48 protein-coding genes, 3 tRNA genes and 2 rRNA genes (2 of these 53 running past the window's edge) are annotated in these 57671 nt (G+C 68.3%); 39 read left to right on the forward strand and 14 right to left on the reverse strand.

Translation table 11 applies throughout. The annotated features are described in order from the left end of the window. Positions 1–1761: ribosomal RNA gene (locus HD557_RS27330) — 23S ribosomal RNA — on the forward strand; it begins 1331 nt to the left of the window's first position. A gap of 118 nt (positions 1762–1879) precedes the next feature. Then, positions 1880–1996: ribosomal RNA gene (rrf, locus tag HD557_RS27335) — 5S ribosomal RNA — on the forward strand. Positions 1997–2316: 320 nt separating this feature from the next. Here rrf and HD557_RS27340 read toward each other — a convergent pair. Next, positions 2317–3609 carry an MFS transporter gene (locus HD557_RS27340; RefSeq protein WP_196876170.1) on the reverse strand — a complete coding sequence of 431 codons (1293 nt, stop codon included), beginning with the start codon at positions 3607–3609 and terminating at the stop codon, positions 2317–2319. 105 nt (positions 3610–3714) lie between these two features. Between HD557_RS27340 and HD557_RS27345 the strand changes: the two genes are divergently transcribed. Then, complete coding sequence (locus HD557_RS27345; RefSeq protein ID WP_196876171.1) at positions 3715–4515, forward strand: siderophore-interacting protein; 801 nt, start codon at positions 3715–3717, stop codon at positions 4513–4515. A gap of 22 nt (positions 4516–4537) precedes the next feature. Here the strand turns inward: HD557_RS27345 and HD557_RS27350 are convergent, their stop codons facing one another. The 3 genes from HD557_RS27350 to HD557_RS27360 are packed head-to-tail and all read right to left on the reverse strand — an operon-like array spanning position 4538 to position 7515. Then, entirely contained in the window at positions 4538–5803 is a 1266-nt protein-coding gene (locus HD557_RS27350) for an Nramp family divalent metal transporter (protein ID WP_008355292.1), read from the reverse strand. A 21-nt stretch (positions 5804–5824) separates the two neighbouring features. Next, positions 5825–7054: an RNA polymerase sigma factor gene (locus tag HD557_RS27355; protein ID WP_008355290.1), complete on the reverse strand. Its 1230-nt coding sequence runs from the start codon at positions 7052–7054 to the stop codon at positions 5825–5827. Between the two features lie 35 nt (positions 7055–7089). Beyond that, entirely contained in the window at positions 7090–7515 is a 426-nt protein-coding gene (locus HD557_RS27360) for a YciI family protein (RefSeq protein WP_008355288.1), read from the reverse strand. 132 nt (positions 7516–7647) lie between these two features. Here HD557_RS27360 and HD557_RS27365 point away from each other — a divergent pair, with 132 nt between their 5' ends. Next, positions 7648–8532 carry an LLM class flavin-dependent oxidoreductase gene (locus HD557_RS27365; RefSeq protein ID WP_008355286.1) on the forward strand — a complete coding sequence of 295 codons (885 nt, stop codon included), beginning with the start codon at positions 7648–7650 and terminating at the stop codon, positions 8530–8532. On the opposite strand, the gene HD557_RS27370 is transcribed toward HD557_RS27365, so the two are convergent. Further along, entirely contained in the window at positions 8501–9346 is an 846-nt protein-coding gene (locus tag HD557_RS27370) for a nicotianamine synthase family protein (protein ID WP_196876172.1), read from the reverse strand. The genes HD557_RS27365 and HD557_RS27370 overlap by 32 nt on opposite strands. Before the next feature lie 165 nt (positions 9347–9511). On the opposite strand from HD557_RS27370, the gene HD557_RS27375 reads away from it, so the two are divergent. Both HD557_RS27375 and HD557_RS27380 read left to right on the forward strand, forming a co-directional pair. Further along, on the forward strand, positions 9512–9889 hold the full coding sequence (locus tag HD557_RS27375; RefSeq protein ID WP_008355282.1) for a YciI family protein: 378 nt from the start codon (positions 9512–9514) through the stop codon (positions 9887–9889). Position 9890: 1 nt separating this feature from the next. Further along, a complete protein-coding gene (locus HD557_RS27380; protein WP_196876173.1) occupies positions 9891–11123 on the forward strand; it encodes an RNA polymerase sigma factor in 1233 nt (410 codons plus the stop codon). 30 nt (positions 11124–11153) lie between these two features. On the opposite strand, the gene HD557_RS27385 is transcribed toward HD557_RS27380, so the two are convergent. After that, complete coding sequence (locus tag HD557_RS27385) at positions 11154–11732, reverse strand: TMEM165/GDT1 family protein (RefSeq protein WP_196876174.1); 579 nt, start codon at positions 11730–11732, stop codon at positions 11154–11156. A gap of 294 nt (positions 11733–12026) precedes the next feature. Between HD557_RS27385 and HD557_RS27390 the strand changes: the two genes are divergently transcribed. From HD557_RS27390 to HD557_RS27440, 11 genes are all read left to right on the forward strand, one after another. Further along, a complete protein-coding gene (locus HD557_RS27390; RefSeq protein ID WP_008355277.1) occupies positions 12027–12362 on the forward strand; it encodes an ArsR/SmtB family transcription factor in 336 nt (111 codons plus the stop codon). Further along, complete coding sequence (locus tag HD557_RS27395) at positions 12362–13270, forward strand: cation diffusion facilitator family transporter (RefSeq protein ID WP_196876175.1); 909 nt, start codon at positions 12362–12364, stop codon at positions 13268–13270. The genes HD557_RS27390 and HD557_RS27395 overlap by 1 nt, the downstream gene beginning before the upstream one ends. Then, complete coding sequence (locus HD557_RS27400; RefSeq protein WP_307785724.1) at positions 13267–13965, forward strand: cation transporter; 699 nt, start codon at positions 13267–13269, stop codon at positions 13963–13965. The genes HD557_RS27395 and HD557_RS27400 overlap by 4 nt, the downstream gene beginning before the upstream one ends. A gap of 81 nt (positions 13966–14046) precedes the next feature. After that, positions 14047–14838 (forward strand): HAD family hydrolase, encoded by a 792-nt coding sequence (locus tag HD557_RS27405; protein WP_196876177.1) that lies wholly within the window; start codon positions 14047–14049, stop codon positions 14836–14838. A gap of 470 nt (positions 14839–15308) precedes the next feature. After that, positions 15309–16163 (forward strand): urea amidolyase associated protein UAAP1, encoded by an 855-nt coding sequence (locus tag HD557_RS27410; protein ID WP_196876178.1) that lies wholly within the window; start codon positions 15309–15311, stop codon positions 16161–16163. A 53-nt stretch (positions 16164–16216) separates the two neighbouring features. Further along, positions 16217–16951 carry an urea amidolyase associated protein UAAP2 gene (locus HD557_RS27415; RefSeq protein ID WP_040754621.1) on the forward strand — a complete coding sequence of 245 codons (735 nt, stop codon included), beginning with the start codon at positions 16217–16219 and terminating at the stop codon, positions 16949–16951. Then, positions 16948–20640 carry an urea carboxylase gene (uca, locus tag HD557_RS27420; RefSeq protein ID WP_196876179.1) on the forward strand — a complete coding sequence of 1231 codons (3693 nt, stop codon included), beginning with the start codon at positions 16948–16950 and terminating at the stop codon, positions 20638–20640. The genes HD557_RS27415 and uca overlap by 4 nt, the downstream gene beginning before the upstream one ends. Beyond that, entirely contained in the window at positions 20637–22334 is a 1698-nt protein-coding gene (locus HD557_RS27425; protein ID WP_196876180.1) for an allophanate hydrolase, read from the forward strand. Before uca ends, HD557_RS27425 begins: the two co-directional genes overlap by 4 nt. A gap of 272 nt (positions 22335–22606) precedes the next feature. Continuing rightward, a complete protein-coding gene (locus tag HD557_RS27430) occupies positions 22607–23332 on the forward strand; it encodes a TetR/AcrR family transcriptional regulator (RefSeq protein WP_307785725.1) in 726 nt (241 codons plus the stop codon). 153 nt (positions 23333–23485) lie between these two features. Beyond that, positions 23486–24748: a hypothetical protein gene (locus tag HD557_RS27435; RefSeq protein ID WP_196876182.1), complete on the forward strand. Its 1263-nt coding sequence runs from the start codon at positions 23486–23488 to the stop codon at positions 24746–24748. A gap of 117 nt (positions 24749–24865) precedes the next feature. Next, entirely contained in the window at positions 24866–26236 is a 1371-nt protein-coding gene (locus HD557_RS27440) for a cytochrome P450 (protein WP_196876183.1), read from the forward strand. A 23-nt stretch (positions 26237–26259) separates the two neighbouring features. Here HD557_RS27440 and HD557_RS27445 read toward each other — a convergent pair whose 3' ends face one another. Next, on the reverse strand, positions 26260–27213 hold the full coding sequence (locus HD557_RS27445; RefSeq protein ID WP_196876184.1) for a helix-turn-helix transcriptional regulator: 954 nt from the start codon (positions 27211–27213) through the stop codon (positions 26260–26262). Positions 27214–27340: 127 nt separating this feature from the next. Between HD557_RS27445 and HD557_RS27450 the strand changes: the two genes are divergently transcribed. The 3 genes from HD557_RS27450 to HD557_RS27460 are packed head-to-tail and all read left to right on the forward strand — an operon-like array spanning position 27341 to position 28885. Then, positions 27341–27976 (forward strand): histidine phosphatase family protein, encoded by a 636-nt coding sequence (locus HD557_RS27450; protein WP_196876185.1) that lies wholly within the window; start codon positions 27341–27343, stop codon positions 27974–27976. Continuing rightward, positions 27973–28302 carry a YnfA family protein gene (locus tag HD557_RS27455; protein WP_008355251.1) on the forward strand — a complete coding sequence of 110 codons (330 nt, stop codon included), beginning with the start codon at positions 27973–27975 and terminating at the stop codon, positions 28300–28302. Before HD557_RS27450 ends, HD557_RS27455 begins: the two co-directional genes overlap by 4 nt. Before the next feature lie 10 nt (positions 28303–28312). After that, positions 28313–28885 carry an NUDIX hydrolase gene (locus HD557_RS27460; RefSeq protein WP_196876187.1) on the forward strand — a complete coding sequence of 191 codons (573 nt, stop codon included), beginning with the start codon at positions 28313–28315 and terminating at the stop codon, positions 28883–28885. Between the two features lie 261 nt (positions 28886–29146). Here HD557_RS27460 and HD557_RS27465 read toward each other — a convergent pair whose 3' ends face one another. Continuing rightward, positions 29147–29362 carry a hypothetical protein gene (locus HD557_RS27465; RefSeq protein ID WP_008355248.1) on the reverse strand — a complete coding sequence of 72 codons (216 nt, stop codon included), beginning with the start codon at positions 29360–29362 and terminating at the stop codon, positions 29147–29149. 258 nt (positions 29363–29620) lie between these two features. Between HD557_RS27465 and HD557_RS27470 the strand changes: the two genes are divergently transcribed. The 3 genes from HD557_RS27470 to HD557_RS27480 all read left to right on the forward strand — a co-directional run bounded on the left by HD557_RS27470 (position 29621) and on the right by HD557_RS27480 (position 34566). After that, on the forward strand, positions 29621–30988 hold the full coding sequence (locus HD557_RS27470; RefSeq protein WP_196876188.1) for a dihydrolipoyl dehydrogenase family protein: 1368 nt from the start codon (positions 29621–29623) through the stop codon (positions 30986–30988). A 125-nt stretch (positions 30989–31113) separates the two neighbouring features. Next, positions 31114–31758: a VOC family protein gene (locus tag HD557_RS27475; protein ID WP_196876189.1), complete on the forward strand. Its 645-nt coding sequence runs from the start codon at positions 31114–31116 to the stop codon at positions 31756–31758. 72 nt (positions 31759–31830) lie between these two features. Then, positions 31831–34566, forward strand: coding sequence for a helix-turn-helix transcriptional regulator (locus tag HD557_RS27480; protein ID WP_196876190.1), 2736 nt, complete (start codon positions 31831–31833; stop codon positions 34564–34566). Positions 34567–34617: 51 nt separating this feature from the next. Here HD557_RS27480 and HD557_RS27485 read toward each other — a convergent pair whose 3' ends face one another. The 3 genes from HD557_RS27485 to mobA form a co-directional block, all read right to left on the reverse strand. Beyond that, entirely contained in the window at positions 34618–35208 is a 591-nt protein-coding gene (locus HD557_RS27485) for a bacterial proteasome activator family protein (RefSeq protein WP_008355241.1), read from the reverse strand. A gap of 14 nt (positions 35209–35222) precedes the next feature. Then, positions 35223–36197: an NAD(P)H-quinone oxidoreductase gene (locus tag HD557_RS27490; protein WP_196876191.1), complete on the reverse strand. Its 975-nt coding sequence runs from the start codon at positions 36195–36197 to the stop codon at positions 35223–35225. A gap of 83 nt (positions 36198–36280) precedes the next feature. Beyond that, the gene (gene mobA / locus HD557_RS27495) at positions 36281–36850 is read right to left on the reverse strand and encodes a molybdenum cofactor guanylyltransferase (protein ID WP_040754618.1); all 570 of its coding nucleotides are present in this window, start codon (positions 36848–36850) and stop codon (positions 36281–36283) included. Between the two features lie 23 nt (positions 36851–36873). On the opposite strand from mobA, the gene HD557_RS27500 reads away from it, so the two are divergent. From HD557_RS27500 to HD557_RS27515, 4 genes are all read left to right on the forward strand, one after another. Then, on the forward strand, positions 36874–37650 hold the full coding sequence (locus tag HD557_RS27500; RefSeq protein WP_196876192.1) for a carbon-nitrogen hydrolase family protein: 777 nt from the start codon (positions 36874–36876) through the stop codon (positions 37648–37650). A gap of 169 nt (positions 37651–37819) precedes the next feature. Beyond that, complete coding sequence (locus tag HD557_RS28505) at positions 37820–39544, forward strand: hypothetical protein (RefSeq protein WP_231380483.1); 1725 nt, start codon at positions 37820–37822, stop codon at positions 39542–39544. 49 nt (positions 39545–39593) lie between these two features. Next, positions 39594–39824, forward strand: a complete 231-nt coding sequence (locus HD557_RS27510) for a biotin/lipoyl-binding carrier protein (RefSeq protein WP_008355233.1) — start codon at positions 39594–39596, stop codon at positions 39822–39824. Between the two features lie 42 nt (positions 39825–39866). Continuing rightward, positions 39867–39954: transfer RNA gene (locus HD557_RS27515), tRNA-Ser, on the forward strand. A 3-nt stretch (positions 39955–39957) separates the two neighbouring features. Here HD557_RS27515 and HD557_RS27520 read toward each other — a convergent pair. Next, entirely contained in the window at positions 39958–40284 is a 327-nt protein-coding gene (locus HD557_RS27520; protein WP_008355231.1) for a hypothetical protein, read from the reverse strand. Between the two features lie 69 nt (positions 40285–40353). On the opposite strand from HD557_RS27520, the gene HD557_RS27525 reads away from it, so the two are divergent. The 3 genes from HD557_RS27525 (at position 40354) to HD557_RS27535 (ending at position 41375) form a co-directional block, all read left to right on the forward strand. Next, positions 40354–40848 (forward strand): hypothetical protein, encoded by a 495-nt coding sequence (locus HD557_RS27525; RefSeq protein WP_231380484.1) that lies wholly within the window; start codon positions 40354–40356, stop codon positions 40846–40848. A 43-nt stretch (positions 40849–40891) separates the two neighbouring features. Further along, positions 40892–40982 (forward strand) — tRNA-Ser (locus HD557_RS27530). Between the two features lie 183 nt (positions 40983–41165). Beyond that, on the forward strand, positions 41166–41375 hold the full coding sequence (locus tag HD557_RS27535; RefSeq protein WP_196876194.1) for a hypothetical protein: 210 nt from the start codon (positions 41166–41168) through the stop codon (positions 41373–41375). 15 nt (positions 41376–41390) lie between these two features. On the opposite strand, the gene HD557_RS27540 is transcribed toward HD557_RS27535, so the two are convergent. Beyond that, positions 41391–42395: a LuxR family transcriptional regulator gene (locus HD557_RS27540; protein ID WP_196876195.1), complete on the reverse strand. Its 1005-nt coding sequence runs from the start codon at positions 42393–42395 to the stop codon at positions 41391–41393. Positions 42396–42544: 149 nt separating this feature from the next. On the opposite strand from HD557_RS27540, the gene HD557_RS27545 reads away from it, so the two are divergent. The 9 genes from HD557_RS27545 (at position 42545) to HD557_RS27585 (ending at position 57524) form a co-directional block, all read left to right on the forward strand. Next, a tRNA-Arg gene (locus HD557_RS27545) sits at positions 42545–42617 on the forward strand. A gap of 733 nt (positions 42618–43350) precedes the next feature. Further along, positions 43351–46302 (forward strand): LamG-like jellyroll fold domain-containing protein, encoded by a 2952-nt coding sequence (locus HD557_RS27550; protein WP_196876196.1) that lies wholly within the window; start codon positions 43351–43353, stop codon positions 46300–46302. A 1241-nt stretch (positions 46303–47543) separates the two neighbouring features. Then, positions 47544–53705, forward strand: coding sequence for a polymorphic toxin-type HINT domain-containing protein (locus HD557_RS27555; protein ID WP_196876197.1), 6162 nt, complete (start codon positions 47544–47546; stop codon positions 53703–53705). 56 nt (positions 53706–53761) lie between these two features. After that, positions 53762–54142 (forward strand): hypothetical protein, encoded by a 381-nt coding sequence (locus HD557_RS27560; protein WP_196876198.1) that lies wholly within the window; start codon positions 53762–53764, stop codon positions 54140–54142. A gap of 511 nt (positions 54143–54653) precedes the next feature. After that, on the forward strand, positions 54654–55070 hold the full coding sequence (locus tag HD557_RS27565) for a hypothetical protein (RefSeq protein ID WP_196876199.1): 417 nt from the start codon (positions 54654–54656) through the stop codon (positions 55068–55070). A 58-nt stretch (positions 55071–55128) separates the two neighbouring features. Then, on the forward strand, positions 55129–55611 hold the full coding sequence (locus HD557_RS27570) for a hypothetical protein (protein ID WP_196876200.1): 483 nt from the start codon (positions 55129–55131) through the stop codon (positions 55609–55611). A 238-nt stretch (positions 55612–55849) separates the two neighbouring features. Next, the gene (locus tag HD557_RS27575) at positions 55850–56173 is read left to right on the forward strand and encodes a DUF7878 domain-containing protein (protein WP_196876201.1); all 324 of its coding nucleotides are present in this window, start codon (positions 55850–55852) and stop codon (positions 56171–56173) included. Between the two features lie 60 nt (positions 56174–56233). Next, entirely contained in the window at positions 56234–56632 is a 399-nt protein-coding gene (locus HD557_RS27580) for an ankyrin repeat domain-containing protein (protein ID WP_196876202.1), read from the forward strand. Positions 56633–57050: 418 nt separating this feature from the next. Beyond that, entirely contained in the window at positions 57051–57524 is a 474-nt protein-coding gene (locus HD557_RS27585; protein WP_008355225.1) for a MarR family winged helix-turn-helix transcriptional regulator, read from the forward strand. A gap of 19 nt (positions 57525–57543) precedes the next feature. Here HD557_RS27585 and HD557_RS27590 read toward each other — a convergent pair whose 3' ends face one another. Then, positions 57544–57671: the 3' portion of a CE1759 family FMN reductase gene (locus HD557_RS27590; RefSeq protein ID WP_231380485.1), read on the reverse strand. 559 nt of this gene lie beyond the right edge of the window; the window shows 128 of its 687 coding nt (coding positions 560–687); its start codon lies off the right edge, out of view; its stop codon occupies positions 57544–57546.

Consider the following 57671-nt stretch of genomic DNA (forward strand, 5'->3'; position numbering starts at 1 on the left):
GGTGGACGGTACGCGAGTGAGAATGCAGGCATGAGTAGCGAATGATGTGTGAGAAACACATCCGCCGATTGATCAAGGGTTCCAGGGTCAAGCTAATCTGCCCTGGGTAAGTCGGGACCTAAGGCGAGGCCGACAGGCGTAGTCGATGGACAACGGGTTGATATTCCCGTACCGGCGAAATGACGCCCATGATGAGGCGCATGATGCTAACCATCTGAAGCGCACGTGACCGATCCCTTCGGGGTGAGGCGTGTGTGTGGAACATGGGACCCGAGTGTGTAGTAGTCAAGTGATGGGGTGACGCAGGAAGGTAGTCGAACCGGCGCGATGGTTGTCGCCGGCCAAGCATGTAGGACTGAGTCTAGGCAAATCCGGGCTCTGTATGTCTGAGATGTGATGGGGAGCCGTTTGGTGAAGTCGATGATCCTATGCTGTCGAGAAAAACCTCTAGCGAGTCATGAGCCGCCCGTACCCCAAACCGACTCAGGTGATCAGGTAGAGAATACCGAGGCGATCGAGCGAACCATGGTTAAGGAACTCGGCAAAATGCCCCCGTAACTTCGGGAGAAGGGGGGCCCGGATCGTGAACCCACTAGCTGGGGGAAGCGTGAAGGGCCGCAGAGACCAGGCCCAAGCGACTGTTTACTAAAAACACAGGTCCGTGCGAAGTTGTAAGACGATGTATACGGACTGACTCCTGCCCGGTGCTGGAAGGTTAAGAGGACGGGTTAGCACTTGTGCGAAGCTCAGAATTTAAGCCCCAGTAAACGGCGGTGGTAACTATAACCATCCTAAGGTAGCGAAATTCCTTGTCGGGTAAGTTCCGACCTGCACGAATGGAGTAACGACTTGGGCGCTGTCTCAACCGTGGACTCGGCGAAATTGCACTACGAGTAAAGATGCTCGTTACGCGCGGCAGGACGGAAAGACCCCGGGACCTTTACTATAGTTTGGTATTGGTGTTTGGTTCGGCTTGTGTAGGATAGGTGGGAGACTGTGAAGCGCACACGCCAGTGTGTGTGGAGTCATCGTTGAAATACCACTCTGGTCGTACTAGATGTCTAACTTCGGACCATGATCTGGTTCAGGGACAGTGCCTGATGGGTAGTTTAACTGGGGCGGTTGCCTCCTAAAATGTAACGGAGGCGCTCAAAGGTTCCCTCAGCCTGGTTGGCAATCAGGTGGCGAGTGTAAGTGCACAAGGGAGCTTGACTGTGAGACAGACATGTCGAGCAGGGACGAAAGTCGGAACTAGTGATCTGGCCACGGCATGTGGAAGCGTGGTCACTCAACGGATAAAAGGTACCCCGGGGATAACAGGCTGATCTTCCCCAAGAGTCCATATCGACGGGATGGTTTGGCACCTCGATGTCGGCTCGTCGCATCCTGGGGCTGGAGTAGGTCCCAAGGGTTGGGCTGTTCGCCCATTAAAGCGGCACGCGAGCTGGGTTTAGAACGTCGTGAGACAGTTCGGTCCCTATCCGCCGCGCGCGTAGGAAACTTGAGAAAGGCTGTCCCTAGTACGAGAGGACCGGGATGGACGAACCTCTGGTGTGCCAGTTGTACCGCCAGGTGCATGGCTGGTTGGCTACGTTCGGAAGTGATAACCGCTGAACGCATCTAAGCGGGAAGCACGTTTCAAGATGAGGTTTCCCACCCTTTATGGGTTAAGGCCCCCTACAGACTATGGGGTTGATAGGCCGGAGGTGTACAGCAGTGATGCCCAGCCGACCGGTACTAATAGGCCGAGGGCTTATCTTTCATAAACCCTCAACAAAAACAACAAACGAAGACCGTCAAGTCTCGCGTCCACAACCAACTGTTGTAACACAGGTTTGGTCACCTCCCTTGAAGTATGGGGAGTAGTGATCTCAAGAGTTACGGCGGCCATAGCGAAGGGGAAATACCCGGTCCCATCCCGAACCCGGAAGTCAAGCCCTTCAGCGCCGATGGTACTGCAACCGAGAGGCTGTGGGAGAGTAGGACGCCGCCGGACATAACTTTGCGCAGGGCCACCTCTTCGGAGGTGGCCCTGCTGCCATTTGTGCCCTTTTCTGATGCCTGTATCGAGCTTGTCGAGATGCTGATGGTGGTCTCTTCGCGCCACGCCAGGTTGACGTGGCCTGCGTCACGGGGTCCAATGTCATAGTTGCAGTCCGTACGTTTCAACATCTCGAACTAGGAGTTCCCATGGTCAAGAAGCTGCTCATCGCTGCCGTTGTTGCCGCGGGTCTCGGTGTGGCCATCAAGCTGGTCACCAGCCGCTGACCCAGAGCTTCCGCAGTTGCCCGGTGCCCTCGAGGTGCCGGGCAACTGTCATTTGGTGCCCTGTGATGCGTCCTCGTCCGGCGTGCTCGGGGCAGAGGCGGCCGGCTCCTCCTTCGGGAGGTCGACCTCGGCGAGAGAACGGCGGGCACCGGGGATCGCGAGGATCCCGGCCACCACCAGGAAGAGGAGGAGACCGGCGAGCACGAGCAGGGACTCGACCGAGAACTGGTCCGCGAGCGGACCGAAGACGACCATGGACAGCGGCATGGCGACCGACATGACGATCCCGAGGATGCCGAAGACACGTCCCTGCATCTCGGGTGCCACGCGCTCCTGCAGGATGGTGATCGCTGGCGTGCTGAGCGCGGAGAAGAACACTCCGATGAGCAGCCCGAAGACGAAGAACACCCACATGTTGGTGGAGACGCCGAGTCCGACGACCAGCAGCCCGATGAGGACGACGGATCCAACCATCAGGCGCATGCGGTGGACGATCTTGGGTCCGAGGGCGGCCATCGCGGCGCCGCCGGCGAGCATGCCGAAACCCCAGAACAGCTCGTTGGTGGTGAGCTTCCAGACCTCGTCGCCGAAGGTACGGGTGACCATCAGCGGGGTGAGATAGGACGGTGCACCGACCATCAGCATGACCAGCGTGAAGAGGATGAGGATCCAACGTACGTGCGCGTGGGTGGAGACGTACTTCAGACCGGCGCGCAGGTCGCCGAAGTAGGAGACCTTGCCCTGGTCGGGGCGTACGAGACGGGCGACCGGGACAAGGGCGAGCAGCCCGACGCCGATCAGGGCCGTGATCGCGTCGATGAAGAAGACGGCGACGATGTCCATGTTGGCGTAGATGACCGCAGCGAGTGCCGGAGCCAGGAGCGTCATCGCGGACTGGATGGTCTGGAAGGCCCCGTTGATGCGGAGCAGCTGAGACTCCGGTGCGATCTGCGGGATCATCGCGGTGACCGCGGGCATCTGGATGCCGGCGAAGACCGAGCGGATGGCCAGGGCGAGATAGATGATCCAGAGGTCGTCGATCCCGCTCGCCATCAATCCGGCCAGGATCAGGGTCGCGACCGCGATCGTGGTGTCGGATCCCATGATGAGGAACTTGCGGTGATGTCGGTCGGCCCAGACGCCGCCGAAGATCGACATGAACGCCTGCGGGAGCATCCCGAACACAAGGCTGAGCATCAGCACGGACCCGGAGCGGGTCTCGATGGTGAGGTGCCACATCACCGCGTACATCACCAGCATCGACCCGAGCAGGGAGACCGTCTGGCCGGCGAGGAAGGTCGCTACGTTGCGCCTCCAGCCGGAAAGCTCGTCGGCGGGCATGCCGCCCAGCCTTTACCCGGACCCAGCAGGCGTCAACCGACTTTGGTCTCGCCGCCTTTGCGGTACTAGGTAAGGTAAGCCTAACTTCACGAAAGAGGAGTGGGCATGGGATTCGACGAAGGTCGGAAGCTGAAGGGTCTGTACGCCGCCGAGGTGCTGCACAACAAGCAGGTCACCCCGCACATGGTGCGGCTCACCCTGGTCGGCGACGACCTGCGGCGCTTCCCGCAGCGTGGCTTCGACCAGTGGTTCCGGCTGTTCCTGCCGCGGCCGGGTGGTGAGGCCACCAACTTCGACGTGGTGCCCGAGAAGCTCGGGACGATCGACTACCTCAAGTACATCAGGCATGGTGACCGGCCGCCGCTACGCAACTACACCGTGCGCGAGCACCGGCCCGAGCTCGGTGAGATGGACGTCGACTTCGTCGTCCACGGCGACATCGGGATCGCCGGCCCGTGGGCGCGTACGGCACAGCCCGGCGAGCAGGTCGTGCTCATGGACCAGGGCACCGGCTTCGACTTCGCCTCGGACGCCTCGTTCCACCTGCTCGTCGGCGACGAGTCGGCTCTCCCTGCGATCCTGGGGATCCTCCGGGACATGCCCCGCGACGCTCGAGGGCTGGCGGTCATCGAGATCCCGGACATGGCCGACGTCCAGGACGTCTCCGGGCCGGACGGGGTCGACGTGCGGTGGCTGCCGCGCGGCGATTCCGCCGATCGCCCCGGGACGCTGGCGATCGCCGAGGTGCAGGCGTTCATGCCCGAGGAGCCGGCCACGCTCTCCGCCTATCTCGTCGGCGAGCGGACGATCCCCGCCGAAGGACGCCGTCACCTGGTGTCCCTCGGCGTCCCGAAGTCGCGGATCACGTTCGTCGGCTACTGGCGGATCGGCAAGGCTCAAGCGTAACCGTCCAGGAGCCGACTCGGCATCAGCCGAGGAGGTCGGTGATGGAGGTGCGTACCTGGTCGAAGGCGAGCCAGGCGAAGAGGAGGGCGCAGATGATGAGGCCGATGTTGGAGACCCACTTGTTGCGCCACTCCGCCGGGGTATGGCCGGTGTTGAGCAGCCAGAGCAGAGTGATCGCCAGGAACGGCATGAAGAACGCGCCCAGGACTCCGTAGATGAGGATGAGCCAGGCGGGCTCGTCGGCCAGCAGGAGCCAGATCATCGGCGGGAAGGTGAGCCAGAGGATGTAGGCGCGGTACCAGAGGCCGCCGCTCTTGGCCTCGGCCTCGTCCGCCTTGCCGCGGATGGTGCCCATGAAGTCGGCGAACATCAGGCTGACGCCGTTCCAGACGCCGACGAGGGACGACATCGCCGCAGCCCAGAAGCCGATCAGGAAGAGCTTGCCGAACCAGGTGCCGTAGCGGTCGGCGAGGACCTTGGACAGGTCGAGCATGCCCTGGTCGCCGGTGCCGATCGCGATCTGGGCCGAGTAGAGCAGCTCGGCACCCACGATGAGGGTGGCGACCACGAAGATGCCGGTGACGACGTACGCGGTGGTGTTGTCGATCCGCATGACGCGCATGAACTTCGGGGTGTGCCAGCCCTTCTCGCGCAGCCAGTAGCCGTAGGCGGCGAGGGTGATCGTGCCGCCGACGCCGCCGGCGACCGAGAGGATGTTGACCAGGGAGCCCTCGGGGATGGTCGGGACGAGGCCGGTGAGGAGCTCGGGAAGGTTGGGCAGCGTGACGAGAGCGGCGCCGACCATGGTCACGAACATGATCCCCACCAGGCCGGCCAGAAACTTCTCGAAGAGGCCGTAGCGGCCGGTCCACACGATCGCGATGCCGATCAGGCCGGAGAGGATGCCCCAGAACTTCACCGAGGCGAACGAGAACAGCGCGGCCAGGGAGAGGCCGGTGCCGGCCATCGCGGCGGCGCCGTAGATGAAGCCCCAGATGACGATGTAGGGGCCGAAGTAGATCGTCGTCCAGATGCCCAGACGCCGCCAGCCCTGGAAGATCGTCTCGCCGGTGGCCAGGCTGTAGCGCCCCGCGCCCTCGACGAGCACGACCTTCAGCACGCAGCCGACGACGACCGCCCAGAGCAGGGCGTAGCCGTACTTGCTGCCGGCGATCAGGGTGGCGACCAGGTCAGCGGCGCCGACACCGGTCGCGGCCACGACGAGGCCAGGACCCAGGATCCGCCAGCGTGGGGTTTCAGACGTCTCTGTCCTCGCTGCTTGTGACATGAGCGACAGGTATACCCCGTTTTAGGGAAGATCAGCGACTTTTTGCCGGAGGACGGCACGCTCGCGCTCGTTGGTGCACATCGCTGCCGCCCGCTCCAGCTCCTCGCGGGCCTCGACGGTTCGGCCGAGCCGGCGCAGCAGCTCGCCGCGTACGGTCGGCAGGAGATGGGTGTGGTCGAGCCGCTTGTCCTCGGCGATCCGGTCGACGATCTGCAGCGCTCGCATCGGCCCGTGGGCCATCGCCACCGCCACGGCGCGGTTGAGGTCGACGATCGGGTTGGGCGCGATGCGGCCCAGCGCCTCGTAGAGGACGATGATCCGCTCCCAGTCGGTGGTCTCCACCGAGTCGGCGGCGGCGTGGGTGGCCGCGATCGCGGCCTGCAGGCCATAGGGGCCGAGGCCTCGTGGGGTCGCCTGCTCCAATGCCGCCCGGCCGCGGCGGATGGCGCCCTGGTCCCAGCGGGTGCGGTCCTGCTCCTCGAGAAGGACCGGGTGACCGGCGGCATCGGTGCGCGCCGGGAAGCGGGAGGCGGTCAGCTCCATGAGCGCGAGCAGCCCGTACGCCTCCGGCTCGTCGGGCAGCACGCCGATCAGCACGCGGGTCAGCCTGCGTGCCTCACGGGCGAGGTCGGTGCGGATCAGATCCTCGCCGGAGGTGGCGGTGGAGCCCTCGGTGAAGATCAGGTAGAGGACGTTGAGCACCCCGGCGAGCCGCTCCCGACGCTCGTCGGGCGACGGGACCTCGAAGGGCACCTTCGCGGCCGCGATCGTCTTCTTGGCGCGGGTGATCCGGGCCTGGATCGTCGGCACCGGCACCAGGAAGGCCCGGGCGATCTCCTCGCTGCTGAGACCGCCGACGACCCGGAGGGTGAGGGCCACCCGGGCCTCCTTGGACAGCACCGGGTGGCAGGAGACGAACATCAGCGCGAGGACGTCGTCGTCGATCCGCTCGACGTCCAGGTCGTCGGCGTACGCCTCGTCCTGGTCGTGGGCGATGGCCTCGTACTTCTCCCGCTGGACGCCGGCGCGGCGGATCGTGTCGATCGCCCGCCGCTTGGCGGTGGTCATCAGCCAGCCGACCGGGTTGGCGGGCTGGCCGTCGCGTGGCCAGGAGGCCAGCGCCTCGGCGAGCGCCTCCTGCGCCGCGTCCTCGGCGAGGGCGAAGTCGCCGGTGTAGCGCGCGAGCGCGCCGACGATGCGGGCGGACTCGATTCGCCAGATCGCCTCGACGGCGCGCGTCGCGTCACTCATCGGTGTCTCCTGCTTGCTCGTCGGTCCGCAGCCGATCAGAGCTGCCCGTTCTTGGTGCGCCATTCGAGCTCCTGCTGGATCCACGGGTTGTCCTGCGGAAACTCGTCGATCGTGGGCACCCGGCGGATCTCGACGGCCGAGCCGGGGAAGTAGCCGATGCGCTTGGCCCACTCGATGGCCTCCTCCTTCGAGGCGACAGAGATCAGGTAGAAGCCTCCGAAGAGCTCCTTGGTCTCGCCGTAGGGGCCGTCGGTGACCACCGGCTGGTCGGCGTCGGCGTAGGTGACGACGGTGTGCTCCTCGGGGTCCAGGCCCTCCATGGCGAGCAGCACGCCGGCCTTGATGAGCTCGTCGTTGATCCGGCCCATCTTCTCGAGCATCTCCTCGAAGGGGATCTCGGACATCGCGGCGTTCATCTTGTCCTCGTCGACGGTGCGCCAGATCAGCATGTACTTCGGCATCTCGGTATCTCCTGTGTCGGTCGGACCGTCTTGCCGGCCCGTTCACCCCTTGGTCGAACGAGGTCTACGCGGGATCGACAGCCTTGCCAAGAATATTTCTGAAGAGATTTCGGAGGCGGGTACGTTGGGGACGTGAAGATCTCGCTGTGGCCCAACCTCGTCTTCCCCACCGCTGACATCCTCGCCGAGGCGCAGGCGGCCGACCAGGCCGGTTGGTACGGCGTCTGGGTCGCCGACCACTACATGCCCAACACCGGCACCGAGGAGGTCGACGACGGGCCGATGCACGAGGTCTGGGGGATCCTGCCGGCGCTGGCCGCGACCACCCAGAACGTACGCATCGGGCCCCTCGTCTCGCCGACGACCATCCACCACCCGGCGCTGCTCGCGAACCGCTCCGCGACCATCGACCACATCGCCGGCGGCCGCTTCGTGCTCGGCATGGGGGCCGGGTGGCAGATCAACGAGCACAAGGCCTACGGCATCGACCTGCCGGGCGCGAAGGTGCTCGTCGACCGGTTCGAGGAGGCCATCGAGATCACCCGGTCGCTGCTCGACAAGCCGCGTACGACGTTCGAGGGGACCCACTTCCAGCTCACCGACGCGCCGTGCGAGCCGAAGCCGGTGGCCTCGCCGCTGCCGATCCTGGTCGGCGCCAAGGGCCCGCGGATGCTGCGGGTCGTCGCCCGTCACGCCGACGAGTGGAACACCTGGGGCACGCCCGAGAGCGCCGGTGCGGTCCGGGCCAAGCTCCTGGAAGCCTGCGAGCAGGTGGGGCGTGACCCGTCCACGATCAGGACGACCGCGAACCTCATGCTCGATCTCGACGGCGCGAACCCGGGCTTCGCCAGGACCCAGACCGGCTCGGCCGGTGAGCTGCAGGACTTCGTCGGGCAGTACGTCGAGGCCGGCTTCGACGAGTTCATCCTGCCGACGTGGAACCTCGGGAAGACCGGTGCCGAGCGGATCGAGCGCGCCGCCCAGCTCAAGGCCGAGGTGCTCGACCCGGCTCTCTAGGCCGGGCCAGGATGGCGCTGTTGATCACGTCGGTCCCGGGGGCGTCGACCTCGGGGTTGGCCTCGGCCACCACGGTCAGACCGGCCAGCGCCGCGGGGCCGACCCGCGGATAGAGCAGCGTACGCAGCCCCCGGGCGCTCCGCGCCAGGACGAGCCCGCCCGGGGCGAGGTGGGTGACCGCCTTGCCGAGCACGTCGGCCTTCGCGGCGTCGTCGGATCCGACCAGCCCGGCGAGGAGCACCACGTCGACGGGTCGCGGTGGGGTGGCGGCCGCGGCCTCGGCGTGCTCGAACGTCACCCCGGCGGCGCCCAGGCGCCCGAAGGCGGCGGAGGAGAGCCGGATGGCCTCCGGATCGTGGTCGACGCAGTGCACCGCGATGCCGTGCTCGGCCAGGCAGAGCGCGGTCAGGGGCAGTGGCCCCGAGCCGAGGAGCAGGACGTGCCGCGGGTCGGTGCCCTGGCGGCGTACGGCCTGCAGCTCCATCTCCACGAGGAGCCGGTAGTTCTCGCGGTAGGGAAAGCGGGAGAAGGTCTCCGCGGGGTCGGCCGCGCGCGAAATCCGGTCGGCCCAGACCCGCTCGAGCGCGTGCTCGCCGGCGGAGGCCACCGACCGGAAGGCCGCGGGAGAACGCGACGGCGGCAGCGCCGCCAGCACGGAGTCGGCGGCCGACTCGGGCACGCTCAGCACCGCGGTCACCAGCCGGTTGAAGAGGGCGTTGACGACGATGCCGGGCGCCAGCGACTGCTGGGCGAGCAGGTCGTCGAGGGTGGAGACCAGGCGTTCGTCGACTGCTTCGAACGCTCCCGGATTCACAAGCGGTCACCATTCCACATCCGCGACGGCCGCTGCACAGGGTTCCGCCGAGGAGACCCACTCCGCGGCACGGAAGTTTCTGGGACGATGTAGAACCACGCCGGCCGGCTACGACGTATCCCCCGTAAGCACGCCTTCGGAAGGCGCCTACGAAAGGGAAGAGCAATGAAGTACGTCATCCTCATCCACTCCAACCCGCAGCCCTGGGGCCACCCGACCGGGGATTTCATCCCCGAGCTCCAGTCCTTGCCGCAGGAGGCCAGGGAGAAGCTCAACGCGGCCTTCGAGGGGATCATGGAGGAGCTCGCGGCCAACGGGGAGCTCCTCGGCGGGCAGCCGCTCGCGGACCCGGCCTCGGCCAGGCTCTACCGCTGGGACGCCGGAGAGCCGGTCGTCACCGACGGCCCCTACTCCGAGGCCAAGGAGCATCTGGCCGGCTTCTTCCTGATCGACGTCGAGTCCCAGGAGAGAGCCGAAGAGGTCGTACGCAGCTTCAGTGGCCCCGGTGAGACGGTCGAGCTACGCCCGGTGGCAACCTACTGACATGACGGTGACGGGAGTCGAGGACGTGTGGCGGCAGGAGTCCGCCCATGTCCTCGGCGCCCTGCTGCGGGTCCATCCCGATCTGTCCGACTGCGAGGATGCCGCCCAGGAGGCGCTGATCGCGGCCAGCCAGCGATGGTCCTGCGACGGTCTGCCGGCCGATCCCCGGGCCTGGCTCATCCGGGTGGCTCACCGGCGGCTGATCGACCAGCTGCGAGCGGACTCGGCGCGCACCCGGCGCGAGCTCGCCGACGGGATGGCGCGGCGGCTCGACGACCCGGACCCGGTGGCTCCCGAGATCGGCTCGGCCTACGACGACTCGCTGCGGCTGATGATGATGTGCGCGCATCCCGCGCTGCGCCGCCCCTCCCAGGTCGCGATCACGCTGCGGTGCGTGGGCGGCCTGACGACGGCGGAGATCGCGGCTGCGTACCTGGTTCCGGAGGCGACCATGGGGCAGCGGCTCAGCCGGGCACGGGCGACGCTGAAGAACGAGGAGTTCTGCTCGCCGGCGCCCGACGAGCTGCCCGAGCGGATCGCGTGCGTGCTCGACGTCTGCCACCTGATCTTCAACGAGGGCCACACCCGCACCAGCGGCCCGGACCTGCAGGGCATCGAGCTCACCGAGGAGGCGATCCGGCTGACCCGGATGGTGCGCGGCATCCTGCCGGAGCACGACGAGGCCACCGGTCTGCTCGCCCTCATGCTGCTGACCCAGGCGCGCTCGTGCGGGCGCGTCGACCACCTCGGTGACCTGATCCCGCTCAAGGACCAGGACCGCTCGCAGTGGGACCGCGAGCTGATCCGCGAAGGCGTCGCGCTGCTGGAGGAGGTGCTCCCCGAGGGACCGGTGGGCCGCTACCAGCTGCAGGCGGCGATCGCCGCGGTCCACGCCGAGGCGGAGTCGTACGAGGCCACCGACTGGCTCCAGATCAACCTGCTCTACGGGATGCTGGCCCAGGTCGCACCCTCGCCGGCGGTCACGCTCAACCGGGCCGTCGCGGTGGCGATGAGCCTCGGCCCGGAGCACGGCATCGAGATCGTACGCGACCTGCTGGAGCACCCCGCGATGCAGCGGCACCACCGGGCCCATGCCGTGCTGGCGCACCTGCTCGAGCAGTCCGGCGACCTCGCGACCGCCCGCGAGCACTATGTGCTGGCGGCGCGCCTGACCCAGAGCGTGCCGGAGCAGCGCTACCTGAACCGCCGGGTCGAGGCGCTCGACCAGTCGTGACGTCCTGTCGCCAGGGATCAGAGCTGAGGATCAGAGCTGGACGATGCCGTCCAGGACGAGGATGATCCCGAAGATCGCGAAGAGTGCGGCGGCGCCGTACTTGATCACCTTCTCGGGAAGGTTGCGGCCCAGCAGTGCGCCGACGCCGATGGCGAGAGCGTCGGCCGCGACCATCCCGACGGTGGAGCCGATCCAGGTGCCGAGCCAGCCCTCCTGGGTCGCCAGGGTGATCGTCGCGAGCATCGTCTTGTCGCCGAGCTCGGCCAGGAAGAACGCGATGCCGACGGCGATGATCGCCATGCCCCGGCTGTTGCGGGCCTTCTTGGCCTCGTCCTCGGTGAGCTCGTCGCCGCGCAGGGTCCACGCCGCGAAGACCAGGAAGGCGAGGCCGGCCACGATGGTGATGTAGTGCTGGTGCTCGGCGAAGGCGTCCCCGATGAGCGCGCCGATCGCGACCGAGGCCAGGTGGACGATCGCGGTGGCGGCGGTGATCCCGAGGATCACGTCTCGAGCGCGGTAGCGGGTGGCGAACGTCATCGCCATGAGCTGGCTCTTGTCGCCGAGCTCGGCGACGAAGATGACCGCGGTCGACAGCAGGAAGGCGTACACAGGGGTTCCTCTCCGGCGCCGGCCGGAGGAATCCCATGAGGGTGCAGCGTCCTTCGACCAGCACCGTCGTGTTGATACGGGTGCTTGGTCGAAGGTCTCGTCCGCCACCTTCGTGGCCGATCGCGCCGGGCGCTGAGGCCAGTGTGTCGACGCGACTGTTGAGGACTACTCCCCTTCGTGGTCCCGAGTCTAGGCCACGGGCCGAGGGCGGTCCCAGTCGCGTGGGGCGTGGGCTGCGTCACCCTAGGTCAGTACATGATTGGCTGAATTCAGGAAACGATGTACGGTCAGCCCATGGTGATGACGACGACGGCCTCCCTGGACGCGCTCGCGCGCTTCGGCCACGCGCTCTCCGACGCCACCCGTGCCCGGATCCTGATGCGACTGCGCGAGGGACCTGCGTACCCGGCCGACCTGGCGGACTCGCTCGGCGCGACCCGGCAGGCCGTCTCGAACCACCTGGCCTGCCTGCGTGGCTGCGGTCTGGTGGTGGCCGTCCCCGAGGGGCGGCGTACGCGCTACGAGCTGGTCGACCAGCGCGTGGCCCACGCTCTGGCGGATCTCCACGGACTGGTCCTGGTCACCGACAAGGCCGCCTGTGCCGACGCCGATGAGCTGGGGTGCTGCTGATGGGGCACGGACACGGTCACGGCGCCGCCGGCCACGCCGGCGGAAGGTATCGGTCGCGGCTCGCAGTCACGTTCGCCCTCGTCGCGGGCTTCCTGGTCGTCGAGCTGGTCGCCGGCGCGTGGTCGGGCTCGCTCGCGCTGGTCTCCGACGCCGGCCACATGGGCGCCGACGCCGTCGCGCTCGGAGCGGCGCTGCTGGCGACCAGGATGGCGGCGCGGCCGGACACCACCGGCCGGCGCACCTACGGCTCCTATCGTGCCGAGGTCTTCGCCTCGGGGCTGACGGTGCTGATCATGCTCGGGGCCGCGGCGTACGTCGTCGTGGAGGCCGTCGGGCGGATCGGCGCCGAGACCGAGGTGCAGACCGGCGCGATGCTCGTGGTCGGTGCGCTCGGTCTGGTGGTCAACGTCGTCTCGATGCTGTTGCTGCGCGCCGGCGCCGCCGAGTCGCTCAACGTCAAGGGCGCCTACTTCGAGGTGGTCGCCGATGCCGCGGGCAGCGTCGGCGTGATCGTGGCCGGTGTGATCGTCGCGCTCACCGGCCAGGCGTGGTGGGACACCGGTGTCGCGGTGGCGATCGGGCTCTTCGTGGCGGTCCGGGCCGTCGTGCTGGGACGCGAGGTCCTGGCCGTGCTCGGGCAGGAGATCCCCGACGGTCTGGTGGTGGATGCCGTCGTCGCCGACCTGGAGGCGATCCCGGGGGTCGAGGACGCCCACGATCTGCACGTCTGGACCCTCACCTCGGGGATGAACGTCGCCACCGCGCACCTCACGCTCGCCGAGGATGCCGACTCGCAGGACGTCCTCGCCCGGGCCCAGCGGATGCTCGCGACCGAGCACCGGATCGAGCACGCGACGCTGCAGACCGAGACCGCTCCGACGCCGCAGTGCCTCGAGGTGACGTGGTGAGTGCGGCCCGCTCCGCGGAGGTGGTCCTCGCCCGACCGGCCGCCGAGCGGAGAAGGGCCGTGCTCGTACGCCGGGTGCGGCTGCTGGTGGCCTTCACCATCGCGTACAACGTGGTCGAGGCGATCGTCGCGCTCGTCGCCGGTGTGGGGGCGAGCTCGGCCGCGCTGGTCGGATTCGGTCTCGACTCGGTGATCGAGGTCACTTCCGCGGTCGCCGTCGCCTGGCAGTTCGGGGGCGGCAACCACGAGAGCCGCGAGCGGACCGCGTTGCGCGTGATCGCCTGCTCGTTCTTCGCGCTCGCCGCCTTCGTGAGCTTCGACGCCGTCACCGCGTTCGCCACCCGCCAGGCGGCGGAGCACTCGAGTGTCGGAATCGGCATGGCCGTGCTGAGCCTGCTGGTCATGCCGCTGGCCTCATGGGTGCAGCGGCGTACGGGCACCGAGCTCGGTTCACGCTCGGCCGTCGCCGACTCCAAGCAGACCCTTCTGTGCACCTACATGTCGGCCGCGCTCCTGCTCGGTCTGGTGCTGAACAGCCTCCTTGGCTGGTGGTGGGCCGACTCCCTCGCCGCGCTGACGATCGCCGCCGTCGCCGTCCGGGAGGGCGTGAACGCCTGGCGAGGCGAGGTCTGCTGTTCCCCGGTAGAGGCGTTCATCGACGACGGCCGGCCCGACGACGGTTGTGACTGCTGCTGACCGGAACCCGCTGATCGACGTAACCTTTACGGATTCGTCGAACTTCCTCAGCAAAGATTCGATCCTGGTTACGCTGAGGCCATGGATGAGGCCGAGGTGCGTGCGGTCCTCTTCGACCTGCAGGACACGCTCGTCCCGAGTGGTCATCCTGCCGAGCACGACGCGGTGTCCAGGGCGATGGGCGCGGACCTCGGCGTCGACCCCGTCGCGTTCGCGGCTGCGGTCACCGACACCTTCGACGAGCGCGTACGCGGCCTGATGGCCGACGTGCATCACACGGTGCGCTACCTGGCCAGACGGGTCGGCGGGTCGCCGACCGAGTCTCAGGTGGAGAGCGCGATCACGCGCCGGCTGAACTACGCGCTCTCGCTCCACGCCGCCACCTGGGCGCTGCCCGCACTGAAGTCGCTGCGCAAACGAGGGTTCAAGCTCGGTCTCGTCGCCGACTGCGGGGCGGAGACGGTCGCGATCTGGCCGCAGAGCCCGCTCGCCGACCACCTGGACGCGGTCTCGTTCTCCTGTCAGACGGGCGTACGCAAGCCCGACTCGGGCGCCTACCTCGTCGCCGCGGCGGCGCTGGAGGTGCGGACCAGCGAGTGCGTCTACGTCGGTGACGGTGCCGACCGCGAGCTGAGCGGCGCCGAGGCGGTCGGGATGCGGTCGGTGCGATTCCGGGCCAGGGGGCACGACGAGATCGAGGAGGAGGAGGGCGTCGCGTTCGACCTCGATCCCGAGTGGAGCGGGCCGACTATCAGCGACCTGTCCGAGCTCGTCGGAATGGTCGGGGTCCCGATGCCGCGCGACGGGTCCGAATCGCGGACGTTCGTCTCCGGAAATGTGGTGCCGTGGGGGTCGAAGCGATCATCCCGCTGATCTCCGGATGAAGGCCGGTCGGCGTCCGTCCGGCATCTCATGGTGCCCGTCCTGCGTGGGTCAGGGTCCCACTCCGACGGGTCGATGTCAGCCGAATCCGGGATCCTCCGACGTTTCGGTCCGTTCCTCGGCACGGTTCCGGATCGCCATCGGATCGGTGTCCGATATCACACCGGACATGTTACCTATCTTTTGACAGGTTCTGCGTGCGGTGGGCGAGCATCGGCCGCGGCGAGAACGCTCCATCAGGCGGCACCGCACGCGTGAATTCGGCAGGAAATGGTCCTTGCCCCCTAGCGAGTTCACGCCGAAAACGGTAAGAATCGATCGACCGACAGGGAAGAATTTCGCCGTCTCCGACCCCACATTTCGGACTCAGGTTTCCAACAGTCATGGTTTGCCCCCGACGCCCTTGACCTACATGCTTACCTGTCAGTCGACAGGTTCAACATGCTTCAAGGAGGACGCGGGTGGCGCTAGCTGCAGACCACAGCACGGACACGGTGCTGAACGCACGGGCAGATGCTCGCGCGCAAGGGGGGCAGGTCAGCGACTGGATGCCGTACCTACCGGCCTCGTCGAGCCCGTTCTGCCCGGACGACGTCGACCCGGAGAGCCTCACCTGGGCCGAGACGGTCGCGCCCGGCAGCTACACCCACAAGGTGCTCGCCCGAGGCACCCGGTTCCGGCTCGAGGACCCGACCGGCGAGGCCTGTGCCCACACGCTCGTCTACAACGCCCTCGAGCCGACCGAGCGACTCAACGTCGCCGACACCCAGAAGATCCCGTGGCAGGCCTACCTCGGTGCCGGCCACCCGCTGCTCTCCGGTGACGGCCGGGTGCTCGCCACGATCCTCACCGACACCTCGGGACGCCACGACGCGTTCTGCGGGACGAGCACCGCCGCCTGGAACGCGCTGCGCTACGGCACCGCGCTGCCCGAGGGGCCTGCTCCGGCGGGCCGTGACCTCTTCGTGAAGGCGGCTGCCAAGCACGGACTCGGGCCGGCCGACGTACCTCCCTCGGTCTCGTTCTTCCAGGGAGTGCGCGTCGCCTCGGACGGCGCCTTCGACTGGGTCGGCTCGTCAGGCGCCGGGACCTCGGTCGAGCTCGTGGCCGAGCTGCCCCTGATCGTGCTGATCGCCAACGTCCCGCATCCGCGGGACCCACGTCCGGAGTACATCGTCGGGCCGCTGCGCGTGCACGCCTGGCGTACGCCGGAGACCACCCCGACCACCCCGGCGGACGAGCGTTTCGACGCCTCTCCCGAGGTGCGGCGGGCGTACCTGAACACACTCGACTATGCGGAGGCTCGGGGCCTGTGACTACCACGATCGACAACCCGGTGATGAGGCCTGTGACGACTCTTCCTGTTCCTGTGGCCACCTACCTGACGCCCGACGGCCAGCTGGTCTCCAGCGTGCCGGTCGGTGCGTCGTACGCAGACGGCAGCCCACTGGAGTGGGGTGACCCGCTGGTGCCGGGTGCCGTCGTGCTGGACGAGCAGGTCGCTCCGCGGGCGTCGTGGTCGGGTGTCGTACGTGCCGGGCAGGTGCTGACGATCGTCGATGTCGGGGGCAACCAGTCGGGTGACTGCCTGCTCTACAACGCGCACGACACCGACGAGCGCTACAGCGCGCCGGACACGCTCGCCTGGCAGGACAACGCCTACATCCGCACCGGGACGGTGCTGCGCAGCAACCACGGTCGTGCCCTGATGACCGTCGTCGGCAACGAGATCGACCGACAGGACACCATCGGTGGCGCGTGCTCGCGGGAGTCCAACACGCTGCGCTACGGGCACCACGTGATGTATCACCACGGCTGCCGGGAGAACTTCCTGACCGAGGGGGCCAAGCACGGCCTCGGCATGCGCGACATCGTCTCCAACATCAACTGGTTCATGAACGTGCCCGTGGAGGAGGACGGCGCCCTCGGCATCGTCGACGGCATGTCGGCGCCCGGCAAGCGGGTCGCGCTGCGTGCCGAGATCGACACGCTCGTGCTCATCTCCAACTGCCCGCAGATGAACAACCCCTGCAACGACTTCAACCCGACGCCGCTGCGGATGATCGTCTCCGAGCCGGACGTGGACTACGAGGCCGACGCATGACGTTTGGCCCAGATACCGGACTGTCCGTCGACACCGTCCTGGTCGCCAACCGAGGGGAGATCGCCCGCCGGGTGATGCGCTCCGCGCGCGAGCTCGGGATGCGTACGGTTGCGGTCTTCTCCGAGGCCGACCGGGCGGCACCACACGTGCGGGAGGCCGACGAGGCCGTCTGTCTGGGCTCCGCGCCCGCACGGGACTCCTATCTCCGAGGCGATCTGATCATCGCAGCAGCCCTGCGCACCGGCGCGGGGCTGCTCCATCCCGGCTACGGCTTCCTGTCCGAGAGCGCTGCCTTCGCCCGCGAGGTGGAGGCAGCGGGCCTTCGGTTCGTCGGCCCGACGCCCGAGCAGATCAGCGCCTTCGGCGAGAAGCACTCGGCCCGCCGGCTCGCCGAGAACGCCGGCGTGCCGATGCTGGCCGGAACGGGGCTGCTGTCCGGTCCGGACGAGGCGGCCGAGGAGGCGGCCCGGATCGGGCTGCCCGTGATGGTCAAGGCCACCGGCGGCGGTGGCGGTATCGGGATGACCGCGTGCAGCTCGGAGGAGGACGTCCGGGTCGCCTTCGAGCGCGTCGCGCGGCTGGCCCAGACCAGCTTCGGGACCGCCGGGGTGTTCCTGGAACGCCTGGTGCGGCCGGCCCGGCACGTCGAGGTGCAGATCTTCGGCGACGGGGAGGGACAGGTCGCCGTGCTCGGCGACCGCGACTGCTCGCTGCAGCGCCGCAACCAGAAGGTGATCGAGGAGGCGCCCGCGCCTGCTCTTCCCGAGCACGTGCGTACCGTCCTGCACGACTCCGCGCGCCAGCTCGCCAAGTCGGTCTCCTACCGCTCGGCCGGCACCGTGGAGTTCGTCTACGACCCGGGCCGCGAGCAGATCTCCTTCCTGGAGATGAACACCCGCCTCCAGGTCGAGCACGCCGTCACCGAGCAGGTGATGGGCATCGACATCGTCGCGCTCATGCTGCGGCTGGCCCGCGACGGGGTCAGCGCCCTGCCCGACGAGCTGTTCCGCAAGTGCCCTCCACCCCAGGCGTACGCCGTCGAAGCACGTGTCTACGCCGAGGACCCGGCCAAGGACTCGATGCCGTCCTCCGGCTTGGTCACCCGGACGATCCTGCCGGAGCCGTCCGACACGGTCAGGGTGGACTCCTGGATCGAGACCGGGCTCGAGGTCTCGCCCCACTACGACCCGCTGCTCGCCAAGGTGATCGCCACCGGGGCGACCCGCGACGAGGCGCTGGACACGCTGGGCTCCGCGCTCGCGCAGACCCGGATCGACGGGATCGTCACCAACGTCTCCGCGTTGCGCGCGATGACGACCTACCCCGAGCTCCGCTCGGCCACGCACTCGACCTCGACCCTCCCGGAACGTGCCAAGGACGGCAGCGGGGGTGACCCGGACCCGCGCATCGACGTCCTCGACCCGGGTGTGCTCACCACCGTCCAGGACCTTCCCGGGCGGGTGGGCTACTGGCAGGTCGGCGTACCTCCGTCGGGTCCGTTCGACCCGGTCTCCTTCGCCGAGGCCAACCTGGCGGTCGGCAACCACCGGGGCGCGCCGGGCCTCGAGGTCACGGTGCCGCTGGCAACGGGCCGGACGACGGCCGGGGGGCCGACGCTGGTCTTCTCCGATCCCGCCGTCGTCTGTGTGACCGGTGCCCCCATGCCGGTCAGCGTCGACGGCGTCCCTGCCCCGCAGTGGGAGCCGATCGAGCTCCCCGCGGGGGCGACGTTGAAGCTGGGCCGCACCGACGGGCCGGGGCTGCGGGCCTACATCGCGGTCCGAGGTGGCCTGGACGTGCCCGACTATCTGGGCAGCGCCTCGACGTTCACGCTCGGCGGGTTCGGCGGCCACGCCGGGCGTACGCTGCAGCGCGGTGACGTGCTCCGCCCCGGCACCGCGGTCGACCCGCAGGCGCAGCCGGCGGCGACGCCGGTGTCGCGGCGGCCGGCCCTGACCAACAGCTGGGAGATCGGTGTCACCGAGGGCCCGCACGGGGCCCCGGAGTTCTTCACGCGCGCCGACCTGGACCAGCTCTACTCGGCGAGCTACCGGGTGCATCACAACTCGGCCCGCACCGGCGTACGCCTGATCGGGCCGAAGCCGACCTGGGCCCGTGCCGACGGTGGCGAGGCCGGGCTGCACCCCTCGAACATCCACGACACGCCCTACACGGTGGGTTCGCTCGACTTCACCGGCGACACCCCGATCATCCTCGGCCCCGACGGGCCGTCGCTGGGCGGCTTCGTCTGCCCGGCGGTCGTCGCCAGCGGGGAGCTGTGGAAGATCGGGCAACTGCGTCCGGGGGACGCAGTTCGGTTTGTGCCGGTGCGCGAGGGCAAGGCTGCCGGGCTGATCAACCACCGTGCTTCCCTGTCGGTGGTCGGCGGCGCGGGCGGCGACGGCGACGACGGCGTCCTGGGCCGCCTGCCCCGGACACCGGCGAGGCCCGAGGTCACCTATCGGCGCAGCGGTGACAACTCCGTGCTGGTCGAGTACGGGCCGATGACGCTCGACCTGGGTCTCCGGATGCGGGTGCACGCGCTGCAGTCGGCGCTGGCGGAGCACGCGCCGCCGGGCATCATCGACGTCACGCCCGGGATCCGGTCGCTGCAGGTGCACACCGACTCCTCGGTCCTGCGTGCCGGCCAGGTCGCGGGACTCCTGCGCGAGCTGGAGGAGGACCTGCCTGCCAGCTCCGAGCTGACCGTGCCCTCACGGCGGGTGCGGCTGCCGCTGTCCTGGGACGACCCGGCGACCCGGGAGGCGATCGAGCGCTACACCGCCGGCGTACGCGACGACGCGCCGTGGGCGCCGTGGAACATCGAGTTCATCCGCCGGATCAACGGGCTCTCCTCGGTCGAGGACGTCCACCGGACCGTCTTCGACGCCTCGTACCTGGTCCTCGGGCTGGGGGACGTCTATCTCGGGGCGCCGGTCGCGACCCCGCTGGACCCGCGCCACCGGCTGGTGACGACGAAGTACAACCCGGCGCGCACCTGGACGGCGGAGAACTCCGTCGGCATCGGCGGCGCCTACATGTGCATCTACGGGATGGAGGGGCCGGGCGGCTATCAGCTGGTCGGCCGGACGACTCAGGTGTTCAACCGTTTTCGGCGCTCCACCTCGGCCGGCGGGCTCTTCCACGACGACCCGTGGGCGCTGCGGTTCTTCGACCGGATCGAGTGGTACCCGGTCTCCGCCGACGAGCTCCTCGAGCTGCGGGCGGAGGTCGACGCCGGGCGCGGCGAGTTCGAGACCGAGGAGGGCACCTTCTCGATCAAGGACTACGACCGCTTCCTGACCGCCAACGCGGACTCGATCGCAGCCTTCCGTGACCAGCAGTCCGCGGCCTTCGACGAGGAGCGCGAGCGTTGGAAGGTGGCGGGAGAGTTCGACATCTGCGACCGCCTCGACGCCCGGGGCGACCCGTCGGAGGTCGAGGTGCCGGCGGGGTGCGTGCCGGTGACCGCACCGTTCACCTCGACCGTCTGGAAGGTCGTCGCGAGCCGCGGGTCGCGGCTGGCGCAGGACGATCCGCTGATGGTCGTCGAGGCGATGAAGATGGAGGCGAGCGTCCCGGTCCCGGTCGCCGGCGAGGTGGCCGAGATCTACGTGAAGCCGGGGGAGCAGATCGTCCCGGGGCAGGTCATCGCCGCCGTGCGACCTCTCGACGGGTCCGGATCTTGATCCACTCGCTTCCCGGCGGCGCGGTCGACCGCGCCGCCGACGCACTCGACCGGATCGAGGCGTCCGACCGGCCGGAGATCTGGATCTCGCTGCGTACGCGAGACGACCTGCTCGAGGAGGCCGCCGCGATCGACGCGAAGGTGGCCGGCGGGGAGATCCTTCCCCTCGCCGGCCGTCTGCTGGCGGTCAAGGACAACATCGACGTCCGGGGCCTGTCGACGACCGCCGGAGCGCCGTCGTACGCCTACTCACCGTCTGCCGATGCCACCGCTGTCGCCCGGCTGCGTGCGGCCGGTGCGCTGGTGGTGGGGAAGACGAACCTGGACCAGTTCGCGACCGGCCTGGTCGGCACCCGCAGCCCGTACGGCGCGGTCCGCAACGCCTGGGACCCGACCCGGATCTCGGGTGGGTCCTCGTCGGGCTCGGCGGTCGCGGTCGCCCTCGGCCTGGTCGACCTCGCGCTCGGGACCGACACCGCGGGCTCCGGACGGGTGCCGGCCGCGCTCAACGGCATCGTCGGGGTGAAGCCGTCGCGCGGGCTGGTGCCGGTCACCGGTGTCGTACCCGCCTGCTACACGCTCGACTGCGTCACCGTCTTCGCCCGGGATCTCGGGTCCGCGCGGGCGGCCGCGGAGCTGATGGCCGGGCCCGACCCGACCGACCCGTTGTCGCGTACGTTGCCGGCGGATGCCGGCCTGCCGCCGGTGCCGCGGGTGGCGGTGCCGACCGGCGAGCACCTCGACGGGCTCGCCCCGGGCTGGGCCGACGCCTTCCGGGCCGTGGTCGCGCGCCTGGCCACGGCCGGGATCGAGGTCATCGAGACCGACATCTCGCCGCTGCTCGAGGCCGCCACGCTGCTCTACGACGGCGCCTTCGTCGCCGAGAGGTACGCCGCGGTCGGCTCCCACCTCGAGGCCAACCGCGACCTCATCGGGACCGACCTCGACCCGACGGTCGCCGAGATCGTCCTGGCCGGGGCATCGGCCGGCGCGGCCGAGTGGGCGCGCGACGTCGCCCGGCTGGCGCGCCTCGGTGCCGCGGGACGCGAGGCTCTCACCGGCTGCTCGGCGCTGCTGACACCGACCACGACCGGGCATCCCACGCTGGCCGAGGTGGCCGCGGATCCCGTGGGCGCCAACGCGCGCCTGGGCCGCTACACGAACTTCGCGAACCTCCTCGACATGGCCTCGCTCGCGGTCCCGGCCGGCCAGGTCGGCGGGCTGCCCTTCGGGGTGATGCTGACCGGAGCGGCCGGGAGCGACCGCACCCTGGCCGCGCTGGGCCACACGCTCCTCAGCCCCGCCGTCGATCTCTTCGTCGTCGGTGCGCACCTGTCGGGGATGCCGCTCAACCACCAGCTGGTCGAAGCCGGTGCGACGCTGCTGCGCCGGGTGTCGACCTCGGCCGACTACCGGCTCTTCGCCCTGGAGACGGAGCCGCCGAAGCCCGGCCTGGTCCGCGTCGGTGGTCCCGCGACCGGGGTGCGGATCGAGGGCGAGCTCTGGCGCGTCCCGGCCGCGGGCTTCGGGACGTTCGTGGGTGGCGTACCTGCTCCGATGGCGATCGGAAAGGTGACGTTGGAGGACGGCTCCTCGGTTTCGGGATTTCTGGTGGAGCCGATCGCGGTCGAAAGCGCCGCTGATATCTCATCGCATGGTGGCTGGCGCCGTTACCGGTCTGAGCAGGGCCTTTAACGTTCGGCGTTGATATCGGTTATGGGACCGGGGTCATTCCTCCTGATGGCACACGACCCTGTTCAGCCGCCTGAAACCCCGTCACACTGGGCAGAATTCCGCCAGCATTATCGCCCCGGGAGGATGCTGTGCCGTGTCTATTGGTCGGTCGCGCCATACACTTTGTTGACAGAGAATTCAACCCTCCCGTGGGACTTTCGACTCTATTCCTTAGGGGAAGAAGACTCTTTCGAATCTTCCCCGAAACTCGGGAGGCCGCTTAGATGGCGTACATGACAACTAGGCGTTCTCGGCCCGGCCGCCCCAGGCATGTGCCCGATTCGGGTACTGCCTCACCACGTGACCAGATCCTCGATGCTGCTGCGCGACTCTTCGTGTCCCAGGGCTTCGCGGCGACGTCCACCCGCGAGATCGCCGACCAGGTCGGCATCCGTCAGGCCTCTCTCTACTACCACTTCGCAGGCAAGGACGAGATCCTCGTCGAGCTGCTCCGTAAGTCGGTCCGACCGACCACGGACAAGGTCGAGAAGATCCTCAACCAGGTGCCACCGCTCGATTACGAGACCGCTCTTTATCTGCTGGTTCTCATCGACGTACGCACCCTTGCCGATGTCGAGCACAACGTCGGCATGCTCTACATGCTGCCGGACGTGACCAACGGCGAGGTCTACACCGAGTTCCGCAAGGAGCACCAGGAGCTGGCTGCTGCCTATGCCGATCTCGCCAGCAAGGTGGCCTCGGAGAAGGTGCTGGAAGGCGTCAGCCTGAAGCAGCTGGGCAACATGCTCATCCAGCAGGTCGAAGGCGTCATCAACATGCGCGCCGAGATGATCACCGAGAACACGGTTCGCAGGATCTCGTGCCCGGAGGCCTGGGCGATCGCGTCCTCGTGCCTGCGGATGTGTGGCGTCAGCCAGGAGAAGATCCAAGCCGCGAACGCGGTCGCCGTGGACATGCTCGACGACTTCCTCGAGGACAGGGTTCGCGAGCTCGCCTGACAAGGCAGGCTGACAAGACGGTAACTGGTGGGTAGGGCTTGCGCGTGTGAGTTGCCCAGTTGAGGCTTGAACGACACACTTTCCGAGCCCGTTGCCCGCTTCCCCACCGCGAGGACCCCCACACGTGTGCATTGACCCTTCCGGAGGCCGCTGATGGCCCGGAAGCAGACAGCCATCCTCTCCGTCACCCGCGGGGTCACGACGCTCAACGGCCTCGTGGTGGATCGTCCGTGGGGAGAGGATCCGCACCAAGCAGGCATCCGGGCCGTACGCGAGCAGCTCGCCGGCCCGAGCCGCAAGCCCGTCCAGGTCGTCGCCACCGACGACGAGGCCCGGGTCCGGATGGTCGTCCATCCCGACGGGCACGTCACCGACTTCGAGACCCTCGAGGTCTTCGGGAGCTACGGCTCGCCCGACGACGTTCCGGGCGCCGCGTGGCTGCCGGACGCCATCGCGCCGCTGGTCATCCAGGCCGAGGTCGAGCCGTCTCCCGAGCCCGAACCTGAACCCGAGCCGTACGTGCCGCCGATCCTCGCCGTGCCCGCGCCTGTGATCGAGGAGCCCGAGCTCGTGCCGCCGCCCGCCCCGCCACGGGAACCGGAGCCGGAACCAGAGCCCGAGCCCGAGCCGGAGCCTGAACCGGAGCCTGAACCGGAGCCCGAACCGGAGCCCGAGCCTGCCCCGCCGGCACCCGCGCCGCCTCCCGCACCCGCGCCGCTGCCTGAGCCGGGCCCTGAGCCCGCTCCCGAGCCAGTTCCCGAGCCTGCCCCCATGCCCGTTCCCGTGCAGGCCTCCGAGCGGTCGCCGGGACCGCTGGTGCCGTTGCACCACATGGAGCCGGGGCCCTACCGACGGTCGCGGATGACCCGTCGCGGGCGGGTGGTGCTGGTCGTCGTCTGCCTGCTCCTGCTGATCCTGATCTACGAGGTCGTACGCGGCGTCGTGACCGGTTCCGACGCCGACTCCTCCGACAAGAAGGAGCCGCAGAGCCAGCAGTCCGAGCCGACCGCCGGGGCCAGCGACGAGGTCATCGAGCCACCGTCGGAGTCGCCCTCGCCGAGCGCGACGGCGTCGTCGGTACGCGTCGAGCCCACGCCGACGCCGACGCCCAAGCCGACCAAGAAGCCGGAGCCGACCAGGACGCTGTCGGTGAAGGCGATCGCGATGACCGAGGCCATCGGGCTGCGGATCGACGCCAGCAGGTTGCCGGTGACGGCGACGATCGCGATGGATCCGTGGGGCGCGCCGGAGCGGTTCACGCGTACGGTCACGATCACCGAGCCCGACCAGCTCGTCGTGATCAAGCCGGTCGCCTCCGGGCACGCGGAGTGGAGCGTCCGGGTCGAAGGAGCCGCCAAGGTCACCGGCTACACGCACTCCTGGCCCAAGGGCGACCGCGAGTTCGTCAAGCGCTGATCCTCCCGGGCCGAGGCAGTTCGATACAGGACTGAATTGCTACCAGGGTCGGATGTGTGGGACTCCCGTCCGGCGTACGCTGCACAAGAACCTGTTCCTGCGCCTCGGAGGATTCGCATGCCGCTCAAGATCACGCCGCCGGTCCGCACGCCGGGGATCGCCGGCCGGACGCTCCACCAGGTGGAGCGCACCGCCAAGCAGGGTGTGCGCTGGGCGCTGGGGCACGGGTTGCCGCGTACGGTCATCACCCGAGCCGCGAAGAAGGGCGATCTCCAGGGCGACCTGATCCTCAGCGGACCGGGGTCGCACACCTTCGACCTGATCGACCTCTTCGAGGAGGTGCGCGCGCAGGGGCCGCTCTATCGCGGCGCGTTCAGCCAGGTCGCGACCGACCAGGCGGTCATCCGCGAGGTGCTGACGAGCTCCGACTTCGTGACCGGGTTCTTCGCGCCCGACGCGGGCGGCGGATGGATGGCGAAGGCCGGCACCTGGGCGGCCAGCGACGTATTCAACCCGATCCAGCCGCCGTCGCTGCTCGCGACCGAGCCGCCGGCCCACACCCGCTACCGCAAGCTCGTCACGCGCGTGTTCACGGTGAAGGCCGTCGAGCGGCTGCGCGGGCGCACCGAGGAGATCGCCCGCGAGCTTCTCGACGACCTGGAGAAGTCGGGGGCCTCCGAGGTCGATCTCGTCTCGCGCTACTGCGGGCTGCTGCCGATCACGGTCATCTCGGAGGTGCTCGGGGTGCCGGTCGAGCTCCGCGAGCGCATGCTCGAGATGGGTAAGGGCGCCGCGCTGAGCCTCGACATCGGGCTCGACTGGGGCACCTTCCGCGGGATGGAGGCGTCGCTGGAGGAGTTCGACACCTGGCTGCGTGGACACCTCGACCATATCGCCGCCCATCCCGGTGACGACCTGCTGAGCCAGCTCGTCGCGGTACGCGAGGACGGTGACCGGCTCAGCGAGCACGAGCTGCGCGCGATCGCCGGCCTGGTCTTCGCCGCCGGCTTCGAGACCACCGTGAACCTGATCGGCAACGGGATCGCGCTGCTCCACGACAACCCCGAACAGCTCGACATCCTGCGCGACCGCCCCGACCTGTGGGCGAACGCCGCCGACGAGGTGCTCCGGCTCGACCCGCCGGTGCTGCTGACCGGCCGGGTCGCCCGTCAGGACTCGGTGATCGCGGGGCAGCCGATCCCGCGCGGCACGATCATCAACACCATCCTCGCCGCCGCCAACCGCGATCCGGCGGTGTTCACCGACCCGCACGTGTTCGACGTGACCCGGGAGAACGCCCGCGACCACATCTCCTTTTCCAGCGGCCGCCACTTCTGTCTCGGTGCGGCCCTGGCCAGGATGGAGGGGGAGATCGGCCTCCGGCTCCTCTTCGAGCGCTTCCCGGACCTGAAGCTCCTCGACGGCCGCGAGCGCCACCCCACCCGCATCCTCCGCGGCTACTCCCACCTGCCCGCGCGTCTCGCCTGACCCAGCGAGATGACCGAGCGAGGTCAGCGGGGCTCGGCGGCCTCGAGCAGTCGCTGACCCAGGTCAGCGACGCAGCGGCGTACCTCGTCCCCCTCGACGACGTGGAACGGCACGGCCTGACGGGCGAGCTCCTGGGCGTACCAGCTCGGGCTGTTGGTGCTCCCGACGAGACGGCAGCGGCCGTCGTCGACGGGTTCGAGACGGCCCAGGACGCGCGGGAGATAGCGGTCGACCTGCGCGAACGGGGCCTCGAAGACGACCTCGACCGAGTAGGCCCAGCCCTCCCCGAGGTGCTCCTCGACCTCGGTGACGGGGTCGATCTCGGGACGTACGAACGAGGTCTCCTCGATGTCGACCGCGCCCATCCGGTCGACCCGGAGCACCCGGCGGGCCTCGGCGGTGTGCGACCAGCAGAGCAGGTACCAGCGGGCGTGGCGCACGACGACCGCCCACGGGTCGACGACCATCTTGCGCTCGTTGCCGTTCTCGGTCGTGTAGGCGATGGTCGTCCGCCGACGGGAGTCGCAGGCCTGGACCAGGCTGGTGGTGATGTCCGGGTCGGGGGAGACGGCGCTCTGGTCCGGAACGGCGGAGATCGTACGCCGCACCGCGGCCACCGTCTGGGCCAGCGACTCGGGCAGCACCCGGCCGATCTTGCCGACCGCGCTGCCGACCGGGCCGGTGGCGTCGGCGATGTCGTGGTGGCCGTCGAGCAGGGCCATCACCAGACCGAGCGCCTCCGCGGTGGTGAAGATCAGCGGCGTACGCATCCCGCGGCCCAGGCGATAGCCACCGTAGGGGCCGCGCTCGGACTCGACCGGGATCCCGGCCTCTCGCAGGATCGCGACGTAACGTCGAGCGGCGCGCTCGGTCACCCGCAGCCGCTCGCCCAGCCGCTCGGCGGTGATGCCGGGGGAGGACTGCAGCAGCTCGAGGGTGAGCAGCGCCCGTGCTGTCGGGCTCTCGTCATGTCCCATCGTGGCGGCTCCCGGAAGTAGTTCGTCCGGATTCAGCCTAGTCGGTGACGCCTCGCCCCATGTGAGCGACTTCTCGGCCGTCGTAACCGACTTCTCGGCGGGGGTGGTCCCGTACCCTTACCGGCATATGAGACTTCTGCTGATCAGACACGGCCAGACCCCGAGCAACGTCTCGGGGGCGCTCGACACCGCCTTCCCCGGCGCCGGGCTGACGGAGCTCGGACTGTCCCAGGCCGCGGCGGTGCCGGATGCGCTGGCGGGCGAGAGGATCGCGGGGCTCTACGCCTCCCGGCTGGTGCGTACGCAGCTGACCGCTCAGCCGCTCGCCGACCGGCTCGGGTTGCCGGTCGTGGTGCAGGAGGGGTTCGAGGAGATCAACGCGGGTCACCTGGAGATGGCCACCGACAAGGAGTCGGTGACGGCCTATCTCGAGGCGCTCGCCGACTGGATCGCCGGCACGCTGGAGACCCCGGTCCCGGGTGGCGAGGCGGGCCATGAGTTCCTGGCGCGCTTCGACGCCGCCGTCCAGGCCGTGGTCAAGCAGCACGAGCCCGAGGACACGGTCGCGATCGTCTCGCACGGTGCGGCGATCCGGATGTGGACCGGCCTGCGCACCGCGCGGTCGCCCGCGTTCGGCGACGACAACCGGATCCGCAACACCGGGCTCGCGGTCGTCGAGGGCAGCCCCGACGAGGGCTGGACGACGATCTCGTGGAACAACGACCCGCTGGGCGGAGCCCACCTGATCGGCGAGGGCTTTTGATCCTCCGCTCGCTCCTGCTCTTCGCGCTGGCGGCGGTCGCCGAGATCGGCGGCGCCTGGCTCGTCTGGCAGGGACTCCGGGAGCACCGCGGCTGGCTGTGGGTGGGCGCCGGATTCATCGCGCTCGGCCTCTACGGCGTCGTCGCCACGCTTCAGCCCGACGCCCACTTCGGGCGGATCCTGGCGGCGTACGGCGGGGTCTTCGTCGTCGGCTCGATCGCCTGGGGGATGGCGATGGACGGCTACCGGCCCGACCGGTGGGACATCGCCGGGGCGGCGCTGTGCCTGGCCGGGATGGGCATGATCATGTACGCGCCGCGTGGGTGAGGATGGGGCCATGGCGTCCGAGGAAGACTCACCCCGCACCTTCGTCCCCGTCCCGCCGGAGGAGCGGCCCCGCCGCAGCCGCAGCACGGCTCGCGTACTCCTGATCGACGACCGCGACCGGATCCTGCTCTTCGCCGACTCCGACCCGGGGATCCCGGGCGTGCAGTGGTGGATCACCCCCGGCGGCGGGATCGACGACGGCGAGAGCGAGGCGGCCGCGGCCGTGCGCGAGGTCGAGGAGGAGACCGGTCTGCGGATCACCGAGGCCGACCTGATCGGCCCGACGATGCGACGGACCGTGGTCCACGGCTACAGCGACGTGGTCATCGACCAGCAGGACTTCTTCTTCGCGTGCTGGGTGCCGGCCTTCGAGGTCTCCACCGCCGGCCACACCGAGGAGGAGCAGCTCACCATGGCGGCCTACCGCTGGTGGACACGCGCAGAGCTCGCGTCCACCGACGAGGAGATCTGGCCGGCGGTGCTGCTCGATCTGTGGAAGGACGCCGACGTACGCCGCGAGTCGGCCGCCCCAGCTGATCCGGCCGACGGCGGGTGGGTGGAGGAGTCGACGGTTCCGGCCTGACGACCGGTCACGGAATGCACCGCAGCCGACCATCCTCACGGATGGTCGGCTGCGGTCTTTCGAGATCCGTCCATATCCCTCGGTATGACGAGATCTCTGGCGCGTGTCGTCACGCGCGCCGATCCCCCGATGGCGCGCGTGACGACACTCAGTCCGTTGAGCGGCCCCCCGACCGCGCCCTGGGCCTCCCCCTCAGCAGGACCAGGGCATCCACCCACAGCCTCAGGCTGTGGACGACGGACCGTAGATGAAGGCGCATGGTCAGCGGACGACGCCGAGAGCGACGATGCCGGTGGCAGCCATCGCGGCGACGCCGAACATCGTGGTGCCGACGGCAGGCGGCATCCCGCCGCGGTGCTTGTGCTCGGCCTGGTCGTTGTTGCGGAGGGTGCGGACGGCGTCGAGGATGTTGTTGCGGATCGACTCGACGGCGGTCAGTTCACTGCGGTGACGTGCGGTGATCGTGGTGGTAGCCATGGTGTTTCCTCTTCTCGGCGGGCGGCGCTGGCCATCCGTTCTCCGGCGGCCTTCACGTGAGAGAGACGGGCTCATCGCAGGGTCATGACGCGACTCTTGTCCACTTTGGAGTTACGGACGATCCACATCCGAGAAACAGACGCTCGACCCCGAATGCCGCACGCCATGGCCTCTGCTGCCCGGGTCGCCGACCCGGGAATCGGACTCTGGTCGAGGAAGATGGGTGACAACGGGCGGCCGGTCTGATGGAGTTCGATCATGAGCGAAGCGATCGAGTGCGACGTCGTGGTGATCGGCCTCGGACCGGGTGGCGAGCACGTCGCCGGGAGCCTGGCCCGGGCGGGTCTGCGGGTCGTCGGTGTGGACGAGCGTCTGGTCGGTGGCGAGTGCCCCTACTTCGGCTGCATCCCGACCAAGATGATGGTGCACGCCGCGCAGAAGCTCCGCGACGCACGTCTGGTCGAGGGGCGCGCCGGCTCCGCCATCGTCACCGCGGACTGGAAGCCGGTCGCCGACCGGATCCGCGACGAGGCGACCGACGACTGGGACGACCAGGTAGCCGTCGACCGGCTGGTCGCCGCGGGCGGAACCTTCGCCCGGGGACGTGGGCGCATCACCGGGCCCCGCACGGTCACGGTCACCGCCAAAGACGGCACGGAGACGTCGTACGTCGCGGCGCGGGGCATCGTGCTCAACACCGGCACCGCGCCGGCCGCGCCGCCGGTTCCCGGGCTCGCCGACGCCCCTTACTGGACCAACCGCGACGCCGTCCGGCTGACCGAGCTCCCGGCATCGCTCGCGATCCTGGGTGGCGGGGCGATCGGCTGCGAGCTCGCCCAGGTGTTCGCCACCTTCGGCGTCCGGGTGACGGTCGTCGAGGCGTCCGACCGGCTTCTCCCTCCCGAGGAGCCCGAGGCCTCGGCCGCGATCAAGCAGGCCTTCGAGGACGCCGGGATCACCGTGCTCACCGGAGCCCGTGCCCAGCAGGTCTCCCATGACGGCTCCGAGTTCACGCTCGACCTCGGCGAGAGTGCGGTCACCGCGGAGCGGCTGCTGGTCGCCGCCGGACGCCGCGCGAACCTGGGTGACCTGGGCCTGGAGCACGTCGGCCTCGACCCGCAGGCCAGGGTCCTCGACCCGGACGAGCGGATGCGGGTCGCCGACGGTGTCTGGGCCGTCGGCGACATCACCGGCAAGGGCGCCTTCACCCACGTGTCGATGTACCAGGCCGACGTCGTGATCCGTGACCTCACCGGCATCGACGGTCCGTGGGCGGACTACCGGGCGGTCGGGCGGGTCACCTTCACCGCTCCCGAGGTCGGCTCGGTCGGCCTCTCCGAGGCCGACGCGCGCGAGCGGGGCATCACGGTGCGTACGGCGACCGGTGACCTCGGCACCCGCGGCTGGATCGCCGAGGACCCGGGACCGATCAAGCTCGTCGCCGACGCCGACCGAGGCGTCCTCGTCGGCGGCACCGTCGTCGGGGCGGCAGGGGGCGAGATCCTCGGCATGGTGGCCACCGCGGTCCACGCCGAGATCCCGATCGCGACCCTGGCGGACATGCACTTCGCCTACCCGACGGCCCACCGCGGGCTGCAGACCGTGCTTCGCGCCCTGCTCGACTGACCCAGTAGGCGTTCTGACCACACCGGGGGGTCGACCAGGGATCACCCCTGGTTCGACCGCCCCGGCGAGAGAGCACTCTCGGAGATGTCGGCAATCCCGCCGACCAGAAGAAGGAGTGCGAAGCAATGAACACCACTGCAGCCACGGCGCTGAAGCTCGAGGCAGTCGTCATCCCGGTCGCCGACGTGGACCGGTCGAAGAAGTTCTACGACGGTCTGGGCTGGCGCCTCGACGCCGACTTCGAGTTCGACAACGGCTTCCGGGTCGTGCAGTTCACGCCCCCGGGCTCGCCCGCGTCGATCCAGTTCGGCACCAACATCACCACCGCGGAGCCGGGCACGGCCGAGGGTCTCTACCTGGTCGTCTCCGACGTCCAGAAGGCGCGCGACGCTCTCGAGGCCGAGGGTGTCGACATCAGCGACGTCTTCCACCCCGAGGTCCCCGGCGCCCAGTTCCGGCCGCTCTCCGGTGACGGACGCCTGGCCGGCGCTGCCGACGAGCGCGCGAGCTACGGGTCGTTCGCGTCCTTCGCGGACCCGGACGGCAACACCTACCTGCTCCAGGAGGTCACCACCCGACTCCCCGGGCGGATCGACGACACCGCGACGTCGTACGCCACGGCGAGCGACCTGACGGAGGCGCTCAAGCGGGTGGCGGTCGCCCACGGCGAGCACGAGGCCCGCAACGGCGGTGAGTACGACGAGGCCTGGCCCGAGTGGTACGCGGCCTACATGCTCGCCGAGTTCCACGGCGAGCCGCTGCCCGAGTGACCCGCGAGGACGGCGAGCAGGAGGAGTGCGATACCCGCGACGGCGGTGGTCCTCGAGCCTTAGGGTGGCGCAATGGGCGTACGGATCACCGCCTTTCGCGGTCGTACGAAGGAGCGGGACCGACTCGACGACGCGCTGCACCGCCTTCGCAACGGCGAGGGCGGTGCCCTCGTGCTGCGCGGTGAGGCCGGCATCGGCAAGACGACCCTGCTGGACTACGTCTCCGACCGCGCGAGCGGGTGCCGGGTCGCGGAGGTGACCGGGACGGAGTCCGAGCTGGAGCTGCCGTTCGCCGCCCTGCACCAGCTCTGCGCCCCGATGTTCGACCTGCTCCCCGGGCTCCCTGGTCCCCAGGAGCAGGCGCTGCAGGTGGCGTTCGGGAACGTCGTAGGGCCTGCTCCGGACAAGTTCGTCGTCGGACTGGCGGTGCTCGGTCTGCTGTCGGAGGCGGCGACCGGCCGGCCCGTCCTCTGCGTGGTGGACGACGCCCAGTGGATCGACGAGCCGTCGATCCAGGTCCTCGGCTTCGTGGCCAGGCGGCTGGCCGCCGAGTCGGTGCTGCTGGTGTTCGCCGTGCGCGAGCCCGCGGCGGAGCAGCTGCTCGCCGGTATCCCCGCGCTCCATCTCTCCGGGCTCGAGCACGAGGAGGCGGTCGACCTGCTGGCGTCCGCACTGCCCGGCCATCTCGACAGCCGGGTCCGGGACCGGATCGTCGCCGAGACCCGCGGCAACCCGTTGGCCCTGCTGGAGCTGGCGCAGCGAGGCGCCTCCGAGCTGATGGGCGGGTTCGCGTTCCCCGCGATCCATCCCGGCAGCCTGCACGACCACTACGTCCGCCGCATCCGCGCCCTCCCCGACCTGACCCGCCGGCTCCTTCTCCTCGCCGCGGCCGAACCCACGGGCGACGCCACCGTGCTGTGGCGGGCAGCGCAGGCGATGGGACTCACCCCTGCCGACTCGGAGCCGGCCGCCGAGGAGCAGCTCTTCGAGGTCGGAGGGCAGGCCCGCTTCGGGCACCCACTGATGCGCAGCGCCGCCTACGCCGCGGGGACGCCCGAGCAACGACGTGAGGTCAACGCCGCCCTGGCCGCGGCCCTCGACGCCGGGACCGAGCCGGAACGCAGGATCTGGCACCTCGCGGCGGCGACCACCGGGACGGACGACGGGATCGCCGACGCCCTCCACGAGGCCGCCGGCCGCGCCCGCGCTCGCGGGGGAGTGGCGGCGGCAGCGTCCTTCCTGCAGCGCGCCGCCTCCCTCACCGCCGATCCTCGGCAACGAGCCGAGCGGACCCTCGCCGCGGCACAGGCCAACCTCGACGCAGGCAGGTACGAAGCAGCGCTCGCGCTCTCCGCCGAGGCGGAGGCCGACGCCGTCGACGACCTCCAGCGTGCCCGCGCCGAGCTCGTGCGCGCGCTCACCGGCCGGGCGGCCAGGTCCGGCAGCGAGGCTCCCGCGGCGCTTGCCAGGGCCGCCCGACGACTCGAACCCCTTGACCCGCACCTGGCACGCGAGACCCACCTGGACGCATGGGGAGCAGCCCTGGTCGCCGGTGCCCTGGCCGACCCGGACGGTGACCTGACCGTGGTCTCGCGGGCCGCCTGCTCCGCACCGTCCCCGAGCACGACCACCCCGCGAGATGCGCTCGGCCCCGGCCTGGCCACCCTGGTCTCGGACGGTACGGCCGCGGCGGTACCCATGCTCCGCGAGGCGGTGACGTCCTACCTCGGTGGAGACGTACCCACCGACGACTTCCTGCGCCGCGGCGTACTGGTCGCCAACGCCGCCCTGTCGCTGTGGGACTTCGAGGCCTGGGATACCGCGACCAGCCGACACGTCGAGCTGGCCCGCGCGGCCGGTGCGCTCGCGCCGTTGGCCAACGCACTCAACGCCCACCGCGTCGTCGCGCTCTGGCGTGGCGACGTCGACCAGGCCCGCGATCTCGGCCTCGAGGAGCAACGGGTCAAAGAGGTCACCGGGACCCAGCGGGCGTCGTACGGCGAGCTGTTCCTGCTGGCGTACCAGGGCAACGCCATCCAGGCGGAGCCGGTCATCGCATCAGCCGCCGCGGAGGCGACTGCCCGTGGCGAGGGCCTCGGTCTGCAGATCACCGAGCGTGCAACCGCGCTGCTCCACCTCGGCCTCGGCCACTATGAGAGGGCGTACGAGGCGGCGGAGCGCGCCGGCGCCGGCAACCTCGGGCCCTTCACGGCCCAGGCCCTGCCCGACCTGGTCGAGGCGGCCGTACGCAGCGGCTCGACGGACGCTGCGACGACAGCGCTGGAGCGGCTGGCGGCCTACGCCGAGGTTCCCGGCTCGGACTGGGCGGCCGGGCTGCTCGCGCGCTCTCGCGCCCTGGTCGCTGAGGGCGACGTGGCGGAGCGCTCCTACGTCGAGGCGGTCGAGCGCCTCGAGCGCACCCGTCTGCGCTTCGAGCTGGCCCGCACGCGGCTGCTGTTCGGCGAATGGCTGCGCCGTGAGCGGCGGCGTGGCGATGCCCGCGTCCACCTCAAGGCCGCCTTCGAGGACTTCGCGGCGATGGGAGCCGACGGCTTCGCCGAACGTACCCGACACGAGCTGCTCGCCACCGGTGAGAAGGTCCGCAGACGGACCGCGGACACCCTCGACGACCTCACGGCGCAGGAGAGCCAGATCGCCCACATGGCGCGCGACGGCCGTACCAACCAGGAGATCGGCAGCGAGCTCTACATCAGTGCCCGCACGGTCGAGTGGCACCTGCGCAAGGTCTTCGGCAAGCTCGGGATCACCTCACGTCGCGAGCTGCGTGACGCGCTCCCGGACCACTAGGTCGCGCCACCGCGGTCGGTGCCGTATCGGCACCGGTGATGTCGTCCGGGCCTAGAGGTAGAGCCCGCCGGAGGAGTCGCCGTGGTCGTGCTGACCCGGCTGCTGCGGACCGCCCTGACCCGGGGCGGGATGGCCCTCGGGGGACAGGGTCGCGCCCGGCGGCAGGCCCTTGCGGATCTGCTCGAACTGCGCGCGTGCGGCGACCTGCTGGGCGTAGATGGCGGTCTGGATGCCGTGGAAGAGGCCCTCGAGCCAGCCGACCAGCTGGGCCTGCGCGATCCGCAGCTCGCCCTCGGACGGGGTCTGCTGCTCGGCGAAGGGCAGCGAGAGCCGCTCCAGCTCCTCGACCAGCTCGGGCGCGAGCCCGGACTCCAGCTCCTTTATGGAGGCCTGGTGGATCTCACGGAGCCGGTTGCGGGAGGCCTCGTCGAGCGGGGCGGCCTTTACCTCCTCGAGCAGCTGGCGGATCATCGATCCGATCCGCATCACCTTCGCGGGCTGCTCCACGAGGTCGGTCACGTCGCGCTCTTCGTCCTCGGCTGCCTCCGGCGCGCTGGCGTCCTTGAGTACGTCGGCGGGCACCGCGATCGGCTGCCCGTCGGGTCCGATGACCACGACTTCCCCGGTCTGCTCCTGCGTCATGCGCCCAACCCTACCTAGGGTCCGGTGGTCAGCAGGATCTTGCCGGTGTGCGTGCCGGACTCCATGAGCCGATGCGCCTCGGCGGCCTCCGCCAGCGGGAGTACGTCCTGCACGACCGCCTTCACCTCGCCGGCCTCGACCATCGGCCAGATGCGCTCGACGACCTCGGCGCAGATCCTCGCCTTCTGCTCGACCGGGCGTCCGCGGAGGTTGGTGGCGATGACCGCCGCCCGCTTGCGGAGGAGGGCGTTGATGTCGAGCTCCGCCTTGGTGCCGCCCTGCATCCCGATGATGACCAGCCGGCCCTCGGGGTTGAGGGCGTCGATGTTGCGGGCGAGGTATTTCGCGCCCATGTTGTCGAGGATGACGTCGGCGCCGCCGTAGACCTTGGCGACCTCGACGAAGTCCTGGTCCTTGTAGTTGATGACCACCTCGGCGCCGAGCGACTTGGCCAGCTCGGCCTTCTCGGCCGAACCGACCGTCGTGATCACCCGGGAGCCGATCTGGCTGGCGAGCTGGATCGCCATCGTGCCGATCCCGCCGGCGCCGCCGTGGACCAGGAACGTCTCGTCAGGGGTCAGCCCGCCGACCATGAACACGTTGGACCACACGGTGGTGGTGACCTCGGGAAGCGCCGCTGCGGTGACCAGGTCGACGCCCTCGGGCACCGGCATCACCTGTCCGGCCGGGACCGCGACCTTCGTCGCGTAGCCGCCTCCGGCGAGGAGCGCGCACACCTCGTCACCCACCTGCCACTCGTCGACGCCCTCGCCGACCGCGGAGACGACCCCGCTGCACTCCATCCCGATGATGTCGCTGGCACCCTTCGGGGGCGGGTAGAAGCCCTGGCGCTGCAGCAGGTCGGCCCGGTTGAGCCCCGCGGCGGCGACCTCGATCACGACCTCGCCGGGCCCCGGCTCCGGGTCGGGACGGTCGGTGACGGTGAGGACCTCGGGCCCTCCGGGCTGCTCGGCTACGACGGCTCGCATGCCCCCACACTAGGGGCCTGCAGCAGCGGTGGGTTGGCCCCGCAGCGTGTTACAGCTCGCACGCGGGCCGCCACCCCGATTCCTCAGAGCGACTTCAGGTCCGTCCAGGTGTCGATGTCGCGGTGCTCGTCGCCCTCCGAGGGGACCTCGACGAGATCGAGGTCGGCCAGCAGCTTGCGCAGCGGCATCCCGTGCTGGCCCTCGTGGTCCGGGCGGACCTCGGCGAGCCGTGCGGTGGAGAGGACCAAGGCCAGCTGCCGACGCTCGTCCGGTCCGACGAGCACGGCGCCGTCGCGACCGAAGGCAGCCTCGCGGAGCCGGGACAGCGTCCGCGGCCGCAGGAAGGGCATGTCGACGGCGACCACCCCGACGTACGCCCGCGGGGTCAGCAGCGCGTCCACACCGGTCAGCAGGGCGGCGACCGGGCCGCCGAAGCGAGGGTCCTCGCGGACGAAGGTCACCGGACGCTCGGTGTGTACCGGGTCGCCCACGACGACGACCTCCATCGCGTCGACGACGGCGTCCAGCGCCCAGGCCAGCATCGTGCGGCCGCCGAGCTCGATCCCGGACTTGTCGATCCCGTCGAGGCGGGAGCTGCGTCCTCCGGCGAGCAGCACGGCAGCGTACGGCTCCCATTCGTCCCAGCGAGTCACACCGGGGACTCTAGTCTGGACGTGTGACCACCTGGAACAGCCTCCGTATCAGCCTCGTCCAGCAGGCCTCGGGGCTCGAGCCCGCCGCCAACAGGGAGCTCCTGGGCGAGCTGACCCCGAGCGACAGCGATCTGGTCGTCTTCCCCGAGGTCTTCGCGCGCGACTTCGGCAAGCCGGGATCCGACCTGAGCCCGTTCGCCGAGGGACTCGACGGGCCCTTCGGGACGGAGCTGGCGCGGGTGGCCAAGGAGCGGGAGGCCACGGTCGTGGCCGGGATGCTCGAGACCAGCGGCGATCCCGAGGGGCGCCCGTTCAACACCCTGCTCGTACGGGGCGGGGCTGAGGCGGCGTACCGGAAGATCCATCTCTACGACTCCTTCGGCTACAAGGAGTCCGACGCGTTGGTCGCGGGCGCGATCGAGCCGGTGGTGGTCGACATCGCTGGTGTGCCCACGGGGCTGATGACCTGCTACGACCTGCGCTTTCCCGAGCTCGCGCGGCGTCTGGTCGACGCGGGCGCCGAGCTGATCGTGCTGCCGGCGGCGTGGGTGGCCGGGCCGCGCAAGGTCGACCACTGGCGCACGCTCGTACGTGCCCGCGCGATCGAGAACACCGTCTTCATCGCGGCGGCCGCCCAGTCGGCGCCTCGCTACTGCGGTCACTCGATGGTCGTGGACCCGCTCGGGGACGTCCTGACCGAGGCCGGGGACGGCGACGAGGTCGTCTCCGCGACGATCGATCGGGCCGTGCTCGAGGAGGCTCGTCGCACCAACCCCTCCCTGGTCAACCGCAGAATGTGACGCTGGTCAACAACTCCTCGTCACGGCGGTAAACGGATATCGATGACTCGTTAGGTTCACCCCTTCCCCGGTATCCTCGCCTGTTATGGACCGAGCCCCCCGCCGTCGCGCTGACAAGAGCAAGCGTGGCCGTCGTGCAGCCGGTCGCAGCGAGCCCACACCCGCATACGTGGAGCCGACCTCGAGCGAGGCGCTGGCGTATGACCAGTGGGCGGAGGACGACTGGTCGACCGGCTATCAGGAGACCAGCCACGACACCGGCCATCCCTTCGGTGGCCAGAGCAACGGCCAGGACTGGAACCAGACCGGTTGGGCCGACGAGACGTGGTACGACGACCGTCAGCAGCCCCAGGAGCCGCCGCCCACCCCGGGTGGTGGGCGCCGGATCGCCGGGCGCGCCGAGTCCCAGCAGCCCGACGAGCCGAACGGCTACACGGGCAAGCGTGCGCGGCTGACGTCGCCGGAGCCCCCGGCTCCCGTCGGTCATGGCTATGACGGCGGCGGCTTCAGCGGTGGCTACGCGGACGCGCCGGTCAGGCCCGCGCCCACGCCGGAGCCCGCGCTGAGCGGTCCGACCGCGCCGCCCCCGAGCGCGCGCCAGGCGCCGGCGTACTCCACGACGGGCACCTACACGGTCATGCCCGGTCTGGTGCAGACGCCGCCGCAGACGCCGTCCCACATCCAGCAGCCGGCCTACCCGCAGGACCCCTACCGGTCCGACCCGTACCAGTCCGACCCCTACCAGTCGGGCCACCTCGAGCCGGTCCATGACCCGGCCTACGAGCCGGCGCCCTACGACGCGGAGTCCTCCGGTCGCCCCAACCCCGCGGCCAAGGTGACCTCGTTCCTCGCCCAGCCGCGGGTGCCTGGCGCCGGCGCGGCCCGCGCGGGTCTCGGGATCATCGAGAGCCTGACCGCCGGCACGGTCCGAGCGATCTGGCTGGTCGCGCTCGCCGTCGGGCTGCTCGGCCTCGGTGTCAGCGCCTTCGACCTGGGTCCGGAGATCTTCGGCGGCCTCGGCGCCGTCGTCGTCGGCACCGCCTACACCTTCGCGCTGGCCCACCGCACCGGCGGCCGGCCGCTGATCTTCGGCTCCCTGGCAGCAGTTGCCGGTCTCGTCGTGGTGCTCGTGGACAACGAGGCGCTGCGTACGGGGGCGGCGGTCCTGGTCGCGTCGGTGGCAGCGGTCCTCGCGGTGATGGGCACCGTCCCCGCGCGCCGCTTCCCCAAGGCGATCCGCGAGGCGTTCATCGCCGTCGGCATCGCCGCGCTCGGAAGCTTCGCCGCGCTCGGGTTCGAGCCGGTCGTGATGGTCTCCCGATTCGAGTACGCGACGCTCGCCTGCTCGCTCGCGATCGCCTTCTTCGCGGTCTACCGCCTCGGCGCCGGCCTGCACGGTCTCGGCCGGCGGGGTGCGATCGTGGTCGGCATCGGCGGCCTGATGCTCGCGCTCACCCTGATCTACGCCGAGATGCTGCGTCGCTACGGCAGCACCGGCCTGCTCGACTCGATCGACGAGATGCAGCGCTGGTGCCGCATCCACATCGGTGGCTACCCGCACCCGATCCAGGCGTTCTTCGGCGTCCCGGCGCTCGTCTGGGGCACCCACATGCGCTCCCGGCGCCGCCAGGGCTGGTGGGTCTGCCTCTTCGGCGTCGCGCTCACCGCGCCGGTGGCCAGCACGTTCCTCAACCCCGACGTCGGCCTCGCCGAGGCCGCCCTCTCGGTCGTCTACAGCATCCTCGTCGGCCTGGTGATCGCGTTCGTCATCATCCGCATCGACCTCGCCCTCACCGGCTCCACGGCCGCCGGCAGCGGCCGCAGGGCGGCTCGTGAGGCCGATGAGGCCAGCGCCGTACGCCCCGAGCCGGGCCGCACCCACGCGCTGCTCTGACGCCCGTTCTGGCTAGGGATACCGCTTGGTAACCCGTACGTTCTCGGGTATGAGCCGCAGAACCCCCACCACGATCGCCGCCGAGATGGTCGCCAACGTCATGAGTGTCGGCGTGCAGCCCGGAGACGAGGTCGCCGTCGGGGACACCGTCGTGCTCCTGGAGTCCATGAAGATGGAGATCCCGGTCCTCGCCGAGGCGCCGGGCACCGTGGTGGCGGTCAAGGTGGCCGCCGGGGATGTCGTCCAGGAGGGTGACGTTCTCGTCGAGTTGAGCGCCTGACCTTCGGGCGCACTAGACTCGGCCACGCGCCCCCGGGCGCATGGAGGGATGCCGGAGTGGCCGATCGGAACCGCCTTGAAAGCGGTCGTAGGGAGACCTACCGCGGGTTCGAATCCCGCTCCCTCTGCCAGACTCACACCTCTTGCAGGTGCCGATCCACGTCGATCATCAACCGCCGCAGCTCGAGGAGGAGATCCTCGAGATCCGTGCGGTCGAGCACGTCGTCGGCGAGGACCGCGAGCCGGCTCAGCAGCGTGCCGCGGTCGCGCAGCGCGCCGACGTCGTTGAGCGCATGCCACTCCTGACCGTTGTCGAGGATCAGCAACGCCTCACGCACGCCGCCCAGGCGCTGGCGCACCGACCAGCGCCAGAGGCCGACGTTGGTCCCGGGGCGGGGAGCGGCGATAGCGGTATCCAGGGCCCGAAGAGCATCCGACATATTGGGAAGCACACCTGTCATGAGCAGATTGTGACCTAGGTCACGTAAAGGAGCAAGCCGATGCGGCTCCGGCCGCCCGTGTCGGTCACAATGGAGAGCGTGTCATCCGCAGAGCTCACCTACTACCGTCTCGCTCCGACCGTGCAGGCCCGCCTCCTCGGCGCCGCGGTGGTCGGCCTGGCGCTCCTGGTCTTCGCCGGCACGGCCGTCGTGATCGCGGCCCGGATCGACTTCGCGTGGATCTTCGTCCCGCTGGTCGTCGGCGTCGTCGCGGTGATCGGGTTCGGCTGGTGGCTTCGCAACAAGGCGTACGTCCTGCGCGCCAGCGCCCAGGGCTACAAGATCGCGTTCGTGCGGGGTGCCGGCGTCCGCGAGGCCCGCTGGGTCGACATCCAGGAGGCGGTGACCACCATGCCCGCCGGCACGCCGTGCCTCGAGCTGCGGCTCAAGAAGGGTGGCGCCACCATCATCCCGGTCACGATCCTCAGCATCGACCGGGAGCAGTTCGTACGCGACCTGCAGGCCCATCTGAAGGCCACCATCAAGCCGCTCGACCAGGCGTCCGGAACCCCCGAAGCACCCTGATTGGTCCCAGACGCGCTGGTCTTGTAGCCTGTTCGCGCAGTATGGAGGCGTCGCCTAGTCCGGTCTATGGCGCTCGACTGCTAATCGAGTTTGGGGCTTAAACCCCATCGAGGGTTCAAATCCCTCCGCCTCCGCTGGTTTGATCGAGTTTGACCCCCTTCTCGAGGGGGTCAAACTTCTTTCTGACCTGCAGTTTTGAGCATTGCAAAAGTCCGTACGCCGGAACTTGGGTTACCCGAAAGTCACCGGCCTGCACAATAATCATCCCGTAGGCCTCTCGGCACCAGAATCGGCCTCGAGACCAGGAAGGGAAGAACATGAAGTTCGTACGCACTGCTGCGGCTCTCGCGCTGGCCTCGGCGGCGACGCTTGCGGTCACACTCCTCCCCGTTGGCGCGACCCAGGCGGACATCTCCTGGGGATTCGGTGCTGAGCCGAAGCAGACGGTCCAGTCGGTGGACATCTCCTGGGGCCTGACTGACCCGACGGCCTCGACTGCTCAGGCGAAGGACATCTCCTGGGGCTGATCGCAGCGACCTTGATCAGTCGTCGAGCGCGCTCGACCCGCTTCGCCCGATCTCGTAGCCGAGTTGGAAGCGTGTATCGACGCCGTACTCTTCTTTGAGGTCGGCGACGTAGCCGGCGTACGTCCTGGGGCTGACGCCCAGCCGCTTGGACGCAGCTGGGTCTGAGTGGCCCTCGATCAACATCCTGAGGGTCATCGATCGCTGCTCGCTCGCGATGTCCTTCAGTGTGGAGGGGTCGCCATTGCCAAAGGGGCGCCCTCGTTCCCAGGCTCGCTCGAAGACATCGACCAGGTACGCGACGACGGACGGTTCGCGAACGGCGACCGCCACATCGACGCCGTCCGGGCTGGGAATGACGGCGATCCGGCGGTCAAAGATCAGCATGCGGTTGAAGAACTCGTCGAGCGTGCGGACCTCGCCGCCCGCCGCCGCGATCGCGGAGACGTACTCCCGCGTCTCGCTGCTGCGTCTTGCCGCGTGCTGGTAGAGCGTTCGCATGGTGACCCCGCGTTTGATCATCGCTTGCTCTTTGGCGATCGTTTCCGCAAGAGCGTCCCCGCCGGCCCTCCTGTTCTGAGGTTGAGCGGTGAGCGCCTCGAACTCACATTCGGAAGCGAGCGAGTCGACGAACGGCTGGATTGCCGGGCGATGAACGTAGGTGAACGGGCCCCGTTCGTCGTCAGGGGCCGACCGTCGCCAAGCGTTTCGCAGGGCCGTGAAGTTGTTCGCCCATTCGGCAGACTCCTGGAGCAGGCGAATGCCCTCCTGGGTCATAGGAGCGACGATCTGGGCCTGCACGGTTGCCGGGTCGACGGGCACCCAGCTGGACTCGTCATCGCCGGACTTGCGAACGAGGCCGAGCTCAGCCAACGTGGCCAGCGCGTCGGCGAACTCACCACCTTGGGTGATTCGCGCATCACCAGCTGGGATCCCGCCTCTGTCTGCGATGAGCTCGAAGAGCTCGATGCCCTTCGCCTCGAGCAGTGCACGCGTCCTGGGCGTGCGTCCCTCGTCGGTCACGTTCCTCTCCTCGCCTGATGGCGTGGGTTGACGCTTGCTCACGCTCCACCTCCCCGATGCTGTGGCTAGCGCCAGATCTTCTCACACGTGGCGATTTCTGGTCACGGACCATCTTCCGCTAATGTTCTACACGTTGCTTCGGTAACACTGCGCCTGTAGCTCAACGGATAGAGCATCTGACTACGGATCAGAAGGTTTGGGGTTCGAATCCCTACAGGCGCGCAGAGCATGACAACTTGAGAGATCGGCCCCTGACCAGGCATTACGCCGCCCCGGTTAGGGGCCTTCTTCATGTCGGCAAAGAGCCCGGAGTTGAGGGTGCTTGCTTTCACTAGCACGTTAGCAGCCCTCTGCTGAGTCGTCGTCGGCGTCGTCCTCGGGGCTGCTTTCAGGGGCGTCATCGTCCTACGGGAGCCGGTGAATGGGTCAGCAACGTCGGCTCCCCGCCGGGGATGACGTGGGCGTAGACCCGCCATCCGCGACTTCAACGTGCGCCGCGAGCGCGACATCCGACCCCCGGCCCATCGCCACCGGCTTCAGCAGCGATCTCGGCCTCCGAGTCTGGGTATTGCCGCTCGCGGAGGATCCGCCTGTCGGAGGGCATGCCTGACCCGAACCCCTGCAAGCCGTCGAGGCGGACATCGAAACGAGCGCACCCAACCATGAGCACGAGCGCAGGGCCGGTGTGGCCGTCTTCGGCCACGAGGGCAGCGTTAATCCCTCACCCGGCGAGCTCTCACTCGGTAGTCAGGTCGGGTGGCTAGTTGTAGGTCGGGGTAACTATGCCCCTGCGGGTATGGGTAACAAAAGGTCCACGGTGTCGGAACGTCGGATTAACTCACCCGTCGTAGTACTCGGCGCGATGCGATGGTCACGGTGCGTGTCCCTCGTGCCCTCGGAGCCGACGGCAGCAATCAGAGAAGTGTTGTCACGCTCGGCTCGGGAGGAGTCCACGTTGAAGGTTCGCCGCGCTTGCGATGTCGTGCTGCCGCTCACGTTCGCACTGTTGATGACGGCTGGGATCTGCGTGTTGCCGCCGGTGGTTATCCCGGCCGCGGGTCTGTCGACGATCGTGCCGCCCGCGCCTCCGGAGCGGTTGTTGACCGAGGCCGAGGCGGTTGCGCAGGCCCAGGAGACCGGTGAGCCGACGGTCGTGGACACGTTGACCACGCCCACTCAGATTGTGCGTGCGGTGCCGGAGAAGGGGCTGGTTGCCGAGATCAGCCCGGGTCCGGTGAGGGTTCATGAGAGTGATGGGTGGCATGAGGTCGATGCGTCTCTCGCGCCGGATGGTGCTGGTCGGCTGGCGCCGGTGACGGCTCCGGCCGAGTTCACGATCACCGCCGATGGGACGGGTCCGCTCGCGGAGCTTGCGGGTCCTAGCGGTGAGCAGATCGCGCTGTTCTGGCCTGCCGAGTATGGGGATCTTACGGCGCCGAGGGTGGACGGGAATCTGGCGACGTTTGCCGGCGTGTGGGGTGGTCAGGTCGATCTGGTGGTCGGCGCGAGTGTTGCTGGATTCCAGACATACCTGGTGCTGCACGACCGCGCTGCGGCTGAGTTGCCGCAGGTGGCCGACTTCCACTTCGACCTCACCGCATCCGGTGTTGACATCGCCGATGACGGGGAGGGTGGTCTGGAGGCGACCAACGGCACCGGCGAGGTCGTCTTCGCCTCTCGTCATCCAGAGCAATGGGATGCCGGGGATATGGCCGAGCCCTCTGGATCGGCGGCGAAGAGCTCGGCCTCCGAGCCCGGTCAGGCCTCTGATGCAACGGACCCGCCTACCGCGGAGGAGATCCGGCGTCTGGTGGAGCGTCCCGACGGTGCACGGTCTGCCGCGATGACCATGACGCTCGAGCCTGAGTCGACCACGACGGAGTCGCAGCAGGCCGTGACGGAGGGCAAAGCGGACAGCGGCCAAACCGCTGCTGAGCTGCATGTGCGCTCGGACAAGTCGATGTTGTTGGCGGAGGAGACCCAGTTCCCTACCGTTCTCGACCCCAACCTGACGCGCGCAGACCTGGGCGCCGAGTGGGGGATGTACTGGTCAACTGGCGAGCACTGGTATGGGGACGTGGCGCTGGGCCGCGCCGGGTACGACGGATGGTCCTCAGCGCCGAAGCGAGCGCGATCGTTCTACAAGTTCGACATCGAGAGCCTGCAGGGAACCGAGATCCAGGAAGCGACCTTCCTGCACATGCAGTTCCACTCTCCTGAGCACGAGTGCAACACCACGGGTGCCGGGATCGAGGTCTGGACGGTGGAGGCGTTCGACTCTGGGACGCGGTGGCCCGGTCCGGGGAAGGTCGGCTACCAGTCGACCAACTACAAGGCTCGCGGTCATGAGGACTACTGCTCGACGAACTACGAGAACGAGTGGGACGTCAAGAAGGGTCTGGTCTCGGACCTGAGCAATGGCTATGACCGGATGCGGCTGGGCATGTTCGCCAAGGACGAGACCAACAAGTACTCCTGGCGTCACTACGGTGCCTCTGATGGCGCGTACCCGAAGCTGCTGGTGACCTACAACCGGGCACCGAACGTCCCGGCCGGGCGGTTCACGGGGAACACCTCCACCGATGACGCGGTCCTGTACAACGACAAGTACTACGTGCGGGTACGGCAGCCGGTGCTGCTGGCGGTGACGACGGACCCTGACGGGAATCAGGTTCAACAGAGGTTCGTAGTGAGGAACTCCGCGGGATCGATCGTCGTGGACCGCCGGAACGCGTTCCATCCTTCTGGGACCAAGTCGGGAATCACACTGACCGAGAACTTGCCTGACGGCACCTATTCCTGGTGGGTCTACGGGATCGATTCGTATGGATTCCAGGGGCCGGCTTCGTCGTGGTTGACGATGGTGATCGATAACGTCAAGCCCGATCCGCCGGTGGTCGAGGCGCCCAAGGTGGGCTCGTACGGGCAGGGTGTCACGATCTCGATGGACTCGCCGTCATCTGACGTGCGGTACTACCGCTACGGGTTCCTCACCTCGGCTACGCCGAGTTCGAAGGAGGCATCGCCTCTGAGCGAGAAGGTGAGTGTCACGCGGACTGGACACATGGGCCCGGATTGGATCACCGCCACTGCTGCAGACGTCGCGGGCAACGTGTCGACTGCGAAGCAGTTGAAGTTCAAGGTGATGGGCGCTTCGACCTCGCATCAGTGGCATCTCGATGGCAACGGCGCGGACCAAGCGCCCACGGTGCAACAGCCCACGACCCTTGCCCTGTCAGGAGCACCAACCTGGGTGAACGGCCACGACCGCGACTATGACCCTGTCGGGTCTGGGGCGACGGTGTGGGCGGCCAATGACAAGGCACTGTCGTTGAACGGGTCCTCGCAGTATGCGAAGACGAGCGGTGAGAACGCAAACGTCACCAACCCGGACAAAGGGTTCGCAATCTCCGCGTGGGTCAAGCTCGACCCTGCCGCAGCTGACACGGGCGCCTTCACAGTGGCGTCGCTCGGTCTGTCGGACACCTCGGCGAAGAAGGTTGCACTGGAATATAGGTACCAGCGCTGGAACTTTGCGGTGAGGACCGGGAGCGCCTCCAGCAACAGTTGGGTGAGCGTGACCGGCCCGACCGGGTCGATCGGGCGATACGCCGGCAAGTGGGTGCACCTGATCGGGGTCTATGAGAAGGTCCCCTCCCAGCTGCGGCTCTACATCGACGGTATCGAAGCAGCGGCTCCGGTCGCGGTGCAGGCGGCGACCGGCGACGTGCCGACGATCGATCAGCCCTCTACCGAGACTTTGATGCCGGTCTGGGTCGGTGCCGGTGCTGGGTCGACCCCGGACTCTTACTTCAAGGGCGTTATCGACGAGGTCCGGGTCTACTCGGGTCCGCTGGACCCGACTGGCGCCTATCTGGTGGCGCACGAGGTCCGGAAAACGCCATGACCACGAACCCCGACCACCCCACTGAGCGCTCCGATGCGCACCCCGTTGAGCAAGTCTCGGGTGTCATCTCCGAATCAGAGCCTAGGACGAGGACCACTGCCTTGAAGCTCCGCCTTCCCAACATCCGCATGCGCCAGTTCGCGCGTCATGTAGCCATCTCGGCCGCACTCGTTGCCGGCCGTGGCGGCGTTGTCCGGCTGGGGTTCCGGGTTGGGGTCGCACTGTCCCTGGCGGTGATCTTGCTCGCCGGGTTGCTGACCAGCTCGGTTCCGATCGCGACGCCGTTGTTGCGGGTGGTCGATGGCGTGGTCTGCGGAGATGAGGAGGGCCAGTCGCAGCGCGCCACGACCTTCGACGCCCCGTGTCTGGATCCCGAGGCCACCGGAGCGGTGACCGATGCGTCACCCGGGGACGTCGTGGTCCCGGTCGAAGAGGAGGACCCTGCTCCGGAAACGGTCGCAATGGAGACCGCCACGGCAGAGAAGACCACAGCCGGCACCGCCACCGTGACGCCAACCGAGAAGCTGACCCAGGCTGATGAGCTCCCGGTATGGATCGAAGCCGATGACAGTGACACGGCCGGGGACACCGGAGAGGCCTCAAAGGTCGAGGTCGAGGTCGTTGACGACGACCCGGCGGAAGCGGCCCGTGATCGAGCCGGAGCCCGGGGCCCGGTGGTTCGCGTCACGCCAGAGGAACTGGCGGAGTCGGGAGAGGCCGCCTCATCGACGACACAATCGGAGGTGGCGCCCGTCAAGGTCGCGATGGACGTGTCCGCGTACGGTGAGAGCAGCGCGCCGGTCGGCGGGGGTTGGGAGAGCCGGCTGCGGCTGGTCGCGTATCCCGCGTGCATTCTAACCACTCCCAAGAACAAGGCCTGTCAGGTCTCGACCTGGCTGGAAACGAGGCGTGACAGCAAGGGCCGTCTGATCGCCACGCTTCCCGGCGACCTCCTCGGCAAGCCCGCTCCGATTGTCGCGGCCCCTCAACAGTCAAAGAAGCCCGGTTCGTCTCCCGAGGCCGACGCAACTGACCCCGCGACCACCGAGCCGGGGACGACTGAGCCTGGGACGACTGAGCCTGAAGCGGCGGTGTCCGAGGCAGCCGAGCCGGCTCCCGCTGAACCTAACGCGTCTGAGCCGGAGGCGGCCGAGGAGTCTGTCGGGACGAAGTCCACTGAGGCCAAGTCCGCCGGAGCGCAGGAGGCGTCGGCCGGACCGGCGATGGCCGGTGTGGTGTTGATGACGGAACCCACCCCGACCGGTGCGGACGGCGACTGGACCGCGACGTCGCTGGGGACTGCGGCATCGTGGTCGGGCGGCGGATCCAGCGGGTCCTTCACGTGGTCCTACCCGTTGCAGACCCCGCCGGTCGCCTCGGGGATGGAGCCGGGCCTGGGTCTGACCTACGACTCCGGCTCGGTCGATGGCGTGGTCGGGTCGGGCAACGTGCAGGCCTCCTGGGTTGGGCTCGGCTGGGACATGGCGCCAGGGTTCATCGAGCGCACCTACGCTCCGTGTGCTGAGGACCAGGCCGACGACGGCGGTACGGCCAATAACAAGGACCGCGACACCGGCGACCTGTGCTGGCGCGGCGAGGCACTGAACCTCTCCCTGAGCGCCCACGCCGGCGAGCTGGTGAAAGACCCATCCGGTGGCGCGGACGACTTCCGGCTGCGGACCGATGACGGATCTGTGATCACCCGGCTGGGGGTCAAGGGCGGCCAGTTCGAGCGGTTCCAGGTCACCACGCCCGACGGCACTCGCTATCTCTTCGGGCAGACCGACGCCGACACCGGCACGAACTCGTCACTGCGGGTCCCGGTCTACGGCAACCACTCCGGCGAGCCCGGCCATGCCGCGACCTTTGGGGCCTCGGGTCAGGACGCGGTGTGGCGCTGGAACCTGACCCAGGTCACCGACCCGGTCGGCAACACGGTGAACTACCACTGGGCCAAGGAGACCAACCGCTACCGCGCCAACGAGAACATCGGCGCCGTTGCCGATGAGGAGCGTGGTGGGGTCGCAACCGGCTATGACCGTGGCGGCTACCTCACCAAGGTCACCTACGGCACCAAGACGGGAGACACCGGCTCTGCGCCGGCGCGGGTCCTGTTCGACGTGTCCGAGCGCTGCCGCAACTCCTATGACTGCAGCGCGGGCAGCGGCAACACGCTCAACGAGAACAACGCCAATCAGTGGCCAGACGTCCCCTTCGACATGGTCTGCAACTCCGGTGACTGCGACCTGCAGACGCAGTACTCGCCGACGTTCTTCTCCACCAAGCAGCTCACTCGCGTCCGGACCCAGACCTACACCGGCACCGGTCCCGACGAAGGGTTCACCCCGGTCGACGAGTGGACGTTCGGGTTCGTGTTCCCGAAGAAGGAGGACCCGCGTGACAACGTGACGCTGTGGCTGTCCTCGATCACCCACCGTGCTGGAGCGGCAACACCGGGCACCGGCACGTTGGCGGGCAAGGTCATCTTCCGGTCGACTCCGATGAAGAACCGGGTCGACACTTCCACCGACAACCTCCCGCCGATGTACCGGCCGCGGATCACGAGCATCATCGATGAGCTCGGGTCGGTCCTCGGCGTCAAGTACAGTGCCCCGGCGTGCAAGGTCGACGGCGCCTTCCCCACCCCCTCGACCAACACGCAACGCTGCTTCCCGGACGAGGCGCACTACGACACCTTCCCCGAAGAGAACCACTGGTTCTACAAGTACGTCGTCACGGCGGTCACCCAAGCTCCCGGCATCGGGCTCCAGGTCCTCACCAGCTACACATACGGCGACACAGACAGCGACGGCGCCTCTGATGGTGCCTGGGCGCGCTCGGATGATCCCCTGGCCCTGGACCGCAAGAAGCGGTGGAACCAGTGGCGGGGCTACGCGAAGGTCACCACCCGCGTCGGCGAGGCCGGCGCTGACACAACCGGCCACCCCCGCACCAAGACGGTCGCGGCCTTCGACCGAGGCATGGGCTCGGACGGAACCGGCCTGGACCCCGACGCGAGGGCACGTGCCGGTGTGCCGACCTCGACCACGACCTACGCCGGCGAGACGGTGGTCTCCAAGCAGACCATCAGCTACGACGTCGTTCCCGCGGTGGCGGGGCAGACGGCCGTTCGTGACCCGCGACGGGTTCAGACCACCAGCACCCTGACCACGAGCCCCCGCGCGAGCGCCGATGGTGGTGGGGACCAGTACGTCAAGGTCACCATGGACTACGACTCGCTGGGTCGCGAGGTCAAGCGTGATGACCACGCCTACACCAAGACCAGCGACACCGCGGCCGCTGACACGACCGACCGGACGTGTCTCTACACCACCTATCCCAGCTCCGTCGTGGACGGACTGAGCAGCTACCCCTCGCAGTCCCGCAAGGCCGAAGGCGCCTGCGACAGCGGGCCGCCTGCAGCCTCGGGCCTGCTCGAGGGCACCCAGTGGGCCTACGACGGCGGCAGTGTCGGCCAGGCACCCACCAAGGGCCTGGTGACCACCACCAAGGCCCTTGTCGATGACGCCTGGCAGAACACCGCAGAGACCACGTACGACGCCAACGGCCGCGTCAAGACGGTCACCGACGCCGTCGGCGCAGCGACCTCGCTCACCTACACGCCCGACACCGGCCGCACCCCGACCAAGGTGGTCTCCACCAGTCCCGACCCCGACGGAGCCGGCCCGCTGGCCCGACACCAGACCACCACCATCAACGACCCCAAGTGGGGGCTCCCGACCAACGTAACCGACCCATCCGGCGGCACCACGACCGCCGACTACGACAGCCTCGGACGGCTGGTCAGCGTGAAGCTGCCCGGCAACGCCAGCTCAACTCCGGACCTGGCCTACACCTACCAGCTGCGCGGAGCCGGTGGGGCGAAGACCAACGCGATCATCACCAAGACTCTTACCGGCGGCACCGCCGGGACGGCCCCTGGCCAGGTGACCAGCACCGCCCTGTTCGACTCCCTCGGGCGCCAGGTGCAGACCCAGACCGAGACCCGCTGGACCGACGAGAAGAACAAGGTCGCCAAGGGTCGAGTCGTCTCCACCACCAACTACGACACCGCCGGACGAGTCAGCCAGGTCGACAATCAGGTCCTCGCCGCCGGTGGGCCGACGACCACCTTCGTCGACCCAGTCGACGAAGCCCCAGAGTCCATCATCACCACCTACGACGGCGCCTCCAGGCCGCTGACGCAGACCACGAACTGGGTCGGCACCACCGCCGACCCCGTGACCCGCTACTCCTACGACGCCAACCTGACCCACACCAACCCACCGGCCGGTGGCGTCGCCACCACGGTCGTGGCAGACCCCCGCGGGCGCACCAGTCAGCAGTGGAAGCACACTGACGGCGGAGCGAACAGCGACGCCGCCGACGCCACCAAGGTCGTCACCCGCTACGGCTACACCCCCACCGGGCTCCTGAAGACGGTCAAGGACGAGAAGGACAACACCTGGACCTACACCTACGACGAGCTCGGCCACCGCCTGACCACCAGCGACCCCGACGCCGGCGACTCCTCGACCATCTACGACAACCTCGGCCGCCCGGTCGAGTCCGTGGACGCCAACGGCACCAAACTGCGAACCAGCTACGACGCGATGGGCCGCCAGACCGCGCTCGAGGAAGTCGCCAACGACAGCACCCGCACCAAGCTCGCCGACTGGGTCTACGACACGATCCAGACCGGACAACTGACCTCGACCACTCGCTACCGCGACGGTGCCGCGCTCTACACCCAGGCCATCGACGCCTACAACGCGACGGGGCAGCCCACAGACAGCCACGTCACCCTCGCCGCCAAGACCGGCCTGGTACCCGGCGAGGTCGCCGGCACCTATCGGACCAAGCAGTCCTACCGCCTCGATGGCCAAGTCGCCGCGACGAGCTACTACCCGATCACCCCGACCGGAGCGACCGCACCGGTGCTGCCAGCGGAGAAGGTCGTCTACGACTACGACGAGCTCGGCCGTCCGATACGGATGGGCGGTTCGATGGGGCAGTACGTGATCGCAACGGCCTACTCGGCCTATAGCCAGATCGACCAGCTCGCGCTGGGAAACACCTACGGGTACATGTCCTGGCAGTCCTACCGCTACCAGCCCGGCTCCGGCCGCCTCACCGAACAGCAGGTCGACCGCCAGACCCGGCCGGAGCTGGACCAACTCCAGACCTACGCCTACGACCTGGCCGGGAACATGACCAGCGTCCGCACCGACAAGCAGGCCACTGGTGCCACCGATCCGTCGTGGCAGGAGACCGAGTGCTACCAGTACGACGGCCTGAACCGCCTCAAGGCGGCCTGGTCGGGCACCGCGCAGACCTGCGGCGCGTCTGCTCCGACCGCCGGGAGCCTGCCAGCGGGGCACGGGTTCGCGCAGGCGTGGACCTTCGAGGACGCCACCAACAACCGACTCACCGACACCTACACCACGTCTGGGGGCACCACCAAGGCGACCTACTCCTACCCGGCTGATGGTCCGGCACATGCGCCGGGGACGGTCGCGGTCGACACGGTCTCCGGGACTGCGGACGCGGCACTGACGGGGATCGAGGGCACCTACGCCTACAGCGATGCGGGCGAGCTGTTGGACCGTCCGGTCGCGGGTGACGTGCAGCGTCTGGAGTGGGATGCCGAGCACCACCTCGCGGGCGTCGACTCTGTCAGCCAGAGCGCATCGGTGCAATCCGCGGTCTACGACACTGCTGGTGCACGGGTGCTACGCCGGGTCACCAACCCCGGTGCGGGGACGGTCACAACGGTCTACCTACCTGGTGGTGTCGAGTTGGTCCACGACAGCGCCAAGGACACTGGGGCCGGCCTGCAGGCCGGTGAGGTGGCGCCGCGGCGAGACTACACGTTCGCAGGCCAGCTGATCGCAACCCGGACCGGTATGAACCCGGCTAATGTGACGACCTGGGCGGTCGATGACCAGGGCACACCGGAGTACGCACTCGGAAACGCCGAGACCGCGGACGCGACCGCGCAGGACGAGTCCCTGCCGCAGCGCCGGCAGCGCCCCTTCGGTGCCGACCGCGGCACAGCCCCCGACACGGCGACATTCCCCGGGGAGAAGGGATTCGTCGGGTCGACCCGGGACGAGAGCGTAGACCTGTTGCAGGTCGGCGCAAGGCCGTACGACCCGGTATTGGGGTTGTTCGTGACCACCGATCCGCTGGTCGACCCGGCGGATCCGGCCTCACTGAATGCGTACTCATATGCGAACCAGAACCCGATCACCTTCAGCGACCCCACTGGCCTGGCGGCGGCGTGTATCAAGGAGGGCACCTGCTCTGCGTCTTCGAACGGGACCCCAGTACCGACTTCGGACGGGACGCTCGATGCGAACCCGTTCGACAGCCCGCCGCCGTCGCCGGCGCAGCCCGAGGATCCGATCGAGACCAGCGGCACGGCCCCGGCCGAAGATCCGATCGATATGCGGCCCGGACCCTTGCCGGACCCCAAGGCGTGGAACAAGCCACCTGAAGGGGTACACGCTGAGGCAGACAGATGGATTTACAACCTAGTCATCGGCGACGCGATCAACGCATGCAAACAGTCCGCGGACTCTTTTGCTGCGGCCCTCATGTGTTCCTTCGAAGCTATCGCCGTCGTCATCAAACCGGCCAAGGCCGCCGACAAGGGCTACGACACGTACAAGTGGGGCAAGAGTGCCGCCGACGGCGTAGGCAAGACCTGTAAGTTCAAATCCTTCAGCGCCGACACCCTCGTGTTGATGGGCGATGGATCGAAGAAGAAGTTCAACGACCTCAAGGTCGGCGACCTGGTGATGGCCCAGAATCCGATCACCGGGGTCAAAGGGCCACGACGGATCACGGCGGTCTGGGTGCACAAGGACTCGCTCTACGACTTCGAGGTCGACGGCCGCCCGATCGTGACGACCGAGGACCACCCATTCTGGTCAGTCACCGATCAGGCGTGGGAAGACGCTGAGGACCTGGCTGTTGGTGAGTTCGTCCTCACCGCTGACGGTGACACGGGCCGGGTGACCAAGGCCGTTGACTTCGAGACGCGTCGCGATGCGGACGCCTACAACCTGACTGTTGATGACCTGCACACCTACTTCGTCGGCGCTGAGTCAGTGCTCGTGCACAACGATGACTACAACCAGGCGATGAGGGACGCTTTGGCATGGCTTGAGGAGCGTGGCTTTCGGGCCGAGCAGCCGACCTTGGGTAGATTCGGAGACATCAAGGGCAAGCCGATCGGGCGGCAGACGGCCAATGGGAAGACGGGGTTCCGGGTGGAGTTCGACGAGCGAAGTGGCGCTCATATCAACGTGTGGAACGGCAAGGAGAAGGGCCCTCATTTCACGTTCGACGGAAGCGCGAAGACCGTGACCAAGATCCAGGGGCAGTTCGGCTGCTGATGATGTCTGGGAACTATTGGGAAACCGAGGTGTACGGAGTCGCTCCGCTTGCTGGATTGGAGCGCATCGAAGCAGATGATGTCTTCGACTGGCTCGGGGAATCTCTGCCTGTCAAGGGCTCGCGAGTCGACTGGCCCGAAGCGCGAGGGGAACACACCCACAACCACCTTGACGATGAAACAGAGTTGCTCGCGCGAGCGACTCAGGAAGTGTTGCGGCGGATCGAAGGGGGCTCAAGAGTCGAGCATGTCGGTGACAGTCTGTCGCCGTTCGGAGTCCGGTTCGGTGGCGAAGAAGCGAGTCGCATCGTGGCAGCACTCCTTGAAATCCCAGAGCACCACTACTTCCTCGACGTGCACAGAGGGTGGCTCGTAGTTGTCAGCAGCGAGGGCGATCTCGACACCCTCGACCGGTTCGGGTCTGGCGACGAATCGTAAGTCGGCTGGGGCGATGACGGCCTGGAGAGTGGCATGTCCTCCTGGCGAGTGAGCGCGCTCATTGCGGTCGCACTCGCGATGGTCGGCGACTTGCTGGTCATGATTCTTCCGTCGACGATGGCGGTGGCTCCTCCCACGACGACGGTCTACACATATGACCACGTGTTGGGTTCGGTGTTGCCGCAAAGGGTGCGATTGAGTCCGACCACCGCTGTCGGTTGCAGGGAACAGTTCGGTAAGAAGTGGGGCAAGCATGCAACCAATTACGGTCTGGATCCGGCGAGTCCGGCGTCGCGGTCGTGGTTCCGCCGTGTCGCATGCAGGACGTTCACGCGAACCCCGATGAGGTGCGGCGTGGTGCGTGGAACCCAAGTCGAGGCGGTGGGGAGAACTACTTCTTCTTCCGCCAGGGCGAGGATCTGCTGATCACGAGGCCCGATGGCGAGTTCGTCACCATGTTCCCTCAGAGTGGGACCAACAGTTGGTTCGGCAACGCGGAGGTGTTCCCACATTGAGCGCCATGATCGAGGCGGGTCGCCGCTGCGTTGGCGTGCGTCGCTTCCACCACAAGTTCGCTGGTGATGAGCCCAGCGCCACAGGACCGATTGAGTTCCGGTGGTCTGACGGGACCTATACGACGGTCGACGTCGGTAGTGATTGGGTCCTCACGATAGAGCCTCAGCCGTGGACAGACCCGTTTGGTGACGTGAGTGATGCTGAACGTCGGCGGTTGGCTGAAGAAGTCGGCCTGTGGGAGGTGGACTCGTCCCCTGATCAGCTCGCGTCGGCAGTCGGTCGGGTCCTCACCGACGTCGCCTTGACGAGGAACGAGGTCGGAGAACTGGTCGGCATTTGTTTGAGTCCGGATGGACTCCGCATCGATGCGTGTGTTGACGGCGGCGAGCTCGATGTGGTGCTGACTGGATGAGGACCTGGTCTGTGGTGGCCGCCGGTGCTCAAGCATGCGCTCTACGGAGGGTGATCTCGTGGACCTGATCTCTGTCATTGGAACCGTCGAATGTACGGGAGCCGAGGTTGAGAGCGATCCTTGGATTCCGCTAAAGATCTCGTGGTGGCCTCGGGGTCCAAGGCAACCGCTATATCTGAGAGTTTCGGGAGCAAACGGCGGCGAGGTCGAACTGAAGGTCGACCCCGACAACGGGGCTCTGATACAGATGATCATCATCACGCAGCCGCTAGTCGTCACGGTTGCGCGCGGCGAGAGCGCGGAACAGCGGCGAATCGCCGAACGGACGGTTGTGCTGGATAGATCCCGCTGGGCAGAAGACGGATCGATAGTCAAGAACGTGCAGGATCTGGTCTTGGTCCGGGATCAGGGTGCTGCTGAGTTGCGGTTTGCTGACGCAGAGGTGGTGTCGCGTGTTTGGTGTGGTGATGTCGTAGTCGGATTGTCGGCCGAATCCTCGCTGATCAGCATTGGCGCGGTATCACCAGCTCTTGACGGTTGATCAGGGACGAACTCGAACGGGACCATGCCAGCCGGAGTTGGACCGACTTCGTTCGAACCCACGACCTCGCCTGAGACGGTGACCAGCGTCTGTACCGGCAGGCGACCAGTGCGGCGGCAGATACATCTTCCCGTTCAACGTGAGGTGATGACGATGAGATTCAACTACGGGCGTCTGAACGCCGACGACAGAGGCGGTGACACCGTCGCGGACTACTTGGTCGGTTTCGCGGGGGGACTTGTCCGTTCACGTCGGCACCGAAGTCGTGTACCAAGAGCCGGGCTTCCCGATCGTCGAGCTTGCACGGAGCCTGAGCCTCTGGATTCGGCGCGCGGACGGCGAGGACTTCTCATTCGAGTCCATGTCGCTGGCTGAGAGAGGTGCGATCAGCGTGAGCGGCACCGACGGCGGTTGGGTCACATGGTCGGTGTATACGCCTGATGTTCGAAGTTCTGCGGTCCCGTGGGAAGTGATCGCCGACGGCGTGAATGCGTTCGTGACAAAAGTGCGAGAGGACATCATCAGCATGGGAATCGACGCTGCGGCCGTTCTAGGAGAGTGACATGAGTGGTGATCGTGGGGTCAGTGACCGTGGTTGGGTTGATTGGGTCGAAGCGCCACGATGACGAACCAGAGCGGCGATCCGCAGGGGCGCAGCGCATTGCATCAGGCTGTTGTTGAGGGAGACGCAAGTGTTGTCGCGAGGCTCATTTCCGATGGGGTGGATCTGGCGAGCGCGGACAACATGGGCAACACGGCGCTCCGTCTGGCGTGTCAGCAAGAGCGGATAGAAGTTTCACGCCTCCTGCTCGAGGCCGGCGCGCCGGTCGATCCAATAGATGCATACGGAAACACGCCATTGTGGCGGGCGGTGTTCGCGTTTCAAGGTGGTGATCCGGCACTGGTTCGACTGCTGTTAGATGCTGGTGCTGACCCGGATCGCAAGAACCACAGCGATCGCTCTCCTAGGGACATGGCGCTAACGTTCGATCGGCCAGGGATGAGGGCGTTGTTGGGCTAGCCGGGGGAACACTACGGGAGCTTCCTCTCCGAGGTCTGCTCAACGAAAACTCCACACATCAGCCTCGCGGAGCCGCTGCGAGAAGCCTCGAATCTGGCCGAGGCGTCGGGTAGTGTGACCGACGAAGGAACCCGGAGTGTCGGACGTTTCTGCTGGTCGGAGGCAGAGACGCTGCGAGCCGAACCGAAGATGGACGAGATCGGCCGAGAGATCGGCCTACGCGATCTTGAACAGAAGGTTTGGGGTTCGAATCCCTACAGGCGCGCAGAACGTGAAAGGTAGTGAAAGGCCCCTGACCAGGCGAGAAGCCCGGTGAGGGGCCTTCTTCTTGTCTGCACCCTCCGCTGCCTCTCGTTATTACGTCAAGCAACTACACGCTAGCCTCGTTGGTATGGACGGTCGGCCAGCAGCTGGGGAGGTGGCTCCGCTGTCGCCCGAGGAGGAGACTGCCTGGCGTGCGCTGGGGCGGGCGGTCGTGGTGATTCCGCGGGTGCTCGACGCCGACCTCATGCAGTCGGAGGGCCTGAACCTCACCGAGTACACCGTGCTGATGAACCTGTCCGAGGCCCCCGAGCATTCGTTGCGCATGAGTGAGCTCGCCAACTACGTATCGATCTCGGTCAGTGGGCTGACGCGGGTCGTAGAGCGGTTGGAGCGGTCGGGTCTGGTCGAGCGGGTCCGTTCGACGGCGGACGGTCGCGGCCAGTTGGCGTGCTTGACCCCGGCCGGGCTGACGTGTCTCGAGAAGGCCTGGCCGGTGCATCTCGAGAGCGTGCGCCGCCACGTGATGGATCATCTCCAGGACGTCGATCTGGCCGCGTTCGCTGACGCGCTCGCGAGGATCGCTCAGGCCGAGGCCGGGCCGCCGGTTCGCCGCCGGTCGCCCCGCTGATCCTCGCGAACGAGCGTCGTCACGTCTCCTGTGCCCTGTCGCCGCCAGCCGCCAGGCGCATCAGGTCGGTGGAGAAGTCGACGTCGCTGATCGATTGAGGTGCGCCCTCGGCGTTGCCGCCGAACTGGTGTCGATGGCGGCCCCAGT

It is taken from the genome of Nocardioides luteus (assembly GCF_015752315.1).
Lineage (GTDB): Bacteria > Actinomycetota > Actinomycetes > Propionibacteriales > Nocardioidaceae > Nocardioides.

Bases quoted from the DNA above. Each gene is read 5' to 3' on its own strand.
- HD557_RS27340 (WP_196876170.1), bottom strand. From the start codon at position 3,609: ATGCCCGCCGACGAGCTTTCCGGCTGGAGGCGCAACGTAGCGACCTTC.
- HD557_RS27345 (WP_196876171.1), top strand. From the start codon at position 3,715: ATGGGATTCGACGAAGGTCGGAAGCTGAAGGGTCTGTACGCCGCCGAG.
- HD557_RS27350 (WP_008355292.1), bottom strand. From the start codon at position 5,803: ATGTCACAAGCAGCGAGGACAGAGACGTCTGAAACCCCACGCTGGCGG.
- HD557_RS27355 (WP_008355290.1), bottom strand. From the start codon at position 7,054: ATGAGTGACGCGACGCGCGCCGTCGAGGCGATCTGGCGAATCGAGTCC.
- HD557_RS27360 (WP_008355288.1), bottom strand. From the start codon at position 7,515: ATGCCGAAGTACATGCTGATCTGGCGCACCGTCGACGAGGACAAGATG.
- HD557_RS27375 (WP_008355282.1), top strand. From the start codon at position 9,512: ATGAAGTACGTCATCCTCATCCACTCCAACCCGCAGCCCTGGGGCCAC.
- HD557_RS27380 (WP_196876173.1), top strand. From the start codon at position 9,891: ATGACGGTGACGGGAGTCGAGGACGTGTGGCGGCAGGAGTCCGCCCAT.
- HD557_RS27390 (WP_008355277.1), top strand. From the start codon at position 12,027: ATGGTGATGACGACGACGGCCTCCCTGGACGCGCTCGCGCGCTTCGGC.
- HD557_RS27395 (WP_196876175.1), top strand. From the start codon at position 12,362: ATGGGGCACGGACACGGTCACGGCGCCGCCGGCCACGCCGGCGGAAGG.
- HD557_RS27405 (WP_196876177.1), top strand. From the start codon at position 14,047: ATGGATGAGGCCGAGGTGCGTGCGGTCCTCTTCGACCTGCAGGACACG.
- uca (WP_196876179.1), top strand. From the start codon at position 16,948: ATGACGTTTGGCCCAGATACCGGACTGTCCGTCGACACCGTCCTGGTC.
- HD557_RS27430 (WP_307785725.1), top strand. From the start codon at position 22,607: ATGACAACTAGGCGTTCTCGGCCCGGCCGCCCCAGGCATGTGCCCGAT.
- HD557_RS27435 (WP_196876182.1), top strand. From the start codon at position 23,486: ATGGCCCGGAAGCAGACAGCCATCCTCTCCGTCACCCGCGGGGTCACG.
- HD557_RS27440 (WP_196876183.1), top strand. From the start codon at position 24,866: ATGCCGCTCAAGATCACGCCGCCGGTCCGCACGCCGGGGATCGCCGGC.
- HD557_RS27445 (WP_196876184.1), bottom strand. From the start codon at position 27,213: ATGGGACATGACGAGAGCCCGACAGCACGGGCGCTGCTCACCCTCGAG.
- HD557_RS27450 (WP_196876185.1), top strand. From the start codon at position 27,341: ATGAGACTTCTGCTGATCAGACACGGCCAGACCCCGAGCAACGTCTCG.
- HD557_RS27460 (WP_196876187.1), top strand. From the start codon at position 28,313: ATGGCGTCCGAGGAAGACTCACCCCGCACCTTCGTCCCCGTCCCGCCG.
- HD557_RS27465 (WP_008355248.1), bottom strand. From the start codon at position 29,362: ATGGCTACCACCACGATCACCGCACGTCACCGCAGTGAACTGACCGCC.
- HD557_RS27470 (WP_196876188.1), top strand. From the start codon at position 29,621: ATGAGCGAAGCGATCGAGTGCGACGTCGTGGTGATCGGCCTCGGACCG.
- HD557_RS27475 (WP_196876189.1), top strand. From the start codon at position 31,114: ATGAACACCACTGCAGCCACGGCGCTGAAGCTCGAGGCAGTCGTCATC.
- HD557_RS27480 (WP_196876190.1), top strand. From the start codon at position 31,831: ATGGGCGTACGGATCACCGCCTTTCGCGGTCGTACGAAGGAGCGGGAC.
- HD557_RS27485 (WP_008355241.1), bottom strand. From the start codon at position 35,208: ATGACGCAGGAGCAGACCGGGGAAGTCGTGGTCATCGGACCCGACGGG.
- HD557_RS27490 (WP_196876191.1), bottom strand. From the start codon at position 36,197: ATGCGAGCCGTCGTAGCCGAGCAGCCCGGAGGGCCCGAGGTCCTCACC.
- HD557_RS27510 (WP_008355233.1), top strand. From the start codon at position 39,594: ATGAGCCGCAGAACCCCCACCACGATCGCCGCCGAGATGGTCGCCAAC.
- HD557_RS27520 (WP_008355231.1), bottom strand. From the start codon at position 40,284: ATGACAGGTGTGCTTCCCAATATGTCGGATGCTCTTCGGGCCCTGGAT.
- HD557_RS27525 (WP_231380484.1), top strand. From the start codon at position 40,354: ATGGAGAGCGTGTCATCCGCAGAGCTCACCTACTACCGTCTCGCTCCG.
- HD557_RS27535 (WP_196876194.1), top strand. From the start codon at position 41,166: ATGAAGTTCGTACGCACTGCTGCGGCTCTCGCGCTGGCCTCGGCGGCG.
- HD557_RS27555 (WP_196876197.1), top strand. From the start codon at position 47,544: ATGACGGAACCCACCCCGACCGGTGCGGACGGCGACTGGACCGCGACG.
- HD557_RS27580 (WP_196876202.1), top strand. From the start codon at position 56,234: ATGACGAACCAGAGCGGCGATCCGCAGGGGCGCAGCGCATTGCATCAG.